Source organism: Pseudoalteromonas sp. PA2MD11, from assembly GCF_017808125.1.
Lineage (GTDB): Bacteria > Pseudomonadota > Gammaproteobacteria > Enterobacterales > Alteromonadaceae > Pseudoalteromonas > Pseudoalteromonas simplex.
In genome coordinates this window covers 1-57671 of the sequence record NZ_JADKNF010000002.1, presented here as the reverse complement: position 1 = coordinate 57671, position 57671 = coordinate 1, and the positions used below count along the sequence as shown (strand labels likewise).

At 40.4% G+C, this 57671-nt stretch carries 55 protein-coding genes, 2 tRNA genes and 1 pseudogene (1 of these 58 running past the window's edge); 22 read left to right on the top strand and 36 right to left on the bottom strand.

The features are described from left to right. From ISP07_RS02970 to ISP07_RS02900, 15 genes are all read right to left on the bottom strand, one after another. A protein-coding gene (locus tag ISP07_RS02970; RefSeq protein ID WP_209326748.1) for an NAD-glutamate dehydrogenase crosses the window boundary here: on the bottom strand, positions 1 to 1181 show its 5' end (the start). Its footprint begins 3658 nt before the window's first position; the window shows 1181 of its 4839 coding nt (coding positions 1-1181); the start codon lies at positions 1179 to 1181; its stop codon lies beyond the left edge, outside the window. Positions 1182 to 1393: 212 nt separating this feature from the next. After that, positions 1394 to 3718, bottom strand: coding sequence for an efflux RND transporter permease subunit (locus ISP07_RS02965; RefSeq protein WP_054551390.1), 2325 nt, complete (start codon positions 3716 to 3718; stop codon positions 1394 to 1396). Further along, positions 3718 to 4722: a WD40/YVTN/BNR-like repeat-containing protein gene (locus ISP07_RS02960; RefSeq protein WP_209326747.1), complete on the bottom strand. Its 1005-nt coding sequence runs from the start codon at positions 4720 to 4722 to the stop codon at positions 3718 to 3720. The genes ISP07_RS02965 and ISP07_RS02960 overlap by 1 nt, the downstream gene beginning before the upstream one ends. A gap of 123 nt (positions 4723 to 4845) precedes the next feature. Next, on the bottom strand, positions 4846 to 6210 hold the full coding sequence (locus ISP07_RS02955; RefSeq protein ID WP_138600718.1) for a DUF1329 domain-containing protein: 1365 nt from the start codon (positions 6208 to 6210) through the stop codon (positions 4846 to 4848). 12 nt (positions 6211 to 6222) lie between these two features. Then, entirely contained in the window at positions 6223 to 8307 is a 2085-nt protein-coding gene (locus ISP07_RS02950) for a DUF1302 domain-containing protein (RefSeq protein ID WP_054551392.1), read from the bottom strand. Positions 8308 to 8605: 298 nt separating this feature from the next. Then, positions 8606 to 8827: a DUF2835 domain-containing protein gene (locus ISP07_RS02945; protein WP_082389168.1), complete on the bottom strand. Its 222-nt coding sequence runs from the start codon at positions 8825 to 8827 to the stop codon at positions 8606 to 8608. Continuing rightward, positions 8827 to 11421, bottom strand: coding sequence for an aminopeptidase N (pepN, locus tag ISP07_RS02940; RefSeq protein ID WP_209326746.1), 2595 nt, complete (start codon positions 11419 to 11421; stop codon positions 8827 to 8829). The genes ISP07_RS02945 and pepN overlap by 1 nt, the downstream gene beginning before the upstream one ends. A gap of 41 nt (positions 11422 to 11462) precedes the next feature. Next, positions 11463 to 12944: a Na+/H+ antiporter NhaC gene (gene nhaC, locus ISP07_RS02935; RefSeq protein ID WP_054551394.1), complete on the bottom strand. Its 1482-nt coding sequence runs from the start codon at positions 12942 to 12944 to the stop codon at positions 11463 to 11465. Positions 12945 to 13122: 178 nt separating this feature from the next. Next, entirely contained in the window at positions 13123 to 15147 is a 2025-nt protein-coding gene (prc, locus tag ISP07_RS02930) for a carboxy terminal-processing peptidase (protein WP_199529679.1), read from the bottom strand. Positions 15148 to 15174: 27 nt separating this feature from the next. Next, on the bottom strand, positions 15175 to 15825 hold the full coding sequence (gene proQ, locus ISP07_RS02925; protein ID WP_054551396.1) for an RNA chaperone ProQ: 651 nt from the start codon (positions 15823 to 15825) through the stop codon (positions 15175 to 15177). A gap of 14 nt (positions 15826 to 15839) precedes the next feature. Further along, positions 15840 to 16118: a hypothetical protein gene (locus ISP07_RS02920; RefSeq protein WP_054551397.1), complete on the bottom strand. Its 279-nt coding sequence runs from the start codon at positions 16116 to 16118 to the stop codon at positions 15840 to 15842. Next, complete coding sequence (locus tag ISP07_RS02915) at positions 16115 to 16576, bottom strand: GAF domain-containing protein (RefSeq protein WP_054551398.1); 462 nt, start codon at positions 16574 to 16576, stop codon at positions 16115 to 16117. Before ISP07_RS02915 ends, ISP07_RS02920 begins: the two co-directional genes overlap by 4 nt. 125 nt (positions 16577 to 16701) lie before the next feature. Further along, positions 16702 to 17097 (bottom strand): hypothetical protein, encoded by a 396-nt coding sequence (locus ISP07_RS02910; RefSeq protein WP_209326745.1) that lies wholly within the window; start codon positions 17095 to 17097, stop codon positions 16702 to 16704. 152 nt (positions 17098 to 17249) lie between these two features. Next, positions 17250 to 17340 (bottom strand) — tRNA-Ser (locus tag ISP07_RS02905). A 41-nt stretch (positions 17341 to 17381) separates the two neighbouring features. Further along, positions 17382 to 17472, bottom strand: a tRNA-Ser gene (locus tag ISP07_RS02900). Positions 17473 to 17731: 259 nt separating this feature from the next. Between ISP07_RS02900 and ISP07_RS02895 the strand changes: the two genes are divergently transcribed. The 12 genes from ISP07_RS02895 (at position 17732) to ISP07_RS02840 (ending at position 25713) form a co-directional block, all read left to right on the top strand. Beyond that, positions 17732 to 18397: a Bax inhibitor-1/YccA family protein gene (locus ISP07_RS02895; RefSeq protein WP_209326744.1), complete on the top strand. Its 666-nt coding sequence runs from the start codon at positions 17732 to 17734 to the stop codon at positions 18395 to 18397. 55 nt (positions 18398 to 18452) lie between these two features. Next, positions 18453 to 18806, top strand: coding sequence for a sulfurtransferase complex subunit TusD (gene tusD, locus ISP07_RS02890; protein ID WP_187489259.1), 354 nt, complete (start codon positions 18453 to 18455; stop codon positions 18804 to 18806). Then, the gene (gene tusC, locus ISP07_RS02885; protein ID WP_138600636.1) at positions 18803 to 19159 is read left to right on the top strand and encodes a sulfurtransferase complex subunit TusC; all 357 of its coding nucleotides are present in this window, start codon (positions 18803 to 18805) and stop codon (positions 19157 to 19159) included. Before tusD ends, tusC begins: the two co-directional genes overlap by 4 nt. Next, entirely contained in the window at positions 19156 to 19422 is a 267-nt protein-coding gene (locus ISP07_RS02880) for a DsrH/TusB family sulfur metabolism protein (RefSeq protein WP_209326743.1), read from the top strand. Before tusC ends, ISP07_RS02880 begins: the two co-directional genes overlap by 4 nt. 3 nt (positions 19423 to 19425) lie before the next feature. Then, a complete protein-coding gene (locus tag ISP07_RS02875) occupies positions 19426 to 19755 on the top strand; it encodes a TusE/DsrC/DsvC family sulfur relay protein (protein ID WP_138600632.1) in 330 nt (109 codons plus the stop codon). Continuing rightward, the gene (locus ISP07_RS02870; protein WP_209326742.1) at positions 19755 to 20402 is read left to right on the top strand and encodes an rRNA large subunit pseudouridine synthase E; all 648 of its coding nucleotides are present in this window, start codon (positions 19755 to 19757) and stop codon (positions 20400 to 20402) included. Before ISP07_RS02875 ends, ISP07_RS02870 begins: the two co-directional genes overlap by 1 nt. Then, positions 20395 to 20829 carry an NUDIX hydrolase gene (locus ISP07_RS02865; protein WP_209326741.1) on the top strand — a complete coding sequence of 145 codons (435 nt, stop codon included), beginning with the start codon at positions 20395 to 20397 and terminating at the stop codon, positions 20827 to 20829. Before ISP07_RS02870 ends, ISP07_RS02865 begins: the two co-directional genes overlap by 8 nt. A gap of 87 nt (positions 20830 to 20916) precedes the next feature. After that, the gene (gene mnmA / locus ISP07_RS02860) at positions 20917 to 22017 is read left to right on the top strand and encodes a tRNA 2-thiouridine(34) synthase MnmA (RefSeq protein ID WP_119852693.1); all 1101 of its coding nucleotides are present in this window, start codon (positions 20917 to 20919) and stop codon (positions 22015 to 22017) included. Continuing rightward, positions 22017 to 22619 (top strand): high frequency lysogenization protein HflD, encoded by a 603-nt coding sequence (hflD, locus tag ISP07_RS02855; protein ID WP_054561602.1) that lies wholly within the window; start codon positions 22017 to 22019, stop codon positions 22617 to 22619. Before mnmA ends, hflD begins: the two co-directional genes overlap by 1 nt. Positions 22620 to 22652: 33 nt before the next feature. Beyond that, positions 22653 to 24023 carry an adenylosuccinate lyase gene (gene purB / locus ISP07_RS02850; RefSeq protein ID WP_209326740.1) on the top strand — a complete coding sequence of 457 codons (1371 nt, stop codon included), beginning with the start codon at positions 22653 to 22655 and terminating at the stop codon, positions 24021 to 24023. Positions 24024 to 24096: 73 nt separating this feature from the next. After that, positions 24097 to 25242, top strand: coding sequence for a cupin domain-containing protein (locus tag ISP07_RS02845; protein WP_209326739.1), 1146 nt, complete (start codon positions 24097 to 24099; stop codon positions 25240 to 25242). Between the two features lie 12 nt (positions 25243 to 25254). Continuing rightward, complete coding sequence (locus tag ISP07_RS02840) at positions 25255 to 25713, top strand: GNAT family N-acetyltransferase (RefSeq protein ID WP_138615853.1); 459 nt, start codon at positions 25255 to 25257, stop codon at positions 25711 to 25713. Positions 25714 to 25780: 67 nt separating this feature from the next. On the opposite strand, the gene ISP07_RS02835 is transcribed toward ISP07_RS02840, so the two are convergent. The 6 genes from ISP07_RS02835 to ISP07_RS02810 form a co-directional block, all read right to left on the bottom strand. Beyond that, complete coding sequence (locus ISP07_RS02835; RefSeq protein ID WP_054551411.1) at positions 25781 to 26227, bottom strand: DUF4826 family protein; 447 nt, start codon at positions 26225 to 26227, stop codon at positions 25781 to 25783. Positions 26228 to 26340: 113 nt separating this feature from the next. Beyond that, positions 26341 to 26871, bottom strand: a complete 531-nt coding sequence (locus ISP07_RS02830; protein WP_209326738.1) for a DUF924 family protein — start codon at positions 26869 to 26871, stop codon at positions 26341 to 26343. A 9-nt stretch (positions 26872 to 26880) separates the two neighbouring features. After that, complete coding sequence (locus ISP07_RS02825; protein ID WP_209326737.1) at positions 26881 to 28125, bottom strand: lipoprotein-releasing ABC transporter permease subunit; 1245 nt, start codon at positions 28123 to 28125, stop codon at positions 26881 to 26883. Further along, positions 28115 to 28813 (bottom strand): lipoprotein-releasing ABC transporter ATP-binding protein LolD, encoded by a 699-nt coding sequence (lolD, locus tag ISP07_RS02820; RefSeq protein ID WP_209326736.1) that lies wholly within the window; start codon positions 28811 to 28813, stop codon positions 28115 to 28117. Before lolD ends, ISP07_RS02825 begins: the two co-directional genes overlap by 11 nt. Next, positions 28806 to 30023, bottom strand: a complete 1218-nt coding sequence (locus ISP07_RS02815) for a lipoprotein-releasing ABC transporter permease subunit (RefSeq protein WP_138600616.1) — start codon at positions 30021 to 30023, stop codon at positions 28806 to 28808. The genes lolD and ISP07_RS02815 overlap by 8 nt, the downstream gene beginning before the upstream one ends. Before the next feature lie 89 nt (positions 30024 to 30112). Further along, positions 30113 to 30994, bottom strand: a complete 882-nt coding sequence (locus ISP07_RS02810; RefSeq protein ID WP_082389169.1) for a LysR family transcriptional regulator — start codon at positions 30992 to 30994, stop codon at positions 30113 to 30115. Between the two features lie 110 nt (positions 30995 to 31104). On the opposite strand from ISP07_RS02810, the gene ISP07_RS02805 reads away from it, so the two are divergent. Continuing rightward, positions 31105 to 32226 (top strand): S-(hydroxymethyl)glutathione dehydrogenase/class III alcohol dehydrogenase, encoded by a 1122-nt coding sequence (locus ISP07_RS02805; protein WP_209326735.1) that lies wholly within the window; start codon positions 31105 to 31107, stop codon positions 32224 to 32226. Between the two features lie 54 nt (positions 32227 to 32280). Continuing rightward, complete coding sequence (gene fghA, locus ISP07_RS02800; RefSeq protein WP_209326734.1) at positions 32281 to 33117, top strand: S-formylglutathione hydrolase; 837 nt, start codon at positions 32281 to 32283, stop codon at positions 33115 to 33117. Positions 33118 to 33131: 14 nt separating this feature from the next. On the opposite strand, the gene ISP07_RS02795 is transcribed toward fghA, so the two are convergent. From ISP07_RS02795 to ISP07_RS02785, 3 genes are all read right to left on the bottom strand, one after another. Next, positions 33132 to 33440, bottom strand: a complete 309-nt coding sequence (locus ISP07_RS02795; RefSeq protein WP_209326733.1) for a hypothetical protein — start codon at positions 33438 to 33440, stop codon at positions 33132 to 33134. Further along, positions 33430 to 33771, bottom strand: a complete 342-nt coding sequence (locus tag ISP07_RS02790) for a hypothetical protein (RefSeq protein WP_166340299.1) — start codon at positions 33769 to 33771, stop codon at positions 33430 to 33432. The genes ISP07_RS02795 and ISP07_RS02790 overlap by 11 nt, the downstream gene beginning before the upstream one ends. Before the next feature lie 75 nt (positions 33772 to 33846). Continuing rightward, positions 33847 to 35340, bottom strand: coding sequence for a BCCT family transporter (locus ISP07_RS02785; protein ID WP_228290503.1), 1494 nt, complete (start codon positions 35338 to 35340; stop codon positions 33847 to 33849). Positions 35341 to 35568: 228 nt separating this feature from the next. Here ISP07_RS02785 and ISP07_RS02780 point away from each other — a divergent pair, with 228 nt between their 5' ends. Then, the gene (locus tag ISP07_RS02780) at positions 35569 to 35985 is read left to right on the top strand and encodes an MgtC/SapB family protein (protein ID WP_209326732.1); all 417 of its coding nucleotides are present in this window, start codon (positions 35569 to 35571) and stop codon (positions 35983 to 35985) included. A 4-nt stretch (positions 35986 to 35989) separates the two neighbouring features. Here the strand turns inward: ISP07_RS02780 and ISP07_RS02775 are convergent, their stop codons facing one another. Next, complete coding sequence (locus ISP07_RS02775) at positions 35990 to 37066, bottom strand: energy transducer TonB (protein ID WP_209326731.1); 1077 nt, start codon at positions 37064 to 37066, stop codon at positions 35990 to 35992. A gap of 101 nt (positions 37067 to 37167) precedes the next feature. Beyond that, positions 37168 to 39066 carry a beta-ketoacyl synthase gene (locus ISP07_RS02770; protein ID WP_209326730.1) on the bottom strand — a complete coding sequence of 633 codons (1899 nt, stop codon included), beginning with the start codon at positions 39064 to 39066 and terminating at the stop codon, positions 37168 to 37170. A gap of 127 nt (positions 39067 to 39193) precedes the next feature. Here ISP07_RS02770 and ISP07_RS02765 point away from each other — a divergent pair, with 127 nt between their 5' ends. Further along, entirely contained in the window at positions 39194 to 40204 is a 1011-nt protein-coding gene (locus ISP07_RS02765) for a GlxA family transcriptional regulator (RefSeq protein WP_209326729.1), read from the top strand. A gap of 117 nt (positions 40205 to 40321) precedes the next feature. Continuing rightward, complete coding sequence (locus ISP07_RS02760) at positions 40322 to 41530, top strand: ATP-binding protein (protein ID WP_209326728.1); 1209 nt, start codon at positions 40322 to 40324, stop codon at positions 41528 to 41530. Between the two features lie 132 nt (positions 41531 to 41662). On the opposite strand, the gene ISP07_RS02755 is transcribed toward ISP07_RS02760, so the two are convergent. The 8 genes from ISP07_RS02755 to ISP07_RS02720 form a co-directional block, all read right to left on the bottom strand. Further along, on the bottom strand, positions 41663 to 42157 hold the full coding sequence (locus ISP07_RS02755; RefSeq protein ID WP_054551426.1) for an MgtC/SapB family protein: 495 nt from the start codon (positions 42155 to 42157) through the stop codon (positions 41663 to 41665). Positions 42158 to 42187: 30 nt separating this feature from the next. Further along, positions 42188 to 43291, bottom strand: a complete 1104-nt coding sequence (locus tag ISP07_RS02750) for a GNAT family N-acetyltransferase/peptidase C39 family protein (RefSeq protein ID WP_209326727.1) — start codon at positions 43289 to 43291, stop codon at positions 42188 to 42190. Beyond that, on the bottom strand, positions 43291 to 44685 hold the full coding sequence (locus ISP07_RS02745) for a RimK family protein (protein ID WP_209326726.1): 1395 nt from the start codon (positions 44683 to 44685) through the stop codon (positions 43291 to 43293). The genes ISP07_RS02750 and ISP07_RS02745 overlap by 1 nt, the downstream gene beginning before the upstream one ends. Positions 44686 to 44924: 239 nt before the next feature. After that, on the bottom strand, positions 44925 to 45401 hold the full coding sequence (locus ISP07_RS02740; RefSeq protein WP_054551429.1) for a transcription elongation factor GreAB: 477 nt from the start codon (positions 45399 to 45401) through the stop codon (positions 44925 to 44927). Positions 45402 to 45478: 77 nt separating this feature from the next. Beyond that, positions 45479 to 46399, bottom strand: coding sequence for a protein translocase subunit SecF (gene secF / locus ISP07_RS02735; protein WP_209326725.1), 921 nt, complete (start codon positions 46397 to 46399; stop codon positions 45479 to 45481). After that, the gene (secD, locus tag ISP07_RS02730; protein ID WP_209326724.1) at positions 46396 to 48207 is read right to left on the bottom strand and encodes a protein translocase subunit SecD; all 1812 of its coding nucleotides are present in this window, start codon (positions 48205 to 48207) and stop codon (positions 46396 to 46398) included. The genes secF and secD overlap by 4 nt, the downstream gene beginning before the upstream one ends. A 74-nt stretch (positions 48208 to 48281) precedes the next feature. After that, positions 48282 to 48659 (bottom strand): hypothetical protein, encoded by a 378-nt coding sequence (locus tag ISP07_RS02725; protein ID WP_209326723.1) that lies wholly within the window; start codon positions 48657 to 48659, stop codon positions 48282 to 48284. 193 nt (positions 48660 to 48852) lie between these two features. Further along, entirely contained in the window at positions 48853 to 49899 is a 1047-nt protein-coding gene (locus tag ISP07_RS02720) for an NAD(P)-dependent alcohol dehydrogenase (protein ID WP_138600590.1), read from the bottom strand. A 251-nt stretch (positions 49900 to 50150) separates the two neighbouring features. Here ISP07_RS02720 and ISP07_RS02715 point away from each other — a divergent pair, with 251 nt between their 5' ends. The 3 genes from ISP07_RS02715 to ISP07_RS02705 all read left to right on the top strand — a co-directional run bounded on the left by ISP07_RS02715 (position 50151) and on the right by ISP07_RS02705 (position 53967). Next, entirely contained in the window at positions 50151 to 51851 is a 1701-nt protein-coding gene (locus tag ISP07_RS02715; protein WP_228290502.1) for an ABCB family ABC transporter ATP-binding protein/permease, read from the top strand. Positions 51852 to 51925: 74 nt separating this feature from the next. After that, positions 51926 to 52639 carry a YebC/PmpR family DNA-binding transcriptional regulator gene (locus ISP07_RS02710; RefSeq protein WP_054561631.1) on the top strand — a complete coding sequence of 238 codons (714 nt, stop codon included), beginning with the start codon at positions 51926 to 51928 and terminating at the stop codon, positions 52637 to 52639. Between the two features lie 53 nt (positions 52640 to 52692). Then, positions 52693 to 53967: a protein kinase gene (locus ISP07_RS02705; protein WP_209326722.1), complete on the top strand. Its 1275-nt coding sequence runs from the start codon at positions 52693 to 52695 to the stop codon at positions 53965 to 53967. A 36-nt stretch (positions 53968 to 54003) separates the two neighbouring features. On the opposite strand, the gene ISP07_RS02700 is transcribed toward ISP07_RS02705, so the two are convergent. Further along, entirely contained in the window at positions 54004 to 55125 is a 1122-nt protein-coding gene (locus tag ISP07_RS02700; RefSeq protein ID WP_209326721.1) for a sterol desaturase family protein, read from the bottom strand. A gap of 218 nt (positions 55126 to 55343) precedes the next feature. Between ISP07_RS02700 and ISP07_RS02695 the strand changes: the two genes are divergently transcribed. Both ISP07_RS02695 and ISP07_RS02690 read left to right on the top strand, forming a co-directional pair. After that, a complete protein-coding gene (locus ISP07_RS02695) occupies positions 55344 to 55895 on the top strand; it encodes a hypothetical protein (RefSeq protein ID WP_209326720.1) in 552 nt (183 codons plus the stop codon). A gap of 180 nt (positions 55896 to 56075) precedes the next feature. Then, positions 56076 to 56570 (top strand): hypothetical protein, encoded by a 495-nt coding sequence (locus ISP07_RS02690; protein WP_209326719.1) that lies wholly within the window; start codon positions 56076 to 56078, stop codon positions 56568 to 56570. A gap of 670 nt (positions 56571 to 57240) precedes the next feature. On the opposite strand, the pseudogene ISP07_RS02685 reads toward ISP07_RS02690, so the two are convergent. Then, positions 57241 to 57671 (bottom strand): annotated as a pseudogene (locus ISP07_RS02685) (DDE-type integrase/transposase/recombinase); the annotation flags it as partial.

Below are 57671 nucleotides of genomic sequence, written 5' to 3'. Positions count from 1 at the left end.
ATGGCAACTTCAAGTAGTTCAGCTTCACGTGCTTGCACAAGTTCATCACGTGGATACGTTTCTAAAATATTTAATACCGCTTTGTATGCATGGGTGCCTTTTGCAAAGTCACACATTTCCATAATGCGGTTAATCTTACTTTTCAGTACAGGTACATCAGCGGCGCTGTTGTTGTAAAAGCTTGATGAGAATAAACCAAGGAAACGGTCTTCACCAATTACATTGCCCTCATCATCAAAACGCTTAATACCTACATAATCGATATACGCTGGACGATGTACACGTGACACTGAATTTGTTTTCGTTAAAATTAATAAGTTGCTGCTACGGGCTTCTTGGCGCGCTACTTCAGGTAACTCAGAAAGTAAACGGCTATGCTCTTCGTCTGTGTTTTTCATAAGACCAAGGCTGGTACCTTTTTTACCTTTTAACTGGTAATCACCCTGCACTGGCGAAAGTTCATACTCACGGTAACCCATTAGCGTAAAGTTATCTTTAGCTAACCAATCTAAAAACTCTACCGTTTCTGCAACTTCGCTTTCGTTATTGTTATGGTGGCGTTTTGGTAAGTCTTTCGTTACCGCAATAAGCTTTTCACGAATTGGCTGCCAATCTTCTACAGCGATAGATACGTCAACTAACACAGACTCAAGTTCTTTTTTGAAAGACTCAATTACTTTTGCATCTGTTTGACGATCAATCTCGATAAAGAACACAGTTTTTGTCGACGTTGATTCTTGCTCTGCTTTTAAGCTTGAAATACCGGTGATTTTAGCATTTTTATCACGTTGGATTTTCAGCGGAGAGTGAAGTAATAAGTGAGAAGCGATGTTTGCGCGGGTCATGGCCATACGCACAGAATCAACGAGGAAAGGCATGTCTTTCGCGATGATTTCAACAATGGTGTGCGATGACTGCCAGCCATCTTTTGCCACTTCAGGATTGAAAACACGGACAACCGCGTCATCAGAATTATTTTTTTCTAGCGAGTTCCATAGGCTTAGTGCAGCGCCATATAAGTCACTATCGTTGCGATGAGCCAAATCCTCTTTAGACATATTGCTGTACAAGGCTTTGGCGAATTTCTCAACGAGTAACACATTATCAGCGTGAACTTTTTTCTGGATCAGCTTACAGACATTATCTAAGATAACCGAGGCTTGCCCTTCATTTCGTGTCATTGTATGTTCCTTAATCTATACTACTTATCGATTAGTAGAATATTTGTACAGCCATTTATTAGCGTGGAGTCAGGTAAATTCTAACTCTTTTACAGCTAATAAACAGCCTTTTCGATGAAATCATTTTAAGCTTTTCAGCTATTTGGTCATCTATTCACAAAATATAGATATAAATGGCCATTACTGGCCATATCGGAGCACAATTATTCACATTATTTTTTCTGGTCAGTCCAGAGGAAGCTACCAATTGCAGGTAAAAGTAGTACTGCACCCAACATGTTAACCAAAAACATGAAGGTTAAAAGAATACCCATATCCACTTGGAACTTCAGATCAGAGAAAATCCATGTGCTAACACCAATGGCTAAGGTAATACCTGTGAACAGCACTGCACTACCTCGCTCTGCTAATGCATTACGATAAGCGACTTCCAGTGCCACACCTTGTTTTAGCTGCCCCATCATTGATGAAAGTATGTAAATCCCGTAATCGACACCAATACCAACACCTAAAGCGATAACTGGTAATGTCGACACTGTTAAACCTATTTCAAGTTGCACCATCAACGCTTGCGCTAAGGTTGATACGATGTACAGAGGTAATACAACCGCGACCGTTGCCTTCACACTTCTAAAGCTAATTAAGCATAGCAGGATTACGGCGCCGTAAACGTAAAGCATCATAGGTAGCTGTGCAGCTGATACCGATTCGTTCGTTGCGGCCATAACACCGACAGGGCCTGACGCTAGCTTAAACTTTAATTCATCGGTTTCTTCTGCCTTAGCAAACTCTTTAACTTTCGCTACCACATGGTCAATCGTTTCTGCTTTGTGGTCATTTAAGAAAATAATCACTGGCATTACAGAGCAGTTTCCATCAAGTAAACCTGAGCTTGTTTCAACCCGTGAAGTAGCTTGCACTAAACTTGCCGTATTGCGCGGCAGGCTTTGCCATTTTAAGTTACCTTCGTTGAAGCCGGCGTTCACAGATTGCGCAACTGAGCTTAAGCTCACAGCCGATTGTACCCCGGCAACGTTTTCCATCTGCCATTGGAAACGACTAATACGCTCCATAACATCATGCTCCGTACACGCAGCAGGATACGCTTCTACAATCACTTTTAGGATATCTGAAGAAATAGTGTATTTATCAGAAATCAAAAAGGTGTCTTGGTTATAGCGGGCATCTTGGTGCAAAGATGGCGCACCAGCATGTAAGTCACCAATACGCATTTTGTCAGCTTGCCAGTAACCCACTGCAAATAACACAGCCGTAAAGACGATAATAAAACCTGCCGTTTTACGATCTGTGGCTTTTACTAATAGCTCGCGTAACTTGTCTAGTAGATTTGGTTTGTCTGTGTGAGTACCTGCTTGAATATGCACAGAGCCTTCAAAGCGCATGTACGATGCCCAAACAGGTAATAAAATTAAATTAGTGAAAATAATTACCGCTACACCCAAACTTGCTGTGATAGCAAGTTCACGAATAATACCAATATCAATGGTGAGTAAGGTTAAAAAACCAATTGTGTCTGATAGCAGCGCGATACCACCCGGGATCAGAAGTGCTCTAAAGCTTGCCTGACAGCAAACCCGAGTTGAACTACCAGTAGACACTTTTTTGCCGATGTCATTGATCATTTGCACGCCATGGCTTACACCAATCGCAAACACTAAAAACGGCACTAAAATTGACATAGGATCTAAACCGAAGCCTAAGCTTGAAAGCAAGCCTAACTGCCAAACAACGGCAATGATTGAACAGGCAATCGGTAAAATTGTCAGTTTTAAAGAGTGGCAGAACAGCCAAACCATCACAAATGTGAAAGCAATGGCAATAGCAAAGAATAGCAGTACGCCCTTAGCGCCCTCTGCGACATCCCCTGCCATTTTGGCAAAACCGATAATATGAATACTAACCTTGTCAGTACTGAGCGGTTCACGAACTTGCGTTTCTAGCTTTTCTGCAAATGCTAAAGTGTCGAGTTTTTCTTGCGTTTGTGGATCAGTCTCAAGTAGCTGAGCGGTTACCATTGCACACGAATAGTCACTGGCAATCATACGGCCAACGACTTTTGCTTTTTCGATGTTTTCTTTTACAACCGCAAGACCACGTTTATCAGCAGTGAAGTTTGCCGGAATAATTGGACCGCCAGCAAAACCATCTTCAACTACTTCAACAAAACGCGCACTCGGTGCGAAGATTGAATTAACTAACGGGCGATTTACACCTGGAATAAAGTAAAGCTGATCATGAACTGCTTTAAGTTGGGTGAAAAATTCCTCATTAAAAATATCACCATCTGCATCACAGACTGAAATTAAAATGCTGTTAGCGCCACCGAACTGTTTTTCATGTTTGGTGTAAACTTTCATGTAGTCATGATTAAGCGGAATATTTTTATTAAACGACGCGTCTAATTGAATTTGTGTTGCTTTGAATAATAAGAAACAAGTGATCAAAGCAAAGGAAATAATTGCGAATAAGCGATGACGAAACACCGCTCTTTCTAAAATATCTAAAAAACCACGCATTACGGATTCAACTCCTTCACTTTAATGCCATTTTCTGAAGCCATAATTAGTTTGTCTTGAAACACAACACCATCAAGTAACGATTTACCATCGGCCATTTGTTGTTCTGATAATTGGCCATCCTCAATTTGGAATATCACCCCGCTATTGGCAAATAATAACCACTGGTTGTTGTATTTAATCGCGCTATTTACGGTTGCATAATTGTCGTGTGGTATTTGTTGCCACTGTTCGCTGCCTGCTTGGCGAGTGAAAATGTTGCCTCGAAGGCCTGCAACTAGGTCTTCCCCACCTTGATCCGCAGTTGACGCAAACGTAAAGAAAGAGCCCATATATATCTCCTCAAGACGCTGCCAGGTTTGACCATTGTCGACACTTTGTGCCATTAAACCCATTTCACCGGCTAGAAATAGACTCTCATCGGTTTTAACGATGCGATTAAAGTGCGGCAGTATTGAAGCAGTTTCAATTTCATAGCCTTCTGGGTCACTGTCTTTTAAATCATTGAGGTATTCACGGTCTTCTTCAAATAACAGGCTATCTAAAAAACGTTTCTGCCAAGTTTGGCCACCATCGTTAGTTTCATAAAACATTCCATATGCACCGACTGCATACCCTTGTTTGTCTGTAGTAAATAAAATGTCTAAACATGGCTTATCCATGTTTGGTAATGATTGCTGTAATTGCCACGTTTTACCTGCATCTACGGTATTGATGATGGTAGCATCATGGCCGCATGCCCAACCTAAATCGCTATTATAAAAATCAACGGCTGTTAGCAGCACTTGAGTAGGCACACTGGCTTGTTGCCAGGTTTGAGCGTCTGTACTTATGATAACCACACCGTGTTTGCCAACTGCAATGAGATTTGGGCCAGCTAGTTCAATGTCGGTGAGAAGAGTTTTGTTTGCGTTAACAGCGCTAATGGCTTGTTGTGGCATAGGCATGTCTTGAGCAAAACATGAAGCACTATAAGCAAGACAGGCATAAAGCAAATACTTCATAAAGATAAATCGCCTTCGAAAAAATAAAAAGAGAAGTCAAAAAAGTCACTGGGAAACCTAATGCGTGTACTGATGACTTACGCGAATTGCAAAAGGCACCTGGAGTCAGGTGCCTTAAATGGATTAACGACCTTCGCGGCGTAATGCGCTTGAAGTAAACTCGTTATCGTTGAATGATTGTGAGAAATCATACATTTTTTCTTGGTTGTCTAAACCAATTGCTAAATAACGACGAGAGTTAAGGTCATGATAAACTTCTAACGTACTCCAATGAGTTGGTACTTCATAGTAGTTAAGACCATGCGCCATCGCTACACGATACATTTGATCACGGTTATCATAGATATCCGCTACATGTACTTGCCAGCTATCCTCGTCAATATAAAAGACACGTTTCTTATAAATATGACGCGTGCCCTCTTTTAGGTTCGCTTCAACCACCCAAACACGGTGTTTTTCATAACGAACATGCTCAGGGTTGATATGACCTGCTTGTAGAATATCATCGTAGCTTAGTTTGTCGCTGTGAAGCTTGTAGCTGTTATAAGGAATATAAAGCTCTTGCTTACCTTTTAATGTCCAGTTGTAACGATTCGGAGAACCATTGAACATATCAAAGTCATCAGTCGTACGTAAGCTATCAGCGGCTGTTCCCGGTGCATCGTAGGCAACATTTGGAGCACGACGAACACGACGCTGGCCTGAATTGTATGTCCATGCTTGGCGTGGTGTTAAAATTTGGTCCATCGTTTCATGTACTAATAACGCAGTACCGGCAAGACGAGCAGGCTCAGTTACCTTTTGCTTAAACTTAAACAAGATATTAGATTCTTGAAGCTTCTCAGGTGTTGCTTCAGGTGATGAGTACTCAACTAAAAGTTGCTCATCAAAACCTACATAGTTATATGAACCAGAGGCTGTCGGTGCAGCTTGACCACCAGAACGTTCAATTGATAGGCCACGGAATCGCAACAAGTGGTTCCAAATAGCTTCTAAACCATCTTTAGGAATTGGGAAAGGTACACCCACAGCGGTATTTTTAATACCGTTACCACCTTCAACTAATTCAGCTGTCGTCGCATATTTTTTAGTTGCATCATATACAAACTGTGGATATGACGCACTACGACGGGTTGGGTAAATGTTCATTTTGAACGTATCAGGATAGGTATTGAATAATTCAATTTGACCTGGGCTCAAGTAGTCTTTGTACTGGGCAACGTTCGATTTATCAATCGTGAATAAAATTTTATCATCAGCATATGGATCTGGATGGTGCATACCCGGTTTGTAACCTGCTGGCGGTGTTGTGATACCACCATCCCAAGCTGGAATAGAACCGTCTTTATTCGCTGCTTTTTCAGCGCCAATTGGAGTTAAATCACTGCCTAAACGTGCCGCTTCATCAGCGGTAATTTTTGCAAGTACACTTGAGCTTGCGAAAACGCCGCAAAACGCTGCAGCAATGAGGGTAGGTTTTCTAATAATCATAATTTACCCTTAGATTGAATATTTAATATTAAATGAAACATAATCGCGATCAGAGAAAGTATTCGTCGCGCCACCACCCCAGAATGAGTTGTAGCTAAAGTCGAATGACCACGCATTTTGATAATTGAAGTTCATAGTAACACCGAGTGATTTACGGTCTTCAATAAATAAATACATTGGATCTGGTGTAATACCATTCACATCGTGTGAGAAAACAAAACGAGGTGAGAAGTTTACGCCACTAAAAATATTGTAGTAATCACCCTTAGCGATAAGGCGATAGCCCCATGCAGACGCTGTTGGGAATGGGTTTGTTTCAGGACCATTAGACAGACCTAGGTGAAGTGTTGAATAATCATCACTTAATGGGCCTTGCATAATGCCGCTTCGACCAGTACCGGAAACGTTTAAACGGAGCTCGTCATAATCCGGCATATCGTTAATTCTAACGCCACCAACTTCACCAACTACCGCCCAGCTATCAGCACCTAATGATGGACCAAATAAGTGTGTTGCAGTAAATTGTAATTGAGCAGTGTTACGAAGAATAAATCCTTGTGCTACTTCACCAGGACCTACAACGCTAGTTGCATCACCCGGACTCATTTGCGAAATACCTGCAAAATCAGGGCGAATACCTGCAACAGCCAATTGCTCTGGCATACCCGCGTAAAGTAACTCTACGTCATCAATTTGCAGAGGCTCATCTTGACGGAAAGCAAATTCACCAGAAAAAGCCGTTTCACCAATTGATGTATTGAAGCTCAAGCCATAAAGCTTAATGTCTTCTGGGTATTCTAGCTGGCCTTTGGTAAATGCTTGTAAACTAGTTACATTATCTTCAGTGATATCTGTTGTTAATAACATACCGATATCAGCAGCGATTGCCGCATCAGTGAAGTTTGATACCTGGCCTGAAATCACAGGACGACGGCTATGGTAGTTAATGTGGTATAACGCTACTTCAGTATCGTTTAACTCAGGTAAAAACATACCCAAGCGTAAACCGTATTGACCACCATCATCAGGTTCATTTTTACCTGCACCGCCCTTACCTTTCAACGCAACTTTGGTTGGGTAAGCGAGATACATTTGCGACATCATCGCTATGCCTTGTGCTGATGTAGGGTCAACACCTTGCGAGCGAACAATATCATCTAAATTATTTAAGCTTTCTGTTAAGAATGCTAAATCGATATCTGGGTTAGACGTGAAGCCTAATTGAATATTCTGCTGATAGCCATTTTCCGACGCGAAATCGTTCGTCGAAAAGTAAGTACCAGCCGCTGGAAGGCGTGTTTCATGCCATTCATATTGGTAGAAACCTTCTAGCGTTAAGTTATCTGTGATGCCTAGTGATGCCCAAAGCATACCAACAGGTATGAAAGCTTCTTTTAACTCTGCACCTGGCGCTTTTAAACGATCGATATCAACAGGGTTAACGTTAATACCATGAGAAATCAAAGTACTCTCACCCCAGTTCACAACTTGTTGGCCTAAACGAATAGACAGCGGGTTACGGCCTTCATTTAAATCAAAATTTGCCCAAACATAAGCGTCAAGTAAACGTAAATCAGCACATACTTGTTCTTTAGTGTCGTCATCATCACAAGGGTCAACTTTTTTACCCGACGTTGGATTGGTATAAGCAAAGTCACCATCCATTAAGGCAAAATCATAAAAATACATAAATCGAGTGAAGAAACCAAAGTTATCTTTACTGATAGAAAGCTCATGAGTGCCTTTTAATAACTTTGAAAATGAATCTCCACTATCAAAGTTTAAGTTTCCGGCATCACCATTATTTGAGTAAGCACCTGGTTGGTTCCAAACATCAGCTGAAGAATAAATAGGGTTTAGAGCTGAGTGATAACCCGTCCAATCAAATGATGGATTATTACTTTTACCTATGTGTTGAAAGTCTCGGTCTTCAACACGAATGCTTTGACCATAAGAGAAGTTAGAGTCAAAACGTATGTCAAAGTCACCTAACTCGAAATTAGCCGCGTGCAAAGATGTGCTTGAGAGACCTAGAGTTGCTGCTGCAAGCCCCAAAGCTATTTTGTTTTTAACAAAAAGCGATCGTTTTATCATTGTGTTCATCCCCCTGTAACGGGTTGTTTTGTGATCAAATTGTTGTTTTTAGTATCTTTCTAACGATAGAAGCGAAACAGTAAAATTACAATATAGAACGCGTCTAATCGGTTAATATTTATTTAAAAATGTGACGTTTACGTATTGGTAAGACGTCATACCAGATAATTTATACACGTAAATTAACAATAGAACAAATCGAATTAACAAAAATATAATAAATTTAGCGAATTGGGGATAGATAAAATTAGTGTTTTTTATGAAAAATCATCAAAAAAAAGCAGCCGTAGCTGCTTTTTTAACTAATTTTCTCGAGTTTTAAAAACTGATTTTCAGACGTTAATGTCAGCCTAAAGCGCCCTCTTATTCCTAGCGAAGAAATAAAAGGACGCAAATGGTGAGCATCAAAGCGAACTGTCTTGCCACCATCCTCTGTGACTTGCACTGATTTATATTTACCATGGTAATAATCAAGACATTCCGAGTAACTCAGATACAAGGCAAAATAATATTCTGTCATTAACTTTCGAGTGCTTTCTCTACTTTTTCAAACAGATCATCACTAAGGCCATCTAAATCAGCTAAACGTTGCAATTGTGCTTTCATTGCCGCTGAACGATTTTCATCATAGCGTTTCCATGACATAAAAGGTGTCAGCATGCGCGATGCATTTTGCGGGTTAATATCATTTAGTTTCACTAATAAGTCACCTAATAGCTGGTACCCTTCACCATCAGCTCGGTGGAACTGAGTGATATTAAAGTGACTAAAGCTACCAACCAAAGCACGCACACGGTTAGGGTTACCAAAGTCAAAACTTGGATGATCATAAAGCGCTTTGATATCACTGATACTCGTTGCTGAATCTTTCATCGCTTGCAGTGCAAACCATTTATCCATAACGAGTACATCATGACGCCATTTAGCATCAAACTCTGTTAAAAGCGTATCACATAGTGAGTGATTTGCTTTTACAACAGCACTTAATGCAGCAAGGGCATTGGTCATATTATTACTGTGGGCTGACTCTCTGATGAGGCTATTAACATCGCTGTGATTTGTTTTCGCTAAATAGTATAAACAAAGTTGCTTAAGAGCACGTACTGCAACGGCTGTAGCGGATGTTGAACCATCATCTTCAAGCACGTTATAACAATTAACCAATGATTCTGTTAGGAAGTTGGCAATTTGCGATTCAAATGCATTTTGTACAGCAATAATGTCATCAACAGGGATGACAGCATATTCTGCTGCAAGAGTATCGTAGCTAGGCAGTTTTAACAGCTCCGCAATCAATGCAAGGTCACCTTCACGATTATCAACTAGTAGCTTTAATGCCGACAAGATATCATCAGATAAGCAAGCTTCACCACTGGCAATCGCTGCTTTCATTTCATTAGTAAATAAACGCTGCTGAGCATCCCAACGTGAAAAGTCACTGCGAGCAAAACGCATAATATGTAACAGATCAGCGGCAGATGTATTTTGATTAACAATGCATGGCGCAGAGAAATCTTCGAGTAGCACTGCTACTGGGCGCTGTTTAATACCTTCGAAAACAAACTGCTGCGTTTTTTCAGTGACATTCAATACAGAATCTTGCGGCTGATTATCAATCACAAGAGGTAATGACTGCCCTTCACTATCTAAAAGCTCAATAGCAAAAGGAATGTGCAGTAAGGCATTGTTAGGCTGATTATCAGGTGCAAACTGCTCAATGCTTAATGTGAAAGTCTGGTTTTGTTCATCATACGCCTGCTCTACATTGAGCTTAGGTGTACCCGCTTGACTATACCAACGCTTAAATTGTGTTAAATCAATGCCAGACGCATCACTCATGGCTGCAACAAAATCATCACAAGTAACTGCTTGTCCGTCATGGCGCTCGAAATACAATGCCATGCCTTGTTGGAACTTTTCTTCTCCAAGTAAGGTGTGCATCATACGAATAACTTCAGCTCCTTTGTCATACACAGTCACTGTATAAAAGTTATTCATTTCAATGACTTTTTCTGGGCGAATTGGGTGCGCCATCGGCCCTGCATCTTCACTAAACTGGTGAGTACGCATGACTTTAACGGCATCAATACGATTAAGCGCACGTGAACCTAAGTCGCTACTAAACTCTTGGTCACGGAAAACCGTTAAGCCTTCTTTTAACGACAGTTGGAACCAGTCACGGCAAGTCACACGGTTGCCGGTCCAGTTATGGAAGTACTCGTGCCCTACAATAGATTCAATCGTATGGTAATCTTTGTCTGTGGCTGTTTCTTGATTCGCCAGAACACATTTAGAGTTAAAGATATTCAGGCCTTTATTTTCCATTGCGCCCATGTTGAAGAAATCAACGGCAACAATCATGTAAATATCTAAATCGTATTCAAGGTTAAAGCGCTCTTCATCCCATTGCATTGATTTCTTTAAAGAGATCATGGCATGAGGCGTTTTTGATAAATTACCTTTATCAACAAACAAAGCTAATTCAACTTTTCGTCCAGACTGCGTCGTGTAATGGTCACGTAATACGTCAAAATCACCGGCGACTAATGCAAATAAGTAGCTAGGCTTTTTAAATGGGTCTTGCCATTTTACAAAATGACGACCGTCATCTAAGTTACCTGATTCAATTTGGTTACCATTAGACAGCAAGTGAGTGTACTTTTTGTCGGCAATAATTGTGACATCAAAGCTGGCAAGTACGTCTGGGCGGTCAAGGTAGTAAGTAATCTTTCTAAACCCTTCAGCCTCACATTGTGTACAGTAAGCACCACCCGACAAGTACAAACCTTCTAACGAAGTATTCGTTTGGGGATCAATATGGTTTTCAATTTTCAGAATAAAGCTTTCAGGTAAGTTATGAATGATCAGCTTTTCATCTTCAAGCGTGTAATCATCATACGCTTTGTCATCAACCATCAATGAAATTAGCGTTAAATCAACACCATCAAGCAAAAGATCTGCATTGCTTTCATCGGTACGATTGATTGTCATGGTTGACTGCACTGATGTTTTTAAAGGGGCTAATTCGAAGCGTAAATCGATGTGTTTGATTGAGAATTGTGGGGCTTGGTAATCTTTTAAATATTGAGCTTGAGGTTTACTCGTAGCAGACATTACTGACTCCAAATGGCCCTGCTTAGCAGGGCCTAAATAGTTTATTCGGCGTTAGCTTCTTGTTTAAGATGTTTTGGGGTAATACGTAAAATTTTAATACCAAAATAGGCATAAACAACCGCTAAGAATGGATTAATTAAATTAAAGAACGCGTACATTGCATAGTCAAATGGATTGATTAGTAAAACACTTTGCATGTAAGCACCACAGGTATTCCAAGGAATAAGTGGGCTAGTAATTGTGCCACCATCTTCTAATGTGCGAGATAAATTTACAGGCTTTAAACCGCGTTTTTCATATTCGTCTTTAAACATACGTCCAGGAACGACAATCGCGATATATTGGTCAGCTGCAACCGCATTGGTACCAATACACGTTGCAATCGTTGCTGTGATAAGAGAGCCCGTGCTTTTAGCAATTTTTAAGATGCTCTTAACGAACATATCAAGTAAGCCAGTTTTTTCCATGATAGCGCCAAACATCAAGGCCGTCATAATCAGCCAAGTTGTTGTTAACATGCCAGCCATACCACCACCGCTCAATAATGAATCCATTTTTTCATCGCCAGTGTCGATGCTGAAACCATCAAAGAACGTTGTCCAAACTAATTTGAAGTAACCAATTGCTTGGCCTTGTGATGCATCAATTTGGCTATTGATTAAATCAGATTGAAATAACATAGCCCAAATTGCACCTAACACCGCACCAATTGAAATAGCTGGGAAAGCTGGCATCTTACGAATTGCTAAAAACAACAACACCACCAGTGGCACTAGCATTTCAAAACCAATATTAAAGTTTTGCTCTAATAAATTAACGATTTCATCAATACGGCCCGCTTCTGTTGAACCACCGGCATTAAAGCCCATAAAGATAAAAATAATTAACGCAATAATGAAGCTTGGCACCGTAGTCCAAAGCATGTGATGAATATGCTCAAATAAATCAGCCCCAGCCACTGCTGGCGCTAGGTTTGTTGTTTCAGAAAGCGGGCTTAATTTATCACCAAAGTAGGCACCAGAAATGACCGCGCCTGCTGTAACAACTTGTTCAAGACCAAGACCAGTTGCAACACCTAATAACGCTACACCGATAGTCGCAGCTGTGGTCCAAGAGCTACCAATACTCATAGCCACAATGCCACAAATCAAGCAGCTAGCGGCATAGAACCAGCTAGGATTGATAATTTGTAAGCCATAGTAAATTAGAGTGGGTACAGTTCCTGATAACAGCCAAGTACCGATTAAGGCACCCACCATTAACAGTATAATGATTGCTCCAAGGGATAAGGTGATCCCCTCAATCATGGCTTGTTCTAGTTTCTTCCAGGTGTAACCATTTTTTAAGCCAATTAATGCCGCGGTAAATGTAGCGAATAATAAAGCGATTTGGTTAGGACCAGATGATGAGTTATCACCGAATAAATAAACAGCAGCGCCTAGTAGGCACACGAGCACAGTAATTGGGATTAAGGCATCTAAAAAACTGGCCTGTTTAATTGGCTTCTCTTCAATTGAATTCAAAAGATAGTCTCCTACACGTCTTATGTGGCGTGTTTAATTATTATTGTAAGCTTTGACGCAAAACTTCAGTGGCCTTATGCAGCCAGATTTTGTGATTATACCAATCTAACCTGTTTTAGGTAGCAAAAAAGGCGCTTAAGCGCCTTTTTATTAATCAATATTGCTAATTAATTGCTAATTATTTCTTAGCGATACGACCATATTTTATATAATCTTGGGTGATTAATGCCGCTTCTTCTAAGAAAGGGTCTAGCTCGTCAAGGCTATCAGGTAAATCGTCAAGCTTCTCAACTGGCTTTTCACCAAGGCGAACAAGTCGTTCATTAGCACGTTCTAACGCGCGTTCTTCACCTTCGTCTTTCTCTTTTAGACGCGTCGCTTCAACCAATGAGATAGTCTTACGGTCTTTCTCTTCTTGATAGCGTTTAATGTCAGCAAATACATAGCCAAACTCAGGCTCGTCTGCAATACGGGCATCATGAAGCTTATTAACGTAAGCAATCGCTGGTTTGAGGTTATCAACCGAGTTGTACTTAGCACGTATGATGCTATCCCAAGGTAGCGCGTTGTCTTGTTGACTCTCACCCCACTCTGATGGCTCAATTGCCGATGGGAATGACACATCTGGGATCACGCCTTTGTGCTGTGTGCTTCCGCCGTTAATTCGGTAGAATTTTGCAATGGTATACTGCACGCTACCTAATGGGTGGTCGTATAGGTCATAAGCACGGCCAAGTGGTTTATGCTGCTGTACAGTTCCCTTACCAAAGGTTTGCTCACCAATCACAATTGCACGGCCATAATCTTGCATTGCTGCTGCAAAAATTTCTGAGGCAGACGCACTGTAGCGATCAACCAACACTGTCAGTGGGCCATCGTAAAAAGTGACACCATCACGGTCTTTTTGCTCTTCAATACGATTATTTAGCGTATGAATTTGTACTACAGGACCTTGATCGATAAATAAGCCAGAAAGTTGCGTCGCTTCGTAAAGTGACCCACCGCCGTTTTGACGTAAATCGATAATGATACCGTCAACTTTGGCTTCTTTTAATTTTGCAATTTCAACTTTTACGTCTTGCGATAAATTGTTATAGAAACCAGGGATTTCAATCACACCAATTTTGCTGGTTAAGTCTGAATATTTTGCTTCAAATACTTCAGATTTTGCAGCACGGTCTTCTAAGCGAATTTTATCACGCGTGATTTCAACCACTTTTGGTGTACCGTGAGCATCCGCCCCTTTTAAGTATTGCAGGCGAACTTTTGTCCCTTTCGGGCCTTTGATTAAATCAACGACGTCATCTAAACGCCAGCCAATCACATCAACAAACTCTTCACCTTCTTGGGCAACACCAATAATACGGTCATCTGCTTTTATTTGTTCAGACTTATCAGCCGGTCCTCCTGGGACTAAGCTACGGATTACCGTGTAATCTTCGTCATAGCTAAGCACCGCACCAATACCTTCTAACTCAAGATCCATGTCCATCTTGAATTGCTCAGCGCGACGAGGTGATAAATAAGAGGTATGCGCTTCAATGCTTCGTGCGAATGAGTTCATCACAATTTGAAAAGCATCTTCACTGTTCGTTTGTACTAAACGCTTTTGCGCGTTGTGGTAGCGTTTGGTCAAGACTTCTTTAATGCCTTGCCAATCTTTACCAGTCATTTTTAATCGTAAAGCATCGTATTTAACGCGCTGACGCCAAAGTTCATCAAGCTCAGCTTGGCTTGTTGCCCACTCAGCGTCTTCACGGTCAAACAGGTACTCATCTTCTTTATCGAACTTCATTTCGTTTTCAAGTAACGATAAAGAATAGTCATAGCGTTCAAAACGACGTTTTAAACTTAAATTAAAAATATCAAAAGCAAATCCCAATTTACCTGTCGACAATGCATTATCAAATTGGTCTTTATATTGCTCAAACGAGGCAATGTCAGACGCTAAAAACACATTTTTATTGTAGTCGAGAGATTCAATATAACGATCAAAAACCTTCTCAGATAATTCATCGTTAAATTTAATTGGTTTGTAGTGTGCACGAGTAAATAAGTTTGTCACCCGTTTGCTTGCCGTACTATGTTGGCTTTCTTGCTTGAGTACTGGCAGGTCTTTTTCAGTCAGATTGTCTGATGATGCCAGTAATGAACCTGAAAACAGGGCAGCGACTAACGGAATGAGCGTAAACTTTTTACTCATACACAACTCCTTTATTTTTTACAGCTATTAAATGATATACAGGCTGTCTGCTTTGGTCTTAACTTGCATCCCTGTTACTAACTCAACGTGAACTTCATCTTTATTCACTTCAGTAATAACCGCGTTTACAAGTGCTTGGCCAAGTTTAACTTTAACTTTGCTATTAACCTTGACCTCTGAGGCAGGTAAAGGTTCAACTTTTCCTGAACGTTTTGCAGGAGCAGCTTTAGCAGGCTTATTATTTACTTTAGCGCCTTTTTCGCCAGATTTAGCGTGGTGGCCACTATTCTTTTTGTAAGATTTTGTGTCACCGTCTTTACGTGGACGTTGTGGCTTCTTACGCTTTGCCATTTTAGCGCGGCTTTCTTCTAACGCTTTTTGTGCGTGCTCAATGTGCTCTTGTTCTACTTTTTCATCTTGATTACCATCAAGATCGATACGGAACTCAGACTTAGTCACCGCTTCTAAATAGCGCCAGTTTGAGGTGTACTTTCTTAGTGCTTGACGAACCTGAGTTTTACTTACTTTCTCAGAACCTTCAATACGCTCAGCGATATCTTTAAAGATACCTACTTTAAGCGGCTGAATACCGTCTTTTTGTTTAAAACATTGTGGAAATTCTTGGTATAAGAAATCCAATACTTCATTAATATCTTTTAGCTTGTTTGTGGTTTCCATGTTAGAACCTTTTATTACATCTTTTCATCAAGTGATGAATCGACATAGTGTGTTACCCAGTCGGTCAACTCTTCGAAGTCCGCTTCAATAAGCGCTAAATCACCACGAAGGTGTTCCCAAATACCATTTATAATTTCATCAATTGATTCACAGTCAAGGTCATCTGGTAGACGCTCCCATGCCATGTGAATCAAGTCGTTGAGCCTTTCGGCAACAACTTCTTCTTCCCCTTCCCAATCACCAACATCATGGATCGCAAAGAGGTAATCTTGCACATTTAGCAGATCTTTCATTTTAGATTTGCCTCAAAGCATTTTACCAATGCTTCTAAACCAGCTTGATCATCAGCATCGAATCGCGCAATGCTTGGGCTGTCGATATCAAGTACAGCAAATACTTTACCGTCTTTGAAAATCGGCACAACTACTTCAGAGTTAGATGCAGCATCGCAGGCAATATGACCAGCAAATGCATGCACGTCTGCAATGAGTTGTGTTTGTTGTGTTTGCGCGGCAGTTCCACATACCCCTTTACCTACTGGAATACGGATACATGCAGGATTACCTTGAAACGGCCCTAGCACTAATTCTTCAGGTGAATCCATTAAATAAAAGCCCGCCCAATTGATATCCTCTAAAGAGGTAAATAACAGCGCACTAATATTTGCCATGTTGGCAATAACATTTGATTCACCAGTGATTAGCGACTCAGTTTGTTTAACTAATGACTGGTAAAAATCTTGCTTTTGCATACCAAACTACTTCTTATTAAACATACAGTAGCTAAAGGTACTCTTTGTAGACGACAAATGAAACCTTTTAAGGGCAAAAAAAAACATTTTGCCCTCAATTTCAGTCAGCTTGATTAAATATTCTGCTATTGATGAGAAGATTGTGTTGTAAGGCCCTGTCTTAAACCAAATAAAAACAGTCCAGCTGCCAGAGCAGACATCATAGCATTGACTACAAAAGCCATCCCTGTTGTAGCGCTAAGTAAGTAGCTAAAAATAGCGCCACCTAGTAAGCCAAGTGTCAGAACACCTGAATAATTAACCTTTGCATATTTAAACATAAGTAAATAACCAGGCACTACAAATGCTGCCATAGTTAAGCCTACTATGTGTGCATTGGCTATTGCGCTAACAAATAAATTAAAGAAAATGCTAAAACCATTTCCTTCAAGTGTAAACGCATAATAAAGGCCTAAGATACAACCGATGATCACTGGCGATAATAAAGAAAGTCCTACACTCTTTGCTAAACGATGTTTCATAAATTCCTTAATGTCACAAAGATAATACGAGAAGTGTTAAGCATGGACTAACTAGTTAAAATGCGAAATATCGACAATAGTCGTAATTTGCAGAACAAATGAGAAGCTTCAGAAACAAAAAAGCCGCTGAATAAATTCAGCGGCTTCAATGATGGTGGAGAGATAGGGATTTGAACCCTAGAGGGGCTACAAACCCCTGCCGGTTTTCAAGACCGGTGCATTCGACCACTCTGCCATCTCTCCAAATGCGAAAACCTACCCGCTTACGCCAGTAGTAAAAATAATGGTGGAGAGATAGGGATTTGAACCCTAGAGGGGCTACAAACCCCTGCCGGTTTTCAAGACCGGTGCATTCGACCACTCTGCCATCTCTCCGACGGCGTGCATAATAGATAAGGCAGCCGTGTTTGTGAAGCTTTTTTTCAAAAAAACTGTTTAAGTGATTAAAAAACAATTAATTTGCTCAGCATTAGTACAATAATGTTTAGATTGTGCGCAACATTGAACTTTTCAATTATTTATCTTGTCTATTGATCCACAATAGTTTGCCCAAATATATAACTCTTGATAGGCTTAGTTCAGTTTAATAATTGGAACTAACGAACGTATAAGTTCATTTAAAGGAGCTCTGACAATGGCGTTTAATCAATCGTACAATACTGCAAGACCAGTAATGTCGACTATTGAAACCAATAAAGTTTTAAAAAATACCTATTTCTTACTTGCCATGACACTGGCATTTAGCGCAGTGACAGCAGGTATCTCAATGGCAATGAATCTACCTTATTTTATGGGGATAGTATTTAGTTTGATTGCATTCGGTGTACTTTTTGTTGTTCGCAAAAAGGCAGACAGTGCATCAGGTGTTGCTTGGGTGTTTGTATTCACAGGTTTGATGGGCGCAGGACTCGGTCCAATGCTTAACTACTATGCTGCAATGCCAAATGGCCCTATGCTCATTATGCAAGCGTTAGGCTCTACTGCGTTAATCTTCTTTGGTTTGTCTGCTTATGCACTTACCACGAAAAAAGACTTCTCATTTATGGGTGGCTTTTTAACTGTGGGTTTAATCGTAGTGATTATTGCAAGCCTAGTTAACTTATTCATCGGCAGCTCAATCACCTTTATGGTTATCAATGCTGCAGTTGTGCTAATTATGTCTGGTTTAATCTTATTTGACACTAGCCGTATTATTAATGGCGGTGAGACCAACTACATCCGCGCAACTGTTGCTTTATACCTGAACGTATATAATTTATTTACGTCTCTTCTTCACCTACTTGGTGCAAGTGATGACTAATTAAATAGTTCTGCTAAAATAGCCCCTTTCTAGGGGCTTTTTTATTGGATGCGTTTTGGCACAATTTGTACTTTCTCTTCATACCGCGCCGACCGATCACGACACAACTCAACGGCTAATTAAATTTGCACAGGCCTGTCTTGACTCTGGTCACTCAATTGCAGCTATCTTTCTTTATCAAGCAGGTGTTTACCACGCAAGTAACCATTTAGAACTTGCCAGTGACGAGCTGCCAATTAATCGTTTGTGGCAGTCGTTGAGTGAGCAAGAGGTCCCCCTACTGCTATGTGTCACTGCTGCTGAAAAACGAGGCTTAGATATCGATAACACAAGCGTGTTTACCGTCGCTGGGCTTGCAGAATTTGCGATGCTTGTCAGTGAAGCGGATAAATGGGTGCAATTTAAATGAAAAACATTTTAGTGATCAGCCAGCATGGCCCATTTGATGATCAACATATTCGTGAATCACTCGACACCACACTAATTTTTGCTGCTATTGAACAAAACATTAGTTGGCTACTCAGTGGTGAAGCTGTTTTAGCTTTGAAGAAAAACCAGCAGCCAGAGCAACTTGGCATTAAAAACTATTTTAAAACCATTAAAACGCTTGAATTATACGATGTTGAAAATATATATGTATGTGAAAAGTCGTTGATGGATTTTAACCTCACACAAGAAAGCTTAATTATTGATGTTAAAGTAGCTAACTTTGAGCAACAGCGTGAATTAATTAGCCAGCAACATCAGGTGGTGACACTATGAGTACCTTGCATATTTTTTCAAAACCTTTATCGCACTACTGCAATAATATGTTGGCCAATTTAATTTCTTCAGAAGATACAGTGCTACTTGTTAGTGATGCTTGTTATAACAACATGCAGTTTAAACAGTTCTCTGCAGCAATTCATTTACTTGAAGAAGATGCTGCAGCTCGTGATATTTCATTCAATCAAGGCGATATCGCAATAAACTATACACAGTTTGTAGAAATGACTTTAAACGCAAAAAACACGATTACTTGGTAAACCATGCTTGAATTTAATAACAAACAGATTGAAACAGACAAACAAGGCTATTTACTTGATTCAAATGATTGGTGTGAAGAGCTTGCACCCATTATTGCTGAGCAAGAGAACATTACCTTAAGTGAGCAGCACTGGGAAGTTGTGCATTTTGTGCGTGACTTTTATATAGAATACAACACCAGCCCTGCTATTCGTATGCTGGTCAAAGCAATGGCCCAAAAGCTAGGTGAAGAAAAAGGAAATAGCATGTACTTGTATAAACTATTCCCTAAAGGCCCCGCTAAGCAAGCGACTAAAATTGCAGGTTTACCTAAACCGGCTAGGTGCATTTAATGGTTAATAAAGCCAATAGCAAACCACGTCGCAGTAGCGGTCGAACTTATTCAAGACCTACTCAAAAACGCCAAGTTAAAAAGGCAATTAGCCCAGAGCTGCGCAAAGTGGTGCTATTGAACAAACCATTTGATGTGCTTTGCCAATTTACTGATGATCAAAACCGCAAAACGCTTGCCGACTTTATTACTATTAAAGACGTGTATGCAGCAGGACGCCTAGACAGAGATAGTGAAGGACTGTTGCTCCTTACCAACTGCGGTAAATTACAACACACACTTACTGAACCCAATAAAAAAACAGCTAAAACTTATTGGGTGCAAGTAGAAGGTGATGTGACTGATGAGGCTATCTTTGCACTTAACAAAGGTGTAGAGCTTAAAGATGGCATGACCAAGCCTGCTAAAGTTAGGCGTATTGACGAGCCGTCAATTTGGCCGCGTACCCCGCCCGTTCGCGAGCGTAAAAACATTCCAACCAGCTGGTTAGAAATCTCTATCACTGAGGGGCGTAATCGCCAAGTTCGCCGTATGACAGCCCATGTTGGCTTCCCTACTTTGCGATTAATTCGTTACAGCATTGGTAACTATACCCTTGATGGCTTAGACAGTGGTCAGTTTAAAGTAGTGAACAACCCAGATGCATAAACCCAATGTCACAGTGGCCGCCATCGTCACATGCCAAGACAAATTTTTACTTGTTAAAGAGCGCGATAAACACACAGGTGAGATTTGCTATAACCAGCCTGCCGGCCATTTGGAAGCCAATGAAACCTTAGCTGAAGCAGCTCATCGAGAACTTATTGAAGAAACAGGGATTAGTCTAAATGCTAGTCACCTGGTTGGTATCTATAATTTACACGCCGCGAATGGCATTCATTATATGCGTTTTAGCTTTGCTTTTAATAGCCCAGAGCTGTTTAAACCATCTCCCAAAGATGATGACATTCTCAGCGCAGATTGGTTTAGCCTTGAGCAAATTAAAAGCCTGCCGCTTAGAAGCTCTCTGGTTTTAAAATGCATTGAAGATCATTTAGCTGGTAAAGCCTACCCACTTAGTTTGATTTACCAATAAGCGCTGTGATTTTGGCTGGTTTGGGCGTCTAAAAGCATGCTATAATACCGGCCTTTCCATAGCAGTTAAAAAATGACAGCGAATATTATGAGCGAAAATAGTCACATTAAAGTCATCGTGGGTATGTCCGGCGGTGTTGATTCTTCTGTATCAGCGTATTTATTAAAGCAACAAGGCTATCAAGTTGAAGGCCTGTTCATGAAAAACTGGGAAGAAGACGATAATGATGAATATTGCGCTGCAGCTGAAGACCTAAAAGACGCACAAGCTGTGTGCGACAAGCTAGGTATTGAGCTTCACACTGTAAATTTTGCAGCCGAATACTGGGACAACGTGTTTGAGTACTTTTTAGCAGAGTACAAAGCAGGCCGTACGCCAAACCCAGACATCATGTGTAATAAAGAAATTAAATTCAAAGCATTTCTAGAATTTGCAGCACAAGCACTTGGGGCTGATTACATCGCGACTGGCCACTATGTTCGCCGCGAAAAACGTGGTGATAAATTTGTAATGTGTCGTGGCCTCGATGACAACAAAGATCAAAGCTATTTCTTATACACTTTAAGCCATGAGCATATTGCGCAAACACTTTTCCCTGTTGGCGATATTGCTAAGCCTGAAGTACGCCGCATTGCTGAAGAGCAAGATTTAATTACGCACGATAAAAAAGACAGTACTGGTATTTGTTTTATTGGTGAGCGTAAATTTAAAGACTTCTTACAAAAATTCTTACCAGCACAGCCAGGTAAAATTGAAGATACCGATGGCAACGAAGTGGGTGAGCACGAAGGCTTGATGTACCACACACTTGGTCAACGTAAAGGTCTATTAATTGGTGGCATGAAAGAAGGTTCGGGTGAACCTTGGTATGTAGTTGATAAAGACGTTGAGCGTAACGTATTAGTGGTTGGTCAAGGTAAAGACCACCCTCGCCTGTACAGCAATGGTTTAAATGCAAACCAGCTGCACTGGGTTGACCGCGAAGGTCCGAAAGGGACCACACGCTGCACTGTTAAAACCCGCTATCGCCAAGAAGATATCAGCTGTACTTTACTTGTTGGTGAAGATGGTATGGCGCGCGTACTATTTGATGAGCCACAAAAGGCAGTGACACCGGGCCAATCAGCTGTATTCTACGCTGACGAAGTATGTTTAGGTGGCGGCATTATTGATTCGGTGATCAAATAATGACAGAGCACCAAGTCATGGCTTTAGCTGCCATGTGTCAAGTTGCTAAACAAGTACAAAAAGTTGCGCAATATGGCCAAGGCAGTGATCACGAATTAGAAAAATTACTAAACTGTATTGTTGAAACATCACCAAATAGCCCTGAAGACGTGTATCAGGGTAAGCATAATTTACGTGAAGGCTATCGCATTTTGATTGCACAGCTTTCGGCTGGCGCCGACAAAGACGTCGAAATCGTAAAATATGTGGGTGGTTTAATGCAATTAGAACGTGCATTAAGTTCAAAACAAAACAGTTTAAATGAATTAGGTCGTCGCATTGATGATGTTAAACGTCGCCTCGACCATTTTGCTATCACAGATGATACTGTAGTAGCAGCGCTTGCTGATATTTACTCATCGGTGCTAAGCCCCCTTGGGCATCGTATTCAAGTGTATGGCAAGCCAGAGTTATTAAAACAGCAGCTCACGCAAAACAAAATTCGTGCCCTATTATTGGCCGGAATTCGTAGTGCCGTGTTATGGCGACAAATGGGCGGTAAACGCCGTCACTTTTTCTTTGCAAAAAGAAAAATCCTCGCCATTGCTAAACAATCAATTTAATTATCGTTCAAACTAGACAATTTAGGAGTCATTATGGAGCTTTCAGCGTTAACCGCTATCTCTCCGGTAGATGGTCGCTATGGCAGCAAGACCACGGAACTACGCAGCATTTTCAGCGAATTTGGTTTAATCAAATACCGTGTAACTGTTGAAGTTCGTTGGTTACAAGCTTTATCTGCAGCTAGCGCAATCAAAGAAGTACCGGCTTTTAGCGACGAGGCTAATGCTTTACTTAATGCCATTGTTGATAACTTTAGCGAAGCGGATGCAACACGCGTTAAAGAGATCGAGCGCACAACTAACCATGACGTAAAAGCAGTTGAATACCTACTTAAAGAAAAAGTAGCTGATAACGCAGAGCTTAACGCAGTTAACGAATTCATTCACTTTGCATGTACTTCAGAAGACATCAATAACCTGTCTCACGGTTTAATGCTTACCGAAGCGCGTGACAAAGTATTACTTCCATACTGTGACCAACTTCTAAATGCATTAAAAGAAAAAGCAGTTGAGTACAAGTCAGTTGCGATGATGACACGTACCCACGGTCAACCAGCTACCCCTTCGACAATGGGTAAAGAGTTTGCAAACGTCTACATGCGCTTAAAGCGTCAACGTGACCAAATTGCTAACGTAGAAATGTTAGGTAAAATTAACGGTGCTGTAGGTAACTACAACGCTCACCTGAGTGCATACCCAGATTACGATTGGCACAACCACGCTGAGCAGTTCGTAACGAGACTAGGTCTCACGTTCAACCCGTTTACAACACAAATCGAGCCACACGATTACATTGCTGAGTTATTCGATGCAGTTGCACGTTTCAACACTGTATTACTTGATTTTGACCGTGACGTTTGGGGCTACATTGCACTTAACCACTTCAAACAAAAAACAATCGCAGGTGAGATTGGTTCATCAACTATGCCTCACAAAGTAAACCCGATTGATTTTGAAAACTCTGAAGGTAACTTAGGTATTGCTAACGCTATCTTTACTCACCTTGCGCAAAAACTACCTGTTTCTCGCTGGCAACGTGACTTAACTGACTCAACAGTGTTACGTAACCTAGGTGTTGGTATGGGCTACACACTTATCGCTTACCAAGCGACATTAAAAGGTGTTAGCAAGCTTGAAGTAAACGAAGAGCGTTTATTAGCAGAACTAGACCAAAACTGGGAATTACTAGCAGAGCCAATCCAAACGGTTATGCGTAAATATGGTATCGAAAAGCCATATGAAAAACTTAAAGACCTTACTCGTGGTAAGCGCGTAAACCAAGAAATCATGGCTGATTTCATCGATGGTCTTGAGTTACCTGAAGAAGCAAAAGTAGAAATGAAAAAATTAACTCCGGCTAATTACATTGGTCGTGCTGTTGAGTTCATCGACAACTTAGCTTAAATTCAAATTAAGACTTAAAAAAGCGAAAGGCCTTCCTTTCGCTTTTTTTATATCAATTCGCTTAGGTCATATTATGTATCAATTAACCATCAATTCATTAACCCAAGAGCAATTTTTAGCTGAGTATTGGCAGAAAAAACCATTACTTATAAAGCAAGGCTTCAAGGATTTTGCTGATCCGATTGAGCCAGAAGAATTGGCCGGTCTTGCCATGGAAGAAAGCATTGAATCACGTATTGTGACCAATCACTCAGATGATTGGCAAGCATACCATGGTCCTTTTGAAGACTTTAGCTTACTAACTGAAAAGCACTCAACATTACTGGTGCAAGCAGTTGACCATTGGCATAGCGATGCAGCGCAACTACTTGAGCCATTTCGATTTATTCCCAACTGGCGTATCGATGACTTGATGATCAGCTACTCTACCCCGGGTGGTGGCGTGGGCCCGCATTTGGATCAATACGACGTGTTTATTATTCAAGGTGAAGGTAAACGCCACTGGCGAGTTGGTTTACCTGATGCGAACTTAAAGCAATTTGCACAAAATAAGAGCCTGTTACAAGTTGAGCAATTTCCTGCCGTGATCGACTGTGTGTTAGAGCCGGGAGATATTCTCTATATTCCACCAGGTTGCCCACATGAAGGTTACGCAGTTGAAAATGCACTTAATTACTCTGTGGGTTTTAGAGCGCCAAACCAACGCGATTTATTATCACAATTTGCCGATCACCTCATCGATACTGAGCTTGGTAATCAACGATACGGTGATGCAGAGCTTAAGTTGCGCTCATCTAAAGGTGAGCTTAACCAAACTGAAGCAGAAAAAGTAAAGCAACTTATGATTGCTGCAATTAATGATGACGCAGTATTCAAGACTTGGCTTGGTAACAGTATGAGTCAGCCAAAGCATGACATGGATTTAGCGCCTTTAGAAGAACCATATACTTTAGATGAAGTAAATGACTTACTCAATGATGAAGACGTTGTTTTTGAGCGTTTAGGTGGTACCCGCGCTATCTATCAAGTAGTTGACGATAAAATACTTTTAAGTATTAATGGTGTTAATTACATGCATGATTTAACTGACCTTGAATTAATAACAAAGCTCACCGATCAGACATGGGTGACCGCTGCTGACATAAATAGTTCAAAAAATAATCATATTTTCTTGAAAACCTTTACTACACTTTTAAATGAGGGTATTTGGTTTTGTTAGGAGTGTGTGTTTATGGGCTATCAAATAGATGAAGTTGAATGGAGTATCGACAAGGAACTCTTACAACAAATCCGAGAGCGGGTATTTGTATATGAACTACATATCCCAAGACACATTGAGTTTGACCATCTAGATAAAATAGCACATCACGTGCTCGTTACAGATGAAGGTAAACGCCCAGTTGCTACTGGGCGTTTATGTAATGATGGCCTTATCGGCCGTATTGCAGTTTTACCAGAACACCGTAATCGTTCGGTTTATAAATCATTATTGAATTACTTAGTTAATTTGGCTGAAAAGCAAGGCTGTGATTGTGTCAGCATTAATTGCATATTGAATGAAGTAGATAGATTCAAACAAAATGGTTTTTCGGCTGATGGTTTAGTGTTTATGGAAGCTGGTATTCCAAGGCAACGAATGCTCTGCCCTATTAAGCAATTTGATACGCGGCCATTCACTTTGGTGCATTAAGGTACATGTAAAACAAAAAAGCTGAATAACATTATTCAGCTTTTTCTTAGAAGGTATGCAGAGTTAGTTATGCTGGCTCGTTTTGCCACATTTCTTCTTTTTCAAATAACTCATATAAGCCATGGGCACGGTTGATTAACAGATTAGCAAAATCAGCTTTGGTTTTATCTACCGCACCTGATTGCATTAGCTGATCAGCCTTCATTTGCCACTGCATTGAGAAATAACGTAATACTTCACGTGCATTGTTTGCTGCACTTGCTTCAGCGTGATCGGTTGGTAAACGACCTGTGATCACCCAATAGCTCTTACCGTTTTGTGCTTTAAATTTCCAAATAGCTACTAATGGCGCAATAAAACGGCTTTCTTTTTCTACAACAGTTTGCGGAATAACGCCTTTTTCAGCTAAATGCTTTTGTGCATTTTCGAAACATTCTCTTTGCCAAATAACACTTTGTTTTTGCGCTTCAGCTTGTTCTTCTGGTGTTAATGGTCTTGCTTGTTTTTGTTCCATGGTGGTTACTCTTTTACAACATTTCTGACACTTTAAGGTTTAAAATGGCGCTGTGCAAGTATTTACAGGCAATCAAAGAGCATTTAAATTTACTTGCGTACTATTCAATCAACCTAGAAAGAAGAGTTAGGCTCAGTCAAAAATTGCAGTTCTTCAGGAGTTGATTCGCGACCTAAAATCCTATTGCGATGTGGGTAGCGACCAAACCTATCAATAATCACTTTGTGCTTTAGTTCAAATTCAGAATTACTCATGCCTTTAAACAATTGCTCAGCCTGCTGGTGAATGATTTTAGATTCACTGTGCATAAACGGCATGTAAATAAACGCAGCTTGAGAGCTAGGTAATTTTTTATCAAAGCCAAGTTCAATTGCTCTTTGCGCTAAGCTTAGTGCTTGTGGATCTTGGCTAAAAGCCTGCGCCGTATTACGGTAAATATTGCGTGAAAACTGATCTAACACGATAATTTCAGCTAAAGAGCCTAGGGCATCAACTCGCCAGTCTGCATGCTCGCCAGCGATAACCTGCAAAAGGCATTGTGAAAACTTAACCGTAATCAAGGCATCAACTTCATCAGATTGCTGATACCAAGCTTCTGGTCCTAATTCATTAAACCAAAAATCGATAATCCTTTGCTTATCCATAAACTTTCCTTAATTTCCAAGAACTTTTGCAGGATCGACACGGGTTGCTTGCCACGCAGGATATAAGGTTGCCAAAATAGCGAGAACAAATGTAACAATCACCGTTATAACAATATCTTGCCAAACTAGTTTACTGGGTAAAAACTCAATAAAATAAACCCCTTGTAACGGGTTATCGCCAAATAAGTTACTTGCCCAAGTGAACAGTTCACTGATGTTTAACGCTAGCATCACACCGATAACTGTGCCTAAGATCACACCAATTAAAGCTTGTGTAAAACCTTGCATTACGAAGGTTGCTAAAATGGTGCTATCTTGTGCGCCCATGGTTTTTAAAATTGCGATATTTGCCTGTTTTTCACGTACTTCCATCACTAATGACGAAACAATATTAAAACTCGCTACGGCAATTATTAAAAACACCACGATATACACAATAGTGCGAACCATTTGAATATCTTGATATAAGCTACCCTGGGTTCTAAACCAACTCGAGACATAGACATAATCAGGAATAACTTGCCCCACACGCATCGCCGTTCGATGGGCTGCGAACACATCAGCTACTTGTAGACGTAAACCGGTTACTTGGTTTTGCTCAAAACTCAACACACTTTGCGCTTTATCAAGGCGAATGAAAGCCGCCGTTTCATCAATTGGGCCACCCATTTTTATAATACCCGCAAGATTCAAGCTCACACGTTTTGGCGCCAATAAAGTGTTACTTTGCTGGTTTATCTGTGGGATTAATAAGGTAACTGGGTCGCCAATTTTAAGACCTAATCGGTTGACTATTTGCTGCCCTAACAGTACATCTTCTTGTTGTAACTGAGTAACTAAGCGCCCTTCTGTAAATTGGTTTAACGCCGACACTTGGTTTTCAAATTCAGGGCTAACACCACGCACTTCAACTGCTTTTAACTCACTTTTATATTGCGCCATACCGTTGACACTAATAAACGGCGCAGCACCTGTTACACCGGCTTGAGAGCGTAGTAGAGCAACTTTTGACTGCCAGTTATTGATTGGTTTGTTAGGGGCAACATATTCAACCTGCGGAACTACCGATAAAAGTCGATGTACTAATTGCTGCTCAAAGCCATTAATCACTGACAAAGCAACAATTAACACGGCGACTCCTAAAAGTATGCCGATTGTCGATGCTTTAGCGATAAAGCTAACAAAACCGTTTTGTCCGTCTTTTTGGCCACTATGGGCACGAAAGCGTTTTGAAATAAAGGCACTAAGCAACATGCTGAGACTCTTTAATAGCAAGCTTACCATCATCTAAATAGGCAATTTTGCCTAGTTTATCTGCAAGTTCTAAATCATGGGTTACCACAACAAAACTGGTTTTTAAGCTAGTATTTAATTCTTTAATCAAATCGTAAATTTTAATAGCGTTTTGTTTATCTAGGTTACCCGTAGGTTCATCGGCTAGCACTAAAGCAGGCTCAGTAACTAATGCACGTGCGATTGCAACCCGCTGCCTCTCACCACCTGATAACGCCGAAGGTTTATGTTCGCTACGATGGGATAACCCTACTTTATCTAGCATGTTATGGGCTTTTTCGGTTGCCGCTTTTGCGCTTAAACCTTTAATTAATAATGGCATTGCAACATTTTCGATGGCAGTAAATTCCATTAATAGATGATGGAATTGATAAATAAAACCTAAATTTTCATTTCGGAAACTGGCTTGTTGTTTACGGTTTAATTTAGAAACTTGCTGGCCTTTAATTTCAACCTTGCCTGAGCTTTCGTTATCTAAGGTACCCAATATATGCAGTAAAGTACTTTTTCCTGAGCCTGAGCTCCCTACAACGGCTAACATTTCGCCTTGTTTAAGAGCTAAATCAACCCCTTTTAATACCGCAACCTCGTTATCGCCATCTTGATAGACTTTATTTAGCTGCTGACAATTGATAACTAAATCACTCATAACGTAATACCTCTGCTGGATTCACTTTTGCAGCTTTTCTGGCAGGATACAAGGTAGCTAAAAAGCTCATCGCAATACTCCCTGCGGCAATAAAACTCAAACTCATCACATCAAATTTAACGGGTAAACTCACGCCCGCTAGTAAATTGATGCCTAACATATTCAATAATTCATTAATGTTGCTACTCAATAGCACACCAAGTAACGCACCAATACTGGTACCGATAAGGCCATTATATAAGCCTTGGATCATAAACACGTGCTGCACTTGTAACGGAGTTAAACCCAGTGTTTGTAAAATAGCGACTTCACTTTGTTTTTCGCTCACCATCATGGTTAATGCCGACACGATATTAAACACTGCCACGAGCACGATTAAGCCAAGTAACATCGACATAATACGCTTTTCCATTGCCACAGCGGCAAATAGTGTCCCTTGGCTAGCTCGCCAATCAGTCACTTTGTAATCGTTTAAAATAGCTAACTGAGATTGTAATACTTGCTCAACAGCAAATGGTTCATACAGCGATACACTCAAGTTAGGTGCTGCTGATTTTGCTAGTTTCAAAACTCTGCCTAACGAATAGCCACTGGTAAATGCCAATGACATATCAATTTCTGACTGTGTTTCATAAAGTGCAGCAACGGTAAACAAGCGCTGACTCGGTACTCGACCAAGGGGAGTATACGAACTGGCATTAGGCATGATCACCCGTACTTTATCCCCAAGCGAAATACCCAATTTTCGACTCAAGTAGCGGCTAATCGCAATATGGTAGTTGCTGTCCATTACTTGTGACCAATTGCCGGCAACAATTTTATCTTTTACGTTATAGATGGAGCTTCCTTCATCATAAAGGCCTTGTAACAATACGCCGTGCAAATCTTGGTTAGTTTGTAAAATGGCTTCGCCATGGCGGTATAGGTTAACTTGTTTAACATCTTGAGAATTTGCTAGTTGCTGCTTTAACTGCAGCATGGTTTCTTTCGAATTATCTTCGGCTGATACTTCAATATGAGGAATTAAACCTAGCATGTTGGTTTTAAGGTTATTTTCAAAGCCATTCATTACTGAACTAACTGTAAACAAGGCCATTAAACCAATAGCAATGCCCGCGATAGAGAAAAATGAAATAAATGAGATAAAGGCATTGCCCTTTGAGGAGCGACTATATCTCAGCCCTATAAAAAGGCTAACAGGTTGAAACATAATAAATTATGGGTATTCCAAGGGCTAAATATGCGCTCATGTTAGCATAGATTTAGCTAGCATGGGATGCGCGAAATTGTAAAAAATAATTATAAATCTGATACTTGAACAGTGGCAACCAAATGGTCAAGTAATGCTTTTACATTGGTTGCAATAAACTGCCTTGGTGGATACACCCCCCACACCCCTTCAGGTTCAGGTGCAACATTCGAAAGAACAGCAGTCAACCTGCCATCGGCTAAGTGTTCATTGACATAGTAATCTGGTAATTGCACGATGCCTAACCCTTTGATAGCAGCGTCAACCAATGCCCAACCACTGTTACAGGCTAAACGCCCAGCCACTTTGATGTGCTTATCTTGGCCCTGCTCTTTTACCCGCCAGTAACTGTTATTACCGATAAGGCAATTGTGCTGATGTAATTCACTGACACTGTGTGGTTGGCCGAATTTATTGATATATTCAGGGCTACAACAAATAACAAGCCTGCGCTGACTAATGCGCCGTGCTTTTAAAGATGAATCTTTTAAATGACCAAGGCGAATAGCCAGATCATACCCATCTTCTAATAGATTAACTTGCTCATTACTTAAATGGCTGATCACTTCAATATCTGGGTGCTTTTGCATAAACGAATGTACCGCAGGCATGATAAAACTTTCACCGTACATCACAGGAGCTGTTAGTTTTATACTGCCTTTAGGTGTCAATTGCTGCTCTGCAAGTAATGCCGTAGCATCATCCATGGCATGTTGTAATTGTTTTGTTTGATGCGCAAATACCTGCCCCTCTTGCGTTAGCACCACTTTACGAGTGGTTCGGGTTAGCAATTGGGTGTTCAATCGCTCTTCTAATTGGCTCACATAGCGGCTTACATGAGCCACTGACATACCCAATAGCTTACTTGCTTTTGTAAAACTGCCTGTTTCTGCTACCGCTAAAAACTCATCAATTCCGTGCCAACGATTCATTATTACCATACTGTAAAAGTGTTTTAATAAAACGAAGATTATCATTCATTGAGAAACAAATAAAATAGACTAAGTTTAATACTTACTTCCAACAACTATAAGGGAACGTTATGACTGATTTTATCAAATCAAAAGCGGCTATCGCTTGGGGTCCAAATCAACCACTATCAATTGAAGAAGTGGATGTAATGATGCCTAAAAAAGGCGAAGTGCTTGTAAAGATTGTTGCTACAGGTGTTTGTCATACCGATGCATTTACTTTATCTGGTGAAGACCCTGAAGGTATTTTCCCAGCAATCCTTGGCCATGAAGGTGGCGGTATCGTTGAAGCCATTGGTGAAGGCGTAACACATGTTGAAGTAGGCGATCATGTTATTCCTCTTTACACTGCTGAATGTGGCGAGTGTAAAATGTGTAAATCGGGCAAAACAAATTTATGTTCTGCGGTACGTGAAACGCAAGGTAAAGGTTTAATGCCTGATGGCACAACGCGTTTCTATAAAGATGGTCAACCAATTTATCACTACATGGGTTGCTCTACCTTCTCTGAGTACACTGTATTACCAGAGATTTCACTTGCTAAAGTAAGCAAAGAAGCGCCTCTTGAAGAAATTTGTTTACTTGGTTGTGGTGTAACAACCGGCATGGGTGCTGTTACTAAAACAGCAAAAGTTCAAAAAGGCGATACCGTCGCTATTTTTGGTCTAGGCGGTATCGGTTTATCGGCGATAATCGGTGCGAAAATGGCGGGCGCAAGCCGTATTATTGGTGTTGATATCAATATCAGTAAGTTTGATCTTGCTACTAAACTAGGTGCAACTGATTTAGTCAATCCAAATGACTTCGACAAACCAATCCAAGAGGTCATCGTTGAAATGACTGACGGCGGTGTTGATTTCTCATTTGAATGTATCGGTAATGTTAATGTAATGCGCTCTGCTCTTGAGTGTTGTCACAAAGGTTGGGGTGAATCAGTAATCATTGGTGTTGCAGGTGCAGGCCAAGAGATCTCAACACGTCCATTCCAACTAGTAACAGGTCGTGTATGGCGCGGTAGTGCATTTGGTGGCGTTAAAGGTCGCTCAGAACTACCTGAGATTGTTGAGCGTTATATGAACGGTGAGTTTGCTTTAAATGATTTCATCACACACACCATGAAACTTGAAGATATCAATGAAGCTTTCGACTTAATGCACGAAGGTAAGAGCATCCGCTCAGTTATTCATTATTAATCTTTTATTTGGCGCTAGGTTGATACCTAGCGCTTTTGTTTCAAGGATATGGTTATGCTAGAAAACATAAGCTCAACAAAAGTCAGCGGTGGCTGGCATAAACAATATACCCACCAATCGAGCAGCACGCATTGTGCTATGCGCTTTGCGATTTTTTTACCGCCCGGTGCCAGCGAAACGAATAAAGTACCGGTGATGTATTGGTTGTCAGGCTTAACTTGTACTGATGAAAATTTTATGCAAAAAGCCGGAGCATTTAAAAAAGCGGCTGAACTAGGTATTGCGATTGTCGCTCCAGATACTAGCCCGCGCGGTGAAAATGTGCCTGACGATGACAATTACGATTTTGGTCAAGGTGCTGGTTTTTATGTCAATGCGACTCAAGCGCCTTACAATGTGCACTACAACATGTACGACTATGTTGTTTCTGAGTTACCTGCACTTATCGAAGCGCACTTCCCTGTGACGACCAAAAAAGCCATTGCTGGTCATTCTATGGGTGGTCACGGCGCATTGATGATTGCACTTAAAAACCCTAAACAATACGTCAGCGCCAGTGCTTTTAGCCCGATTGTGAACCCGATTAATTGCCCTTGGGGTGAAAAAGCGTTCAGTAATTACCTAGGTAGTGATAAAGCAAGTTGGCTTGCATACGACAGCTGTGAATTAATGAAAAATGCCGTCACTGATGATTATTTACCCATGCGTATTGATCAAGGTGAGGCCGATAACTTCTTAACTGAGCAACTCAAAACCGAGCACTTATTTGCTGTCGTGAACGAAAAAGATTACCCAGCCGAAATTAACATGCACGCGGGTTATGATCATAGTTACTTCTTTATCAGCAGCTTTATTGATGAACACCTAATGTTTCATCAAAAGTATCTGTGATTAATACTTAATTTTTAGTGTGAGGGCTTAACTTCCTCACACTCTTTAATACTGCGTGTGATTTGCCTGCAAACTAATTGCGGTTGTTGTTCTTTTGGTTTGAGTAAACCAATAACAGCGCTATCAATTTCGAAGCCTAACTTTGCGAATGAAAAGCCGTCGGCATCGGTTACAGTACTGTTAGTTTGATTTGCATTTGTAGTTGCAAGATTTGTTGGTTGTGAGTTTTTTGCATAGCCATCGACTATTGACCCCGCCACTGTACACCCCACTAATTGGTAGCTAATTAAGCAAATAACAAGTTTTGAAAAGTTAATCTTCATTAAAACTATCCATTAATGTAGGTCTTTTTTTTGGCTCAGCTTTGACCTCAACACATTCCTTTACTGTGCGACTTATTTGGCGGCATTTAAGCTCAACGTCTTTGTCTTTGCTACCACTCTCCAAGCCTTCAATAATCGCTTTGTCGATTTCATAACCTAGCATCGTCATGGTCATACCATAGTTCACTCGGTCATTATCTTTTTTATCTGCATAGGCACTGGCAGGCTGTGCTTGGCTAGCACGCCCACCAATACCATCAGCAACTAGGCCAATTGCAGTACAGCCACTGAGCAAACTAACAGAAAGTAATAGATACAGAGATTTAAGCATTGGTCCTCCAATACACTTAAGCTTATTTTATTAGCTTAATAACAAACGCGTAGTTTAACTGTAAAAAACTGTAGATTAATCACAAATATCGCGAATAAACTCTTTTAAAAACCCAACCAACTGCAATAGAAATATTAATAAGAAAGGTAAAGCGCCTAAAATTGCAACGCTACGATTTAACGGCTCATCTTGTAACATTAATAATGCAAAGCTACATAAGAATAATGCTAAACACCAAGCGTACAGGCTCACACGGTTATTCTGCTCAGAGCCAACAAGTTCTCTTATGACTAAAATTGCAGAATCAGCGGATGTGGCAACAAATATCAACAGTAATAATAAGCTGGCCCAAATAAACACGGTTCCTTGCCAGCCTAATTGATTAAAAAATACAAATAAGCCTTGGCTATAATCTTGTTTTATTGCGACTAAAATACCTGCTTGATTGAGTCTATCCCATTCAATTGCTGCCCCAGAAAATGTCGCAAACCAAATTATAGTGACTAAAGTTGGAATACACACAACCGCCAAAATAAATTGCCAAACCTTGCGCCCCTGACTAATTTTGGCTAGGAACACACCAACAAATGGCCCCCACGCTAACCACCAAAAGTAATAATTATATGTCCAATGAGTGGCCCAGTCAGGCGTTTTTAACTGGCTATCAAATTGCCAAGTGCCGGTTGCAAGCAACTGTAAATAGTAGCCAGTTCCATCAAATGCAATCTTTATAATAGGCTCAATTGGCACCACTATTAGCAACCAAACAAGCAGACTAAATGCTAGGAGTACGTTAAATATACTCAGTGACTGTACACCGCGACGTAATCCAAATTTAACCGACAGCGAATAAATAACGGCTAACAAACAAACGATTAATGAACCTACTAATAAAGTTGAAGTAACCCCCAACTCAATTTCTACGCCTTTACTTATCAATAAAGTTGAATTAGCTATGGTGCCGACGACCCCAAAAAAAATAGCGATTACCGCAATTAACTTAACAATAAACGACACAGTAAATTTTGCAGACTTATCAAAGCGATTACCAAGCGCCGTTAAAACAGGGGCACAAATATCTCCTGATTTACCACTGTATTGCGTTAATCCCCCAAGCACGAGCGCAAATACTGCATAAAGTGCCCAAGCATGGGCGCCCCAATTAACCAAGGTTAAAGCGAGGCTACTAGCTAGTCTATCTGGGTATAAGCTTTGTTTAAGTGGAGGGTCGAGAGAATGTAATGCAGGCTCTGCTACGCCCCAAAAAACCAAACCAGATCCCATTCCTGCTGCAAACAACATGGCAAACCAACCAAAGTTTGAATACTCAACAACAGCGTGTTCGCCACCTACTTTACGGCTACCGAGTGGGCTAATGGCTAAAATAATGATGGCAAACAATAAAAAATTCACCAATAAGAAAAAGCTACTACCAGTCCATTTTAAAATCATTTGTACAAACGGCTGAACTTGCTCAGTGATAACATCAGGCAAAATCACAGCAATCAGTGCACCAAACATACACAGTGCAAGCGCGGTTTTTTCTAGGGAAGAGATGGAATGTTTCAATGTGAAGCCTTTTTAGTCAGCGTGTTTAGCATACTGTTAGCATGGCTGAAATTCAAACAGCCAAAAGGCTGAAAAAATGACATAGCACTGCGTAAAAATCGCAAATTATACCAAGCCCTACTTTTTAAAACCCGGCTACATGTCCCTAGTTTTCTCATTTTATTTAATTTGTTGATCGGGTATTGAAATTGCAATGCTGTCATAATCTACATAGCAAGGAGCAAAAGTATGGACTTTAATTTTGATTGGCATGAAATTCTCGATAATTTAATTCATCTAGGTATTGCCTATTTACTTGCCCTTCCAATGGCTTTTGATCGAGAAAAAACCAGTAATGGCGCAGGTCTTCGAACTTTCCCATTAGTTGCTGTTGCATCTTGTGGATATGCATTGGTGGGCATGTCTGTTTTAACAAGCTCTGAGGCCGAATCAAAAGTGCTCGAAGGAATTATCACAGGTATAGGTTTCATTGGCGGTGGTGCTATTTTGAAAAACAAAAATTCTACCTATGGAACAGCCACAGCAGCCAGTATCTGGAACATGGGACTTATTGGCATAGCAGTGGCATTCAGTCGTTACGAAATCGCCTTTCTAATGGCGTTGATTAATTTCGTAACGCTAAGATATGTTAAGCGCTTAAAGTAAACAATTAACTCGCGTCATATTTTGAGTTAACTATGGCATAGCCAGTTTGTTTAACTTTAATCTCAGCTGGGTTTGCAGATTTAACTAATAAACCGCAGCGTCTGCTTTGCTCATCAATGACATAGTTAACCGATTCACTCACTTCAAGGTCAATGACTTTATCTGCACAGCGGATCTGTATTTTAGACACATCGCTCGCGCCTTCAATTTTGATTGAACCGCGAGATAAAGATAAATATGACAGCTTATCTTTTGAAACATTGATTTGTGAATTGATTTGCGGTGTTCGCGCCAAAAGGTCATCAATTTGCTTGATAGTGGCAAGTTTGTTTTCTTCTGAAAACTGTTTACCCTCGATATTATCTAACGCATAAATAGCATTGTAAGCAAGATTAAAATCTCCTTTGAAGCTGTACCATTGTAGAGCACTTTTAGCGACTAGATATTGTATATCTGTTGGTAACTTAGCTCGCAGTAAATAGGCTACAGACAACTGCTCATCAAAGCCAAACCATTGCTGTTGATGATAATAATATTGGCTTTTCAACCATGCAAATAATGCCTGTTCAGAGGTGTTTTTAGTATGATCTTTGTATAACTCAGCCAATGCTTGCTCAGCTTTATTAAACTCTTTTGCTTGCAGCATTTTATTGATTTCATCGTACTCATTAATAAAACCACGGCTCGCTTTATCATTTGAGTAACCATTAAAATACTTACCTACTTCAAATGAAAACAGGTAACCCCCTTCTACGGTTTTGCCTTCTTTTGTGGCAGGTGCAAACTCTAAGTTGGTTAAGTATTTCTCTGCATTTTCTTCACTACCCCGAGTATCTGATGCCATGATCACTTCAATGTCTTTTGCCTTACCTTGTGTATCAACCACATAAGACATTAATGCCCAGCCTTCTAGACGAGAGCCGTTATAACTACCTGGGTAACGTTGGTTTGAATTTTTAACAATATAGGCAGAGGTAGCAGCTTGAACATCAACACCTAAGTCATTGACGTCTCGTGCTAAAGCGTGTGTTGGTAATGCGATAAGTGAACAAAGTGCTGCAAGTTTAGTGAATTTAATCATGGTAATGGCTCTAATTCCCTTTGATAGGAACGTTTATAACACTAAAAAAGGCGCTTTAAAAGCGCCTTGCTGTCAAGAATGTGCTTAAACATGTCTTGATCTTAAAACATATCCTGATAAGGATTTGGTTTAGATAATAAAACTTTTTTATCAAAACCAGGGATTGTCATTGAATCTTCACTAATCTCAATGTCACTTTCATCAATTAAGCCATCACCAAAACGATAAATTAGCTCATATTGACCTAAATCTGCCTGTTGCTGATAGTCAGTTTGTGCTTGGAATACCTGAGTATGACGGTCTTGATATTGCGCCATAACCTCATCACCATGACGCTTTGCAAGCATCTTTAATGTAATTGCAGGTGATAACACAGTCGCTGTAGCATTGTTACCGCCAAACCCTTTTGAATTTATAAAGGCAATATCCATGGCATCACATTGATAATGTTCAGTGCGAATATCTAAATGCTCGCTATAAACATCATCTGCCACTTTATCAATTGTGGTTATACCCGGCATAATATTGTGACTAAACACACCTAATGCCATAGCTAATTGGTCACCACTGGCAGGAGCTATAGTATGGCCAACATACGCTTTAGGTGCAGCAACCTTCCAATTATCAATTGCAAAAGTCTCTGCCACTTTATGGTAGATCAGTGATTCTGTTACGCGGTTTTGTGGTGTACTTGAGCCGTGAGCTAAAATGAAACTACGCTTTTGTACTGCTTCTTGGCCAACAATACTGCTTGCTAGTGCAACAGATTTGGCCATCGTAATGTAGTTACCAGGGCCCGGGGCTGTAATTGATTTTTTAATACCATCGGCATTGACGAACACATCTGCAACGCTGCCTAACACATCAGCACCTAACTCTAATGCCAATGCATCATCTATTAAAATAGCAACTTGTGCGCCTTCACCAATTGTAAAACCACAGTTTTCACCAAATGGACGACTGGTACGACGGTGATCAACCACATCTGTATTATCAAGACGCTTAAGGCCCTCTTCATTAGCAAGTGCGCTCATATTGCCAAAACCTTCAACGATTTCAGGTGTAATAGCACACTCAACAGACGCCACAATAGCTACACGCGTACGTCCTGCTTGAATATCGTTTACTGCTGCACGTAGGTTATATAAAAACGTGGCACATGCCCCTGATGTAGTAAAAGTTGTGCCCACATTGCCTGTTACATAAGCATTGATAAAGTCAGTCGACATGGTGTTTAAGCCAAGTGCAAGCTGTTTTGTACTCACACGGTCGCCCTGCTGACGCGCACGAATAAGTCCACCAAATCCTTCATCATCAACTTGACCAGCCACAGAAGCTGAGTAGGTGCCAATTTGATCCGGCTCAACGCTATTCATTACCTGCTGCCACGCCAGACCTGTCGAACGAATTGCATCGGTTGCGGCAAAGATAGTCGCTTGCAAGCCTCTTGGTTGATAACGGCTGTTATACATAGCCGAAGGTTCAAAACCTGTTGGTAATTGACCGGCCGCTTTAATTGGATTATCACGCGTACTGTCATGTTTAATAGCAAGATCAGCACTAATTGTAACTTTCACTTTTTTATCAGTTAATTCTTCAACCTGCCAAGCACTTGGTACCGGCGTTGGTAAATCACGGCGGCGCGTTTCAAAAACAATCTGCTGTTCATCAGACGCTGTTAACGTCATTTTTTGCTGCCATGGCGTTGCATCAACATCGAAGTGATTTTTTTCAATTTTACGAATAAGTGTACCAGCTAAAATTTGTTCACCGAACTTAGCTTCGATGTCTGATTCGGCAATGGTATTGCCGTCAGCATCTTTTAGTAAACCTTCAGTAAGGGTGACTAAGTTCATTAATGTCGCTAAGCCTAAGAATGTCTCCTGACGGGCATTAGCGTCTAAGCTGTCTAACACGATACGACGATAACCTTGATGAAAAGAAGTGCGGCCAGCGGCATTAATACCACCCATACCGACAATAACGGGTAATGCTGTCATAAAAAACCTTGAGAAAACGTGTTATGAGAATTAAGCCAAGTTTAAATGGATTAATTAACACGCTTTATGCTTAAATAGCCAAATAACCTGCATAACAGGCCAAAAATAACTGGTCGGAGCAATTAGAGTGACGAAACTTCAACACGTAAAAGCCATTGAAATTAGTATTTTGGTTTATCCCCATTTATTAATAACCAGTTTAACCCTGCCTATCGAAATGCTCAGAGCTGGCGAGGCCTTTGCTAAAAGCCATCGTCAGCAAAACGAATTTAAACCCTTAAACATCAATTTAGTTGCAAGTAGTCTAAAAGCGATCCCCAATCGTACTGGGCTTTCGATTATGCCCGATTGCGAAACCGTCACAGCGCCTGTAAGTGACTTAATTATCGTTCCCGGGATTTGGCGAAACCCGCGTCCAGTAGTAAGCAAACAAAAGAGTTTAGTGAACTGGCTTGGTGATTCTTGGCAGCAAGGCAGCCATATCATTGGTGTTGGCACAGGTAATTGTTTAGTTGCCGAAGCGGGATTACTAGATGGCCACCCTGCTACCACTCACTGGCATTACGCAGAACAATTTAAACGTGACTACCCTAAAGTGCAGCTTAAGCCTGACTTTTTCATCACACAATCTGAGCGCATGTACACCGTTGCGAGTTTAAATGCGCTAGCCGATGTTATTGTGCATATTATTAGTCAATATTACGGGCGAGGAGCTGCGCAACATGTTGAGCGTAATTTCTCCCATGAAATTCGTAAACCTTACGAAGATCAGCGCTACCTTGAGGGTGCCGTCGATAAACACCCTGATGAACTCATCGCACAAATTCAATTTTGGCTGAAAAACAATTTAACCTCAGAATTAACCCTGCAAGAAATTGCAGCGCAATTTAGTTTAAGCTACCGCACCTTTACGCGCCGATTTCGTCAAGCCACCAGCCAAACTCCTGTTGAGTATTGGCAACAGCTTAGAGTACAAACTGCAAAAGAGTTATTAGCGTCTTCAAATTTATCTATTCAAGAAGTTGCCCTGGAAGTAGGTTATAACGACCAAGGTCACTTAACACGAGTTTTTAAGAAAGTGCTTTCGCAAACACCCAGTGAATATCGCACAGTTGTTAGACGAAAACTATTTGGCTAAAACTAAAGTATCTAAATATATTTCAGGCTAAGTCAGATAAATCATATTTAAGTTGCTGAATTCAAGATTATTACTATCCTTTGACTTGTTGTATTAGTAATTGAGTAAATTTGATAAATGTATCAGCCAAATTATGATGAGTTAGTGCAAAGTTGGAATAAAACGCTCGCTGTTTTAGCCCTGATTGCTGAAGTGCCCGTCGCATTAGTAATGAAAATAGAAAACAATATTATTAGTGTGTTTTCAAAAAACGATAACCAAGCAAATCCTTATGAAATTGGTGACAGCGAAGAGTTAGAAGATTCAGGTCTCTATTGCGAGCATGTCGTAAAAACGCAGAACTTACTGAATATTCCAAACGCACTTATTGATGATGATTGGAAAGACAACCCTGATATCAAGTTGAATATGATTTCTTATTTGGGTTTACCAATCTGTGCTGGAGATACTACCCCATTTGGTACTATTTGTATCCTTGATAGTAAACCCCATGAATATAATGAGCCAATAATAAAGCTACTCGAAACCATTAAACAAAGCTTCGAGACGCAACTAAAATTATTACATCAGCAAAAACAAGCGTTTGAGCAGCAACAGTTTACTGAGCTCGCGACCTTAATTCGAGGCATTGCTCATGAGATTAATACTCCTTTAGGTAACTGTATTACAACCGTTGATGTAACCAAACTTGCCTTAAATGACACTAAATCCCTACTAGTAAAAAAACAATTAAGCCAACAAGCACTACAAAACACATTAGATACATTAGATACATTAGAGAACACTAATGAACTGCTAGATAGAAATTTAACCGCATGTGCACATAAAATACGAATTTTACAAGATTTGCTGTATACCAAACCACAATCTAGTAAAACTGTCATTACCCTAGCTCAGCTTTCAGAATCTCTTCAAGAACACTTAAAAGAGCAAATAAAATATCGTGCAATTAAATTAGACATTAATTATCAAAACCCACATAGCCAATTTGAAGTTGAAATAGAGCTACTCAAGCAAGTACTCATTATTTTGCTACAAAACTCAATGGAGCATGCGTTCAACAATATTGCAGACCCTGCTATAGAAATTAATATTTTTAATTTTGATGAGGTGTTAAAAATTCACTATAAAGATAACGGCAACGGTATCAGCAGCACTGAACTAAGCTCAATTTTCACCCCTTTTTTTAAAGGTAGCAACAATCAATCAGGTTTAGGGCTAGGCCTGAGTATTGCGAAGAAAATAGTTAGCCAACAACTGCAAGGCGATATTTGTGTACAAGAAAGTGATGCAGGCGCCCATTTTTTAATTAGTTTGCCTAAGTAAATTGATAAGTTTAAATGTCTTTCGTAAATAAAATCTTACTAGTTTGTAGGCTGCCTCTGTCTTCATAACCTACAATTGAATAGCCATTTTTGATAAGCAGGCTCAGCATTGCAGGAAAACGGTTCATCGACTTCACTTTTCTTTTCGATAATACAACTTTGAGTAGCGTTTTACACGGGCATGCACACCACGACCTAGGCTCTTAAATTTAGCTTCAAGAACATCTACGCCATATAAAATCCCCACCACTAGCACTGATAGCTTTATCGCAGCGAGTAAGTTGTCAGTAGCAATGACAACACCAATTGATGCTAATACCCAAATCGTTGCAGCGGATGTTACACCAACAACCGCGCCATCTTTTGCAAGCATCACCCCTGCACCTAAAAAGCCGATACCAGTAATGATCTGGCCAACGACACGTGAATGATCAATATCTTCCCCATGCAACATAAACGCTGTTGATAGAAACAAATAAGTACCCAACACAATGAGCGCTGAAGTACGAATACCCACAGGTTTACCGCGTAATTGACGCTCCATACCAATAATTGCGCCGCAAAAAGCGGCGCTACCTATTGCTGACCAAGAATAAGGGGCAATATCAAATAAACTACTCAGTGTCACTGCACTTCCAAATCAAACTAACAATCAAAATTATAAATAAAAGGCCATCGCAGTACTGAGACGCGATGAACCAAAACTCGCCATTTTAGTAAAATCGGCTTTAGCTATTGGCACATGCTGACAATCAATCGCCAATTGCTTTTCGTTTTCACAAAACGGATCATGCACGTACAAGCAATGCTCATCAATATGGGTTACACACACCCAGTGCGGTGACTTTTTACCATCAAATCGATAAGTGCTGATCAATAACACCACCGCTTTACCCTCAGCAAGCCAATCTTCAATGGAGGCCAAGGTTAACTCTTGATACCTCACTGGCAGCTTTGCAGCTATTGCTTCGGCCACAAATTGATTGTGAACCGTATGCAAAATGGCTTTTTTCTTTTCGCTTCTGACACCATCAATAAACAAAGTATCACGGGTATTTAAAACCACATCAGTTTTAAAACCACGTTTCATTGCTGCAAGTGCTAACCCTAGAGGATGGCAACCGCCATGCCCTGAAGTCATGAAGATAGTCGTGGCTTCACGCCATATATCCAGCTCTTTGTGTTGGCTCATTGCGGTATCATTCAAGGATGACATTGCCATTAATAACGCCGCTGGGCCACAGGTAAATTCGGTAGTTTGCTGGTACCAAGGTGTGTGTTTATCGGCATTAAACTCGCTATTACGACGAATGTTTTTTTGCATTCGATGGGCGTCACTGTGGTCATCATAGTAATCACTATAATGACCAAAAACTTGGTAACCCAGTTTTTCATATAAACGAATTGCTGATTGGTTGTTTACCGCAACTTCTAAGCGCATGTATAAACGGCCCCGTTTAGCCGTTTCATTTTCAAGCGCAAGAAGTAACTGTGAAGCAATCCCTTTACCTTGCTGAGATTGCAAAACCGCCAGTGAATATAACCGAGCAAGGCGCGTCCCTTTGTGACACCACACTAAACCATAACCAACTAGTTGATTATCTACCTCAGCCACCATCAGTAAGCCGTGGCTTGCGCTGATCCAACGTTTTAAACTACGGCTACTTAATCTATCTTGGCTGAAGCTTTGCTCTTCAATGGCAACAAGAACCGTCAAATCCGTGGCCTTGGCAAAGCGGATTTGACAAACAGATGCGTTCATTAACCGCGGCCTCGTGCTTCTAGGCGTTGTTTAAACTCATCCATAATGATCATATAAAGCTCATCACCTAAATAGGCATCTTCGACTTTATGGTCGATACTTGGGTTGTCATTCACTTCTAACACGTATGCTTTACCTTGATGCTCTTTAACATCAACACCATACAAACCTTTACCCACTGTTTTACAGGCTTTTAATGCTGCATCGAGGACCACTTTAGGTAGCTCAAAGGTTGGCAAGGTTTCAAAACCACCTGAGAAAAAGCGTTTTGCATCATGGTTGTAAATTTGCCAGTGATTACGCGCCATTAAATAACGACATGCATAAATTGCACGACCATTTAACACCCCGACACGCCAGTCATATTCGGTGTACATGTACTCTTGCGCAAGCACCAGTGCACTGAACTCAAACAGCTCAGTTAACTTAGCAACTAATTCATCACGATTAGCGACTTTAAATACGCCTTTCGAAAAAGAGCCTTCTGGCATTTTTAATACCAGCGGATAGCTGAAGTTTGCTTCTAAATTGTCAATTGTCTCTTCACTTGTATCAGCAACAACATGCGTTTTTAAACTCGGCACTTTTTGATAATTAAAGGCATCGTGCAAATACACTTTATTACAACAGCGTAGTATTGACTCAGCATCATCAATGACCACTAACCCTAAGCTTTGTGCTTTACTCGCTAAACGATAGGTTGGATGGTCGATGGCTGTGGTTTGACGAATAAACAACGCATCAAATTGTGCAATATTTGTTATTTCATCAAATGTCAGTGCTTGAGCATAAATACCATGTTTAGCGGCTGCTTTAATGAATTTAGCAATGGCATCTTTATCACTTGGCGGCACTTTTTCTTGGTGATCAACCAAAATAGCCATATCCCAACGGTAACGACGTTTTTTATCGTGAATACGCCATACTGACTCTGTAAAACTACTGAGCTGTTTTACAAATTCTGTAAAGGCTTTGTCATCTAATGATGCAATCGTGCCTTGCTTAACAACTCCTTGCTCATCACACACTAAAATAGGTGCGGGATATTGTGAGAATAGTGCTTTGGTTGCTTTACTATGTTGCTCTTGATCTGTATGGCCAAAAAATACAGTGCCACCAGCAAGTTCTTTATGACGCGAGCTGTGCTCATCGCTACGTAGCGCATTAATTGTTTTTACACTCGGTAATACCTGATGCTTTCTCGCTTCTGCAAGCAAAGAACAATAATAACCTTTACTTAAATACCGCCCTGTATCACACAAGTTTAAAATGCGCGTTTTTGGCTCATTATGTTTTGGGTAATCACGTAAGTAGGTGTCAAAGGTAATGACATTTTCGAAATTTTGAGCAATACGTTGCTCATTGTTATCAACCACTATCAAGGTTTTAAACACGACTTTTCCTAAATTAAGCCATAGATAAAATGAAAAACACCCAACCAATTAAGTGAACGCATGAGGCTAAACTTCACTTAACTAGATGGGTGCTTGAAATACCAAAACACAATAATTGGTAATTAAGCGTATTGGTATAAGCCTTAAGCTTGATGTGATTTATAGAGGTTTTTTTGCTTTGTGACCAACGAGATATTTTTTACTTGAAGATGAAATTTACTGATTAAAAATACCAATAATTAAATTAACTGATCTATGCTGTACAGTTGTTTATTGCCAGCTATAGAGAGTTCAACTTCATCATCAAGGCTCTTTCCAATCAATTGCTTACCTAACGGCGCTTCTCGGGTTACAACATAAATAGGCTGCTCTTTTACGGTAACCACTAAGCCACCTGCACTTGGGCCCATAAAAAACCACTTGGCGTTATCTTGCTCATCGATAAGACACACTAATGCACCTTCACGAACCTTATTAAACTCGCTTTCTTTAAACACCGCATTGAATGCCTGAATATCACGGTAGCATTCATTAACTCGCTCAGCTTGCCCTTGGGCTAAATAAGCGGCTTCTAAACCCAAGGTATCGTATTGAGTTTCAGCAACACTTTCTTCGTGAGTTGCTGCATCATGGGCCGCTTTTGCCGCTGCTTTGGCGTTTTGCAGTTGTGCCTCTAGCGCAAAGCGTAAATGTTCAATTACGTGTGTTTTATTCATATCAAAGCAGTAAAAAACAGAAAAGCCGCTATTCTATGGAAAAATAGCGGCTGATGAAAGTAAGTTATAAAACGGGCTTACGGCATTTCCATATAGGCTTTAGTTTTATCATCCAGTGTTTGGGTGTAATTTTCTGAACTTAACCCCAATAACTGCGGCAAGGTCGCGGCGATACAAATCGATGAGAAGGTGCCTACCACAATGCCCACAAATAACGCGATAGCAAAACCCGTTAATGCAGCACCAGCAAGCAACCAAATACAGGCAATGGTCGCAAGTGTTGTGCCTGAGGTGATCAATGTACGTGTTAACGTAGAGCCAATTGCATCGTTAATCACAACATGGGTATTTATGCGTTGATTGTCTGGCTGAATACGTAAAAGCTCTCTAACTCTGTCGCCAACAATAATTGAGTCATTCAATGAATAACCAATAATAGCCAGTAAACTCGCCAGTACGGTTAAATTAAACTCAAGCTCAAGTAAGGAAAATAAACCGAGCACTAAGATTAGATCATGTAACAGTGCAACCACTGAACCTACCGCGAGTCGCCATTCAAAGCGCACAGCAAGATAAACCATAATTGCAATCAGCGCTGCAAATAAAGCTAAACAGCCCTGTTCAAAAAGCTCATCACCCACTTGTGAGCCTAAAAATGAGCTAGATAAAACGGTATAGTCTACCCCTTGCTCATTCAGCTCTGCTTGCCAAGTACTGGCTTTACTAACCTCTGGTGCTTCTCTTAAAACAAAGTGATATTCACCCGCTTTACTTATAGTTAATTTACTCGCAACCTCAGGGCTTAACTTTGCCTTTAAATCTGTAATTGTTGTGACTGACGCTGTGTTAATTTCCGTGATGTAGCCACCTGTAAAATCAAGACCAAAGTTTAGCCCTTTTACAGATAAAACACCTAAGCTCGTAATGACTAAAACACAACTAAGCAATAATCCTAAAACGCGCGCTTTACTAGCTGCAGTTAATGTTGACCAACTCATGCTTTAGCCTCCGTTAAATTAGTTAGTTTAATGTAGAGTGTTTGGCTAAGCGCTTTCGAAATATAAACGCCTGTAAAGACACTAGTTAATAGCCCAAGCGCCAATGTGATTGCAAAGCCTTTCACCGGCCCATAACCAATGGCATATAAAATAATTGCCGTGATCATCGTAGTCACATTGGCATCAAAAATGGTCGAAAATGCTTGGTTATAACCTTGCTCTATCGCTTGATAAGTAGGCCGGCCTTTACGCTTCTCTTCTTTTATCCGCTCAAAGATAATCACATTGGTATCAACTGCCATCCCTATCGTCAGTACAAGCCCAGCAATACCCGGTAAGGTCAGCACAACCCCCGGTAATAACGACATTAAACCAACCAAAGCCGTTAGATTAAGCAATAAAGCAATATTGGCAATCAGCCCTAAGCGACGATACCAAAGCGCCATAAAGGCAAGGGTAATTCCGATACCCAGCATTAACGCTGCTAAACCGTGTTCAATGTTTTCACTGCCTAAGCTTGGGCCTATGGTTTGTTCTTGAACAATTGTCACTGGCGCTGTGAGCGACCCAGCGCGTAGTAAAAGCGCTAGATCATAGGCTGCTTGCGGGCTTTTCATATTAGTAATGCTAAAACGTGAACTTAAATGCTGGGCAATGTTTGCTACATTTATCACTTCGCTTTTTTTCACAACGTCGCCATTTGCATCCCGCGAGTATTCAGAATACACCGTGGCCATAGGCTTACCTATGTTGTGCTTAGAAAATGCAGACATGGCATCGCCACCTTGCGAATCTAAACTAAGCTGCACTAAAGGCTTGCCCCATTCATCTTTGCCAACACTGGCATTATTAATGTGATCACCTGAAAAAATCGCAACAGGATTTAAATTAACAACGCCACCGCCTTGTACATTAAACGCTTTACCACCTACTTCGACGACCTGGTAAAAATCAAGGGTCGCAGTTGCACCAATAATACGTTTCGCTTCTGATGGGTCTTGCACACCGGGTAACTCAATGCGAATACGCTGCTTACCTTGTCTTTGCGTTACCGCTTCAGTGATACCAAGCTCTTCAATACGACCACGCAGTGTTGTTAAGCTTTGCGCCATAACTTGTTTATTAAATTCGCTTTGGCTTTGCTCATTAAAATGCAGTAATACCGTGGTTAGGTTATTCGTTGTTGATTTAGTTTGCATCAGGCCTTTAAATTGACCTTGTAACGTTGAAACAAGCCCTGCGAGTTGCTCCTCGCCGCTTGGTAAAATTTGTAGCTCAACCCCTTCTTTTACAACACTTGCCCGAATACCACGAATTTTGTCTTTACGAAGCGTTAATTTAGTTTGTTGATACACACTATTTAAGTGCTCTTGCATTGCTTTATCTAGGTCAACATCAAGCACAAATAACACCCCACCATTTAAGTCGAGTCCCAACTTAATCGGTGAAAGCCCAAGCTGTTGAAGCCATTGTGGGCTTGTCGCATGCTCAACAATTTTAGCCTCTAGCTGTGGGTATTGCGTTTTTATAAAGCTCAACGCATTGGCACTTTGAGTCGGTTCAGCTAATAAAATAGCCAGTTGTGCTTGGCTATCATTGGCTTCAGTCACTTCAAAACCATGTTGATTTAGTGCCGTTGTCACACTTTGCAGCGTCACAGTCTGATCTGGCAAGCTAATGTGCAACCAAGATTTGTTAGGGTAAAGGTTAGGTAGTGCGCTAACCGCTAATAAAATACACGCCGCTATCATAGCGACATAACTCATTTTTAGACGACGCCATAGCGCCGGCTTTGATTTATGTGACATACATGACTTCCTTCCGGCATTGTCAGCCGGTAAAAACTTAATTCCAAAAAATAAAAAGTAACGAAGGAAGTCGTTTAGCTATGGTAGGTCGTATTGGCTTTGTACAAGAGATTAGCGTCTTTCCAGCCACTAATGCGGGATTTACGTTGAGTGGCTAATGCAAACCATGGGATCACACGCACAGCACCTGGCGGCGCTAAAAAGAGCTCTTTCCCCCAATCTTCAGCAAAGAATTCAATTAATAGTTCGTAATCAGGCTCAACCTGACTATGATAAAGAAATAATGATGAATTACTGGCAGTTAAACGCGGCATAAGGGTATCAAACCCCGATGGTTCATCCGGTTTAGGATGCTCAGCTGTATGAGTTTGCGAAATAACTGGTGTTTTAGTCAGCTCGACTTGGAACAATTTAGTTGCAGAAAAGTGTGACTGAGTGTCAGGCATAGCCATGCTCTGTGCACTAAAGAACACAGTAAAGAGCAAGATAATGACTGAGAAAAACCGTAACAAGAACTGACCAATAAATTAAGCGGATGACAGGGATATAATGAGGGTAAAAAAATAAAACACAAGGTATTACTTAAATAAAAGTGACTAAAACAAAAAGCGGGCCTAATTAGGCCCGCTTAGTCATTTAACTTTGTTAAACTTCTAATGATGACATGTCGATAACAAAGCGTGAGGCCATATCACCTTGCTTTAATTTATCGAATGCGTCGTTAATTTGGTCCATTTTGATCATTTCAACTTCTGGCAGAATATTATGTAACGCACAGAAATCGAGGATCTCTTGGGTTTGCGCTATACCGCCAATTAATGAGCCAGCAACACGGCGACGCCCCATTAATAACGGCACTGAGTTAGACTCAGCAAGCTCACCTACTTGACCAACCAATACTTGCGTACCATCAATATCTAAAAGCGGAATATACGGCGTAAAGTCGTGTTTTACCGGAATAGTATTGATGATCACATCAAATTGATTAGCATGCGCTTGCATGGCAGCTTCATCACTCGATACCAATAAATCTTTTGCGCCATAAGATAAAACCTGCTGTTTTTTCTTATCACTACGGCTAATTGCCGTAACATGTGCGCCCATTGCAGCTGCGATTTTAATCGCCATGTGGCCTAAACCACCTAAACCAATCACACCAACACGACTACCTGGGCCGACATTCCACGTGCGTAGTGGCGAATACGTTGTGATACCCGCACATAAAATTGGTGCACATTTAGCAAGGTCTAAGCCTTCTGGCACACTTAATACAAACTCTTCACGCACAACAATGTGCTTTGAATAGCCACCTTGAGTGAGTTCACCACTGATTCGGTCTTGTCCTGAGTAGGTCCCTACCATACCTTCGCGACAAAACTGCTCTTCACCGTGATGACACTGGTCACAGCTTAAACAGCTATCAACCATACAACCCACAGCAACATTATCGCCCACTTTGTATTTAGTAACGCCGCTACCTACTTCAAGAACACGACCAACGATTTCATGGCCTGGTACCACTGGGTACTGAGTCCAGCCCCAGTCGTTTTCTGCGGTGTGTAAGTCAGAATGGCACACGCCACAATACAGAATTTCAATTGATACATCTTCATCACGAAGTGCACGGCGTTCAAAATGATACGGCTCTAATGGTTTTTCAGAATCATGTGCTGCATAACCGACGGTTTTCATGCTTACTCCTTAATTTTCTTCGTGTTTAACTCATGCATTTAACTAATTTGCTAATGCGCTGGTGTATACTGCACTCAGTATAGAGGTAATTTAGCAAAGTACACTTGCCTAAAACACGAAAGCTTTTGCCTATTTTTATCAAATTGATTCAAGAGAGCCCAATGCGTGGAATGAGCCGCAAAGAACAGGTAACGAGATCGCCTGATGCAATGAACCTTTCACAAAGCATCAAAACACTTTGACCCTATTTAATGACCTTTAAAGACCGCGTTATTTTAGCCGTCTTAGCGCTTATTGCTGCAAAAGGCGCCACATTGCTGATGCCTTGGGCACTAAAAGAAATAATTGACGCGGTTGATGCGAGTATCAACCCGCTATTAAGTGTTCCTATTGCCTTACTCATCGCTTATGGTTTGCTGCGCTTTGCCAGTGTATTTTTTGGTGAAGTACGCGATGCATTATTTGGCCGTGTTACAGAGCACGCTATGCGCCATATTGGCCTAAAAGTTTTTAAACACTTGCATAGTTTAGAACTTGCTTTTCACCTGGATAGGCAAACAGGTGGTATCAGCCGCGATATAGAGCGTGGTACAAGTGGCCTCAGCTTTTTAATGCGCTTTTTGATGTTTAACATCGTGCCAACCCTATTTGAAATAATCACAGTAGCGATTATTTTTGCGACCTTGTTTTCACCATGGTTTGCACTGGTCACATTAATTGCGGTTGCTAGTTACATTGCTTTTACTGTGATTGTAACTCAGTGGCGTAACCGATTTATTCGTGAAGCAAATGCTGCCGATAACAACTCAAACACCCGTGCAATCGACAGCTTACTAAATTACGAAACCGTTAAGTACTTCAACAATGAACAGTATGAAGCGAGCACCTACGACGGCTTTTTAGCTAAATGGGAGCAAGCGAGGCTTAAAAATCGTTTATCGTTACTGGCACTTAATTCAGGACAAGCACTTATTATAGCCACGGCTATAACAGCGCTAATGTGGCTCGGTGCCAGATCAGTGGTCAATAAAGAGCTGACAATAGGTGAGCTTGTGATGATCAATGCTTATATGATCCAGTTATTTTTACCACTTAACTTTTTAGGTTTTGTTTATCGTGAGATACGCCGTGCGCTGACTGACCTTGAAAATATGCTGGGGCTGTTAAATCGCAAAGCCGCCATTAGCGATGACAAAGATGCAAAACCATTAAATGCAACCAAAGCAGCTATTCGATTTGAAAATGTGTCGTTTAGTTACGACAAACAACGGCCAATTTTAAATAACTTAAGCTTTGAGGTTACTTCTGGCAGCAAAGTGGCGATTGTGGGTGCCAGTGGCGCAGGTAAAAGCACTCTAAGCCGCCTGCTCTACCGCTTTTATGATGTTGATGCAGGTAAAATTTATATCGATGAGCAAGCAATCAACACAGTGACACTTGAAAGTTTGCGCCAAGCTATTGCCATCGTACCGCAAGATACCGTGCTATTTAATACCAGCATTCGCGAAAACATCGCCTACGGAAACCCAACAGCAAGCGAAGATGAAATTGATAAAGCCATAAGCCTCGCCCATTTAGATGGGTTTATTGCCAGTCTAGATAAAGGTGATAAAACCCTTGTTGGTGAGCGCGGTTTAAAAGTGTCGGGCGGTGAAAAACAACGCATTGCAATTGCTAGAGCCATTTTAAAAGGTTCACCCATTTTATTATTTGATGAGGCAACATCGGCGCTAGATTCGCATTCAGAGCAAGCCATTCTCAGCGCGATGCGTGAAGTCGCACAAAGACATAACAGCTTGGTTATTGCACATCGTTTATCAACAATTACTGACGCAGACAAAATTATTGTTATGAAACAAGGACAGGTTGTTGAGCAAGGTCAGCACCATCAACTGCTTGCAGCGAATGGTGAATACGCACGAATGTGGCAGTTACAGCAAAGCGAAGAATAAACACTGTTAACTAGTAGGTTAAATGATTAGAATAACCGCTTTATTTTTATCTATAACAAAAAGGCAACACGCAGATGGGCAGAGCTTATCAAAACAAAAAAGACTCAATGGCAAAAACTGCGGGTGCAAAAACCAAAGTTTATTCAAAGTACGGAAAAGAAATTTATATCTGCGCTAAGAATGGTGGTGTTGATCCCGATGGCAACTTAGCGCTTCGTCGCTTAATTGAGCGTGCTAAGAAAGACCAAGTACCTACGCACGTGATTGAGCGTGCAATCGATAAAGCCAAAGGCGGTGGCGGCGAAGATTATGTAGCAACTCGCTATGAAGGTTACGGCCCGGGTAACTGTATGATCATTGTTGACTGTTTAACCGACAACAACAAACGTACATTCGCTGACGTACGTGTTTGTTTTACTAAAGCAAATGCAAAAATTGGCGCGCAAAACTCAGTATCACACTTATTTGATCACCTCGCTATTTTTGTATTTGATGGTGATGATGACGAAGCTGTTTTAGAAGCGCTAATGATGGCTGATGTAGATGTAACGGATGTAGAAGTTGAAGACGGTAAAGTGACGGTATTCGCGCCACACACTGAATACAACAACACCCGTACAGCACTTGAAGAAATGGGAATTACTGATTTCCACGAAGATCTAATTGCTTTTGTGCCGCAAGTAGAAGCACCCATTGAAGGTGAAGACGTTGAAGTCATGGAACGCTTTTTAGCCATGCTAGAAGACTGTGACGACGTACAAAACGTTTACCATAACGCACAATTTTAATTAAAAAGGCCAACCAAGTTGGCCTTTAACCTTTTAGCCCAAAGGAATCAACATTGAATACCCTCGAAGAGTTAAAAGCCGGTTCTCTACAAGGTTGTACACGGCTTCAGCTTGTTGCAAAACTAACCGAGTTCCCAAAAGAAATTTATACTCTAGCCGATACGTTAGAAATCCTCGATTTATCTAATAACCAGCTAAGTGATTTACCTGACGATTTTTACAAATTAAAAAATCTCAAACGGCTGTTTTTATCATTTAATCAGTTTAAACATATTCCAGACGTGCTAAGAGAATGCCCTAACTTAATCATGGTGGCATTTAAAGGTAATCAAATTACTGAATTTAAAGCGCACTGTTTGCCAACGCAGATTGAATGGCTGATCTTAACGGATAATCAAATCCCCGCTTTACCTGATTCACTTGGTGAGTACAGCAAGCTTAAAAAGCTCGCACTAGCAGGTAATCAGTTAACTCATTTACCAGCTTCAATGGCTAATTGTAACGAGCTTGAGCTAATACGTTTAAGTGCCAATCAGCTTACAAAAGTTGAAGATTGGCTTTTAGCTTTACCGAAACTTGCTTGGCTTGCCTTCTCTGGTAACGATTTAAATCGCTCAACTAGCTTACACTGTGAGCAGTTTAGCAAAATCACACTGGATGAAATCCAAGTTAAAAAGCAGATTGGCCAAGGTGCGTCTGGGGTTATTCATTTGGCCAATTGGCATCAACGTCCTGTTGCCCTTAAGTTATTTAAAGGCGAGATCACCAGTGATGGCTATCCACTCGATGAGCTAAATTGTTGTTTAAAAGCCAGTGAGCATCCAAATCTCATTAAAGCATTGGGCTATGTCGATGAAGAGAAACAACTTGGTTTAGTGATGGAGCTTATCAGTAAAGAGTTTACGAATCTTGGTTTGCCACCCTCCCTTGTAACTTGTACTCGTGATACCTTCGAAGACAACTGCCAGTACGCGCCAGAAATGGTGCTAAAAATTGTTAAGCAAATGGCCAGTACCCTCGCTCATTTGCATCAAAAGCAAGTAAGCCATGGTGACATTTATGCCCATAACAGCATGATCAATTCACAGGGCGAGTTATTATTCGGTGACTTTGGTGCAGCAACAGACTTATCAATGCTGACGCCTGATCAACAGCAGCGATTAGAAGGCATTGAAGCACGCGCCCTTGGTTATTTCATCGATGATTTACTGACTGTAGTCACTGAACAAAACGACATTACTAAGATGCTTTCTGACATCGCTCAAGAGTGCTTGGTACTAAACTCAGACAAACGCCCTCGCCTTTCTGAGCTAGTTTCGCGATTATGAGTGTAGTGTAATTATAAATAAAGCCTCTGTGAGGCTTTATTTTTGCTTTTTAAACGGGAACACCTGCTGCTTTAACATACCTTCGGGCATGTAATCGCCAACCACACCATATTTATCGGGCCACTCTGCTTGACCTTTGACAGCAGTGCCAAATAGATAATCTAAAAAAGAAAAATGCGCAGCATAGTTACGGTCAATGGCCGCTTTATCAGATGAATGATGCCAATGATGAAACTGAGGCGTAACGAGCACGTACTTTAACCATCCAAATTTTACCCGAACATTAGCGTGGTTAAACACAGCCTGAAAGCCAACAATAATGACATAGAGGCTAATGACATCCGATGGAAAGCCGAGCACAAAAATTGGCGTAAGCACTAAGCTGCGCGTCACGAGTATTTCTAAAATATGTTGACGAGAGCCAGCAAGCCAATCCATCTCTTTTGCACTGTGATGCACGGCATGAAAACGCCAAAGCAGGGGCACTTCGTGATAAGCCCTATGCACAAAGTACTGCATTAAATCAGCCACTAAAATGATTAAAAATAATTGGAGTAAAAATGGCAGTTGAATAATAAAGCCTTGCACTGTATTAGACACAGCCCAGCCAAAAGCATGATGCACGAACTGATTGGTTGCCAGCAATACAAAACCAATAATTAAGTGATTAACAAAGAAATGATTTAAATCACCCTGCCACTCAGTACGGAGAATTTTTTGTTCTTTACGGTGCGGCAGCAGCTTCTCAATAAGAATAAAAATCAGTGTGGAGCCAAGTAAGTCAAGAATAAACCAATCAAGCCCCAAGTACGGCGTATTATCTCTAAAGTCGCCCACTTCAACATTCGGCCCACCAAATGCAATAGCAAGCAAGATCAACACCCAAGCCGTTGCACCGAGCCGTTTATTAGTATTACGAACAAAATTCAACAACCCTAAACTGCCTGAAATAATTAATGCCACAAACATCAGCTGGCGCAAAAATTCGACACTGTAGTTTTGCCTGAGCTCTGGGGTCGTTAAGTACTCTGGAAAATGAAAAGCTAATACCCCTAAACAGGATAATACCGCTAAGAAGCAAGCAATATAACCACTGATATTGCCCTCACCCACTTGAAACTGCTCAGCTCTAAATAGCCGATGATAAAGACGTGTCATGATATAAAAATCCATTTATCAATTTTTCGCAGCATAACACAGAAGAATTTAGGAACAAATATTGTAAAGTAAGACATTATAAAGCAGCGTGAATGTTTGCTAGCAATTATCGATAGAATCAAATGTAAGTAGCCAACTAAAATACAAAAGAATCCTCATTGACTTTAAATGAGGAACAAACTAACCTGCACAAGTAAATTATTTTTAAAGGAATAAAAATGTCTACTTTCTCAATAAATAACCTACCATACGATTTACCAAACAATTCTGCTGATCAGCTAAGAGTATTAGCAACAATCATTGAAGTACCATACTCGCTAGTTAGTAATGGTGGCGATTATGAAGTAGAAGCAATTTGTGGTGCGATACTTTATCGCCATTTAGATAGACATCAAAGAGTTGAAGCTCTCACACTAATTAGAAGTTTAGAAAATAGAGCATTGTCTGGTAAATTAATTTCAATAGCGATTGAACCAACACTTGTGAATAAAGACTGGGGAGTTTGGTCATTAACTAAAGAAGAGCTTATAGCAGATCAATTATTTCATTCCCAAGCTGATAATTTAGCTTCATATGTAGGTCTAGGAGCTTCCGCAATGAGTGGAAGGGACCTTCTTACTAAGATTTGGAAAAAGAGAAAAATTACAAAGGGAGGTTTAGTGACTTTAGTAATTTGGGGGACTGTTTTTTTCAATAAATCAGAGCTTAATAAGGTCAACAATGAAATAAAAAGGCGCTCATCTATAAAAACAATAAACACTCCAAATTAGAAATGAATTATATAAAAAATTTAATATTTGGTGTTATCTTTATTGAAATTTCAGCCATCTTGGGATGGCTATATTCTTCATCGCCGGTGATGGAAAGCTATATATTTTTCTTATTTTTATCTGCAGCATTTATTTACTTAAACTACTTATCCTACTTACTCAAAAAGGTTGAAGGAAAAAGTGATTAGAAAACATATCATTTTATCAATTTTACTTAGCAGTTTCAGTGCTCAGTCTGATACAAAATGTGTAAATAACTCAAAGAGACTTCCTCTATATTCACAGCAGTTGAGTTCAAACTCTTTTGAGGCAAGTTTAAATTTATGGGAGATATCGAAGGAAAATCTTGATAAAAGAGGGCTTTCCGCGTCAAGGTCTGAAGATGTTTTTATTACATTTTTAGATGCCTACCAACAAGATAACTTAGAAGAAAAGCTTTTTTATAAGACTAAAATAATACATGAAATTAAAGAAGGAATTAGCATAAGCCGAGTTATTCAAGCTGAATTCCCTGGTAGTTTAGACTATGATTTGTTTTTTGTTAAAGTAAGTAAAAGAAAGGATGGAATATATTTTTTAAAAACAATAATAGCCCCTAGAGTTAAAAAAGATAAAATCAAAGAAGCTGTTAAATTTATCGAAAAATTCTCCATCGAAACAATTAATAAGTGCTGACAAATGGTTAAAAAAATCAATTACATTATATATCTTATAATTTTTGTAGCTATAACTTATCACTGGTTCACCTCCCCTGCAGATACAAAACAATCAATGTTTTACGCTTTGATTACTGTTTTTCCAATTTTATCATTTAACATCATTATTAAAATTTACCGGAATAAAAAACCGTTAAATCCTTAGAAAAAATAATGAATCCGTAACAATTACAGAAATACAGTACTTACCAGAAATTATTTTCGAAAAGTTATTGCTACTCAATTTTATTCAATATTTTTAAAGATATTTGGTTTTGGGAGATTAAATAACTATGTCAAAGGCTAAGTCATATCTTTTGAATATAAGCCTTATTCTAGTTAGCGCATTCGCGAATTTCATGTTGTTTTTAGAAGCTTATAAGAAACTCTCTATTCCATTTATAAATGAAGAACAAAGAGTAGAAAATGCTCCTTTGCTTTTTATTTATGTACTTCCTTCATTTATATTTCTTTCAGTTATAGTTTTTTTCCTATATAAAAAGTTACTCAAAAATCAGAAAAATAACGCATAAAAATGGGTAATCCTCCCATTTTTAATAGCCGTCAAAAATAGAGAGTTAAGCCACAGCCAACGGCGGTTTTCCTCCATTAGCTTTATGCGGCCTTTTATGATTATAAAACCACAGTCAAGTTGTAGCATGTTCTTGAACCTCTTCCAACGTATCAAATAAGTTTTTGCTCAACCAGCTATATCGAATTGTTTTGTTATGTCGTTCGATGTAAGCGTTTTGCTGTGGGTTTCCCGGCTGAATATAGTCAATTCGAATACCATGCTGTTTCGCCCAATGAGTAAATTCATGGCTGATAAATTCAGGGCCATTATCACAACGAATGACGCTTGGTTTACCTCGCCATTCGATGAGCTGATTTAGGCTTCTTATCACTCTAATTGCTGGGAATGAATACCCCGCATCAATCACTAAACCTTCACGTTTAAAGTCATCAATGACATTAAACAAACGTATTTTACGGCCATTACTGAGCTGATCATGCATAAAATCGACTGACCATACTTGATTACGCTTTATTGGCTCTTTTAATGGTTCGGGTTTATGTCGTT

Coding starts and splice junctions, on each gene's coding strand:
- ISP07_RS02965 (WP_054551390.1), bottom strand. CDS start 3,718: ATGCGTGGTTTTTTAGATATTTTAGAAAGAGCGGTGTTTCGTCATCGC.
- ISP07_RS02960 (WP_209326747.1), bottom strand. CDS start 4,722: ATGAAGTATTTGCTTTATGCCTGTCTTGCTTATAGTGCTTCATGTTTT.
- ISP07_RS02950 (WP_054551392.1), bottom strand. CDS start 8,307: ATGATAAAACGATCGCTTTTTGTTAAAAACAAAATAGCTTTGGGGCTT.
- ISP07_RS02945 (WP_082389168.1), bottom strand. CDS start 8,827: ATGACAGAATATTATTTTGCCTTGTATCTGAGTTACTCGGAATGTCTT.
- pepN (WP_209326746.1), bottom strand. CDS start 11,421: ATGTCTGCTACGAGTAAACCTCAAGCTCAATATTTAAAAGATTACCAA.
- prc (WP_199529679.1), bottom strand. CDS start 15,147: ATGAGTAAAAAGTTTACGCTCATTCCGTTAGTCGCTGCCCTGTTTTCA.
- proQ (WP_054551396.1), bottom strand. CDS start 15,825: ATGGAAACCACAAACAAGCTAAAAGATATTAATGAAGTATTGGATTTC.
- ISP07_RS02920 (WP_054551397.1), bottom strand. CDS start 16,118: ATGAAAGATCTGCTAAATGTGCAAGATTACCTCTTTGCGATCCATGAT.
- ISP07_RS02915 (WP_054551398.1), bottom strand. CDS start 16,576: ATGCAAAAGCAAGATTTTTACCAGTCATTAGTTAAACAAACTGAGTCG.
- ISP07_RS02910 (WP_209326745.1), bottom strand. CDS start 17,097: ATGAAACATCGTTTAGCAAAGAGTGTAGGACTTTCTTTATTATCGCCA.
- ISP07_RS02895 (WP_209326744.1), top strand. CDS start 17,732: ATGGCGTTTAATCAATCGTACAATACTGCAAGACCAGTAATGTCGACT.
- tusC (WP_138600636.1), top strand. CDS start 18,803: ATGAAAAACATTTTAGTGATCAGCCAGCATGGCCCATTTGATGATCAA.
- ISP07_RS02880 (WP_209326743.1), top strand. CDS start 19,156: ATGAGTACCTTGCATATTTTTTCAAAACCTTTATCGCACTACTGCAAT.
- ISP07_RS02875 (WP_138600632.1), top strand. CDS start 19,426: ATGCTTGAATTTAATAACAAACAGATTGAAACAGACAAACAAGGCTAT.
- ISP07_RS02870 (WP_209326742.1), top strand. CDS start 19,755: ATGGTTAATAAAGCCAATAGCAAACCACGTCGCAGTAGCGGTCGAACT.
- ISP07_RS02865 (WP_209326741.1), top strand. CDS start 20,395: ATGCATAAACCCAATGTCACAGTGGCCGCCATCGTCACATGCCAAGAC.
- mnmA (WP_119852693.1), top strand. CDS start 20,917: ATGAGCGAAAATAGTCACATTAAAGTCATCGTGGGTATGTCCGGCGGT.
- hflD (WP_054561602.1), top strand. CDS start 22,017: ATGACAGAGCACCAAGTCATGGCTTTAGCTGCCATGTGTCAAGTTGCT.
- purB (WP_209326740.1), top strand. CDS start 22,653: ATGGAGCTTTCAGCGTTAACCGCTATCTCTCCGGTAGATGGTCGCTAT.
- ISP07_RS02845 (WP_209326739.1), top strand. CDS start 24,097: ATGTATCAATTAACCATCAATTCATTAACCCAAGAGCAATTTTTAGCT.
- ISP07_RS02840 (WP_138615853.1), top strand. CDS start 25,255: ATGGGCTATCAAATAGATGAAGTTGAATGGAGTATCGACAAGGAACTC.
- ISP07_RS02835 (WP_054551411.1), bottom strand. CDS start 26,227: ATGGAACAAAAACAAGCAAGACCATTAACACCAGAAGAACAAGCTGAA.
- ISP07_RS02830 (WP_209326738.1), bottom strand. CDS start 26,871: ATGGATAAGCAAAGGATTATCGATTTTTGGTTTAATGAATTAGGACCA.
- ISP07_RS02825 (WP_209326737.1), bottom strand. CDS start 28,125: ATGTTGCTTAGTGCCTTTATTTCAAAACGCTTTCGTGCCCATAGTGGC.
- lolD (WP_209326736.1), bottom strand. CDS start 28,813: ATGAGTGATTTAGTTATCAATTGTCAGCAGCTAAATAAAGTCTATCAA.
- ISP07_RS02815 (WP_138600616.1), bottom strand. CDS start 30,023: ATGTTTCAACCTGTTAGCCTTTTTATAGGGCTGAGATATAGTCGCTCC.
- ISP07_RS02810 (WP_082389169.1), bottom strand. CDS start 30,994: ATGAATCGTTGGCACGGAATTGATGAGTTTTTAGCGGTAGCAGAAACA.
- ISP07_RS02805 (WP_209326735.1), top strand. CDS start 31,105: ATGACTGATTTTATCAAATCAAAAGCGGCTATCGCTTGGGGTCCAAAT.
- fghA (WP_209326734.1), top strand. CDS start 32,281: ATGCTAGAAAACATAAGCTCAACAAAAGTCAGCGGTGGCTGGCATAAA.
- ISP07_RS02795 (WP_209326733.1), bottom strand. CDS start 33,440: ATGAAGATTAACTTTTCAAAACTTGTTATTTGCTTAATTAGCTACCAA.
- ISP07_RS02790 (WP_166340299.1), bottom strand. CDS start 33,771: ATGCTTAAATCTCTGTATCTATTACTTTCTGTTAGTTTGCTCAGTGGC.
- ISP07_RS02780 (WP_209326732.1), top strand. CDS start 35,569: ATGGACTTTAATTTTGATTGGCATGAAATTCTCGATAATTTAATTCAT.
- ISP07_RS02775 (WP_209326731.1), bottom strand. CDS start 37,066: ATGATTAAATTCACTAAACTTGCAGCACTTTGTTCACTTATCGCATTA.
- ISP07_RS02770 (WP_209326730.1), bottom strand. CDS start 39,066: ATGACAGCATTACCCGTTATTGTCGGTATGGGTGGTATTAATGCCGCT.
- ISP07_RS02760 (WP_209326728.1), top strand. CDS start 40,322: ATGTATCAGCCAAATTATGATGAGTTAGTGCAAAGTTGGAATAAAACG.
- ISP07_RS02750 (WP_209326727.1), bottom strand. CDS start 43,291: ATGAACGCATCTGTTTGTCAAATCCGCTTTGCCAAGGCCACGGATTTG.
- ISP07_RS02740 (WP_054551429.1), bottom strand. CDS start 45,401: ATGAATAAAACACACGTAATTGAACATTTACGCTTTGCGCTAGAGGCA.
- secF (WP_209326725.1), bottom strand. CDS start 46,399: ATGAGTTGGTCAACATTAACTGCAGCTAGTAAAGCGCGCGTTTTAGGA.
- secD (WP_209326724.1), bottom strand. CDS start 48,207: ATGTCACATAAATCAAAGCCGGCGCTATGGCGTCGTCTAAAAATGAGT.
- ISP07_RS02725 (WP_209326723.1), bottom strand. CDS start 48,659: ATGGCTATGCCTGACACTCAGTCACACTTTTCTGCAACTAAATTGTTC.
- ISP07_RS02720 (WP_138600590.1), bottom strand. CDS start 49,899: ATGAAAACCGTCGGTTATGCAGCACATGATTCTGAAAAACCATTAGAG.
- ISP07_RS02715 (WP_228290502.1), top strand. CDS start 50,151: ATGACCTTTAAAGACCGCGTTATTTTAGCCGTCTTAGCGCTTATTGCT.
- ISP07_RS02710 (WP_054561631.1), top strand. CDS start 51,926: ATGGGCAGAGCTTATCAAAACAAAAAAGACTCAATGGCAAAAACTGCG.
- ISP07_RS02700 (WP_209326721.1), bottom strand. CDS start 55,125: ATGACACGTCTTTATCATCGGCTATTTAGAGCTGAGCAGTTTCAAGTG.
- ISP07_RS02695 (WP_209326720.1), top strand. CDS start 55,344: ATGTCTACTTTCTCAATAAATAACCTACCATACGATTTACCAAACAAT.